A 56,510-nucleotide genomic window follows, 5' to 3' on the forward strand; every position below is an offset into this window, starting at 1 on the left:
ACTTACTTGCCGCCGACGACAGGAGGTGATCGGGGATCTGCGTCATCATCATCATCATGACGTTCAGCTTCCGATACGTGGTGTAGGCATTTATGAGAATGCCAGCGCCATAAGGGTTGCCAGCAATTACCCATGCTTCATCAATCACAAAGACAGTGGGTATCTTGGTGGCGCAGCGGCGTTCGATCTGGCGCATGACGTAGCTGATCCATGCCAGCCGCACCAACTCGTCATCCAGAACCTCGGAAATGTCGAAAACAAGATGACGGGCGCCAGCAGCAAACGGATCTGAGCCACCCTCGCCAAACATCCAGGACAAGCGGCCTTCGCCAGCCCATTCACTTGCACGCTTGTACAGGTTCTTGTCATCGTCAAAGGCTCTGAACCGTTCCACCAATGAATCGAAGTTCTGAAGCGCAGGCGGCAAAGTGGCATTCGCTTGGCAAGCCCGCGTGATTTCATCCTTTTGATCGGTGGTCAGTGGTTCGTCATAGCTCAACAGGGCAATGACCCAATTGGCGAGCCAGCTTTGCCCAGCCTCATCCGTCTCGGTCTGAAACGGGTTCATGCCGGTTGGTTCACCAACTCGGACGCGGGTGTACTGTGCGCCGAGCGCACGCATGGGGGCCTCCATCGCCCGGTCTTTGTCAAAAGCGATGATCCGCGCGCCCTGTGCAACCGCCGTTGTCGCCAGCAGCATCGCGGTCACAGTTTTACCCGATCCGTTCGGCCCCAGAACGATTGTGTGGCCGGAGGGCAGGTTTTCAGCGTCTTTGCTGGTCTTGGGAAGGTGCAGCGAAACATCGTAGCTGTCCCCGTGCGTTGTCGGCAAAGTCGCCAATGGCCCCGGCCAGGGCAGCTTTTCCGCATCCAACCCTTTAGGGCGCATGTGGAACGCAACCATGTCCGCAAAGTTCTGGTCCGTGATCAGTTCTTCACGAGGACGGAATGCGAAGTTGCCGGGGTGCTGCGCGAAGTACACCGACCGCGCCGACATCGCTTCGCGTTTGACCGTGCCGCCCGAAATCTGGATTTCACCGATGATGTGTTTTTCGGCGGTTTTCAGATCTTCCTCGTTCCCAAACACACAGATCGACAGGTGGTGCTTGCCGAGTGACATGGTGCCGGAGGCAATGCCGTCCGCCAGAATGGACAAATCTTCTTCAAGCGACTTCGCTTTGTCGCCTGCCGAGCGCATTTGTCCCGACTTGCGGCGTTCCATTTCCTGCGCCTGGGCGCGGCTGATCGGCAGGAAGGATTGCGAAATCACAACATCAACCGGCAGGTCCAGCCCGTCGAAAATGCCGGGGAACGAAGCCATCGGGTAATTCTTCAGGGAATAGACACGGATGGAGCGTTCCTGATCGTCGCCCGTGACCAGTTTGCCGGTCTTGCCCTGAAACAGCACATCCTCTTGCGGCATGTTGAAGGCGATGGGTTCTGCAATGTTCGTGTGAATGATCGGCTGATACCGACCGTTCAACAGCATTCCATAATAGCCGAGCCAACGCCCCTCGCTGAGCTTCAGCCGGCGCACCCGGCTTTCGCCCAGCGTGCCCGCCAGTGTTGTGAAAACACCGTCGAGCTGTTCGATCATTTCGCGGCGTTCCTCGTCTATCGTTCCAGACGACATGCCGAACATCTGTTTTGCCCGCTCATCCTGCCGCTTTTGCAGAATGGCGCTGATGATGATCTTGCGTTCTTTCAGCTCTGCATCGACGGAAGCTGAGCGCATGGCCTGTGCCACTGCACCGGCAAAGCCGGTTGGATCTGTGATGACATGACCCGTCTCAGCCGGGACGGTCAGTCGATGAACGTAGAATGCCACCTCATTGGGTGTTGTGCGCAACACACGCTCAAACCGTTCGGCCAGGAACTCGAACTCGTTTTCGTCCAGCGTGTTTGCATTGATTCCGGTGATTTCTGCAGCGGCGATAAGGCCACCGTTGCGTGTGGAAATAACCTCATCGTCCACGACATAGCCATAAGGCAACATCTGAAAGAGGCTCATTTCATCCTTGCGCCAGCTCGGCTCGATCAACGAGCGGGCAAGGGTCCACAAATCCTGTGCAGCAGGCTTAGGCACTATAGTAATCTCCCCCATGATGCTGGCGGTTTTTGGTGCGCGGAGTTTTGGAAAGGGTTACGGACAGGACGCGGAAGAAAGCCGGTTCCCATTCGTAAAAGAGGCGAAGCCCGGTGTAGAAAACAAAACCCGCAATGATTGCTGGCGCTATCCCGAACATGAAGAACGAAAGCATGGTCATCCCGAGGATCACCAGCAGATAGATCACGGGTAGGCCGCCCCATTCTGCGGGGCGGCTCAGGCCGCGAAAGACCGTATTGCGGCGCGGCATCAATCAGCCTCCGATGAATGTATCAGCGAGGCCGATAACAGCGCCGACGACGATAGCGATTACCGGGCCTTTCAACGAACCCCAGCCGAACACATAGGCGAGACAGCCCCAGATGAAGCCGACAGCGGCAAGGCTGACGCCAACGACCTTCGAGTCGGCCAGTGTTTCGTTGATGAAATCGCCAATGGCATCTTGCAGCCAGCCAGCGGAGGCGGGCGCTGCGGTGATGATGAACGCAGTGATCGCGAAAAACGCCATCTGCTGGTAGAAGTGGGTTCTTTTCATAGGTCTTTACTCACTTTGCTTAGGATGATCCGCACGTAGTTGCGGGTTTCGGTGAAGGGGGGGACGCCGCCGTATTCGACGACGCGGTGAGGCCCGGCGTTGTAGGCGGCAAGCGCCAGCTTCCAGGTTCCGAACTCGCGGTACTGCGCCGCCAAATAGCGGGCACCACCGTCGAGATTTTCTGCAGGGTTCTTTGGGTTCACGCCCAGGTCTTTCGCCGTTCCGGGCATGAGCTGTGCGAAGCCATAGGCACCCTTGGGCGACAGAGCATCAGCGCGATACCGGCTTTCCTGCCAGACCAGTGCCATGAACAACTCGGCCGGAATGTCGTGCCGTTTTGCCGCTGCATGGATTTCTTTGACGATCCGCTCTTGCGACCAGCCGCCCGAGGATCTGCGAGGCCGCGGTGCTTTGCCCGCAATCTCGATCTTTGCCTGCGGTTTGGGGGTTGGTGCTTCCGGCTTTTCATTAAGCGTGTATTCACGCATCCGGATTGGACGAACGACGCCATCAACGATTTCTGCGCGAATGCCGTTTAGATACACGCTTCCATCAGGTTCGTATTCAATGACCTGGGCACAGACATCCGTTCCGAAAGTCGCCGTCAAGAACGCCAACAACGGCCAAACGGCGTTGATCCGACATCTGTTATCGGTGAAGCTTTTGATGGAGCTGGTCACTAATTTGTCCTCCAAATTAGGTCAGTAGTTTTTACATAATTACTATTATGGGGTCGACTTCAGGTCATCTGAGCGGTGGGGAATCGGGTGCTGGGACACAGCACTGAACCTTCAGTGGCGCCGCAAAAGACCAATGTCTGGTTCGGATCTCTTAGTCAGATGTTTTGGCTGGAACGTTCGGATGTCCCGCGCGCCTCAATCGTCAGACAGCGCTAAGGGATCGGAGGTGCAGACGCGTTGTCTAGGTTTGCACCCATTGACTCTGTCGCGGTGCTGCCCAATCTAGGACCGGCATCTCGGACTACTGTTTTTACCATAGTACAGTTCTCTCTTGATGTTGGAGGAATGCCCGGATGGATTAAGGGCGTTTCTTGTCCTGTCGATTGTTGGCGCAATCGGCAGGACTGCTTATTGCTTAGTCGTTTCTCTCTGCTGTCATAAATCGTTGTTTTATCCTTTCTTTCAGCCGCACCAGGACTGGCGCTTGCCACCCGAGTACGGGCGCGCCAGACCTTCAGAAATCAGGATGGCCCCGACGTTCTGTCCAGACACGCGCCCAAGCGCCAAGAAGCGATCGTGGACGTCAAAGTGCAGCTCAATCTCAAGTTCAATTACGCCCGCGAAGTTGATGAGCTCCGTCAGCCGGTCCTTGGCTCGTAGACCCAAAGCTCTCTCAGCATCGCACTGAGCCCGGAATGTCTCAGGCGTATCAAACCCAATAAGCCGGTATCGGTCGTCACCATGGTCGATCGTGTCACCGTCAACGGCAATCACCTCGGATGCGCCGAGAGTCTTTGTTTTCCTAGCTGGTTCAATCCAAACTGCAGCAATGAACAAGGACGCGAGTGCAGCGCTGAGAAACAAGAGCCGTTTCATGCGCCCTGCCCCAGCATTTTGATGAGCCGGGTTCTCGAACGTGACCGATCAGGTTTTGGATTTCGCGTCCAGGGCCTGAGCTGCTTCGAGACCCTCTGGGGTAATCGACTCGATCGTATAGTCTGATTTGACGCAGAGAATGCGCCCATCACCAAATTCCTGATGATGCTTGAAGAGGCCCGGCCAAAGATCGAACTCTCTGGGCTCAGCGCCCGCTCGAGAGATCTTCGACTTGCACAAGGCCCCGACATAGTTCGGCGAGCTGTAAATGCAGTGGTACTTAGGTCGTCCAAGGGAAGCGAGTCCGATAAATTCGTAGCGGCATGTAAAGGGAACCTGATCCTCTTTCAGGCCCCGGACCATCTCGATGGTTACCACAGTGTATTGTCTCTTGTTGTCCGCCATGACGACCCCCTATGGGCCGTCTTCTACATCCAAAAGTTGTGGACTAAAACACAATCTACGTCAATATAAGAAAACCCGCCAATATACGATATTGGATTGTCAGAAATATATTGGCCGGATATTGCTTAGGCGATTCGCAAGCAGGAGAGACCATCTTGAAACACTCAAAATCCGGAAATCGAACTCGCGCGAAGGCCCTTGCAGTTGCACTCGCTGCACTGCCAGCCACGCAGGCTCGTGCCTATCCAATTGACTGTGCCATATTCCTTTGCCTCGCCGGGGGTTGGCCAAGTTCGGCTGATTGCGTCGCAGCCAAGGCGGAGTTCATTCGGCGCATCACACCCTACCCGGTCGAACCGCCGCTTCAACTCTGGCGCTGTCCGATGAATACGTCACACAGCCCCTCGGACTTGGGTCCTATGGAACGGTTGGAAGCCATCAAGCGCACCAGTGCTAGCCCAGTTCCAGAGCTTCCATCGGATGACACCGCTAAGCCAATACTGGTAGACGCAGCGATCTCGATAGGAAGGATCGATGCACATCACGGCCAATACGGTGACGGTTTCCAAGCCACCCCGATCAGCGTCGATCTTTCTTCTTCCGATTTCGACGTTGTGAGATCCATCAGGGTTTGGGATGTGCGCCACTACAGCTATCGCCGTCGTTCAAGGGAGGGAGATTGCGAGCGTTCGCTTGATCTTGTGGTTGGCACCTACGACGATAATACGAATTTTCGCTGGTCCGAGCGCGCTCCTGCCCCAATCCCTTACTGGCTGCCACTGGGCAATCGCTGTGAACCTCCCAGCTACTTCCGCGGCGTTGGCGTCGAGTGGACCGACACATTCGGGTTCAGCGACTACGAACTCATCCGATATTGAGGTGCTGACCTGCGGTACAACGCGTTGCTCCTGGCTATGCCACCAAAAATCGCCAGCTGCATTTTTAAACCAGGCCGATTGGCCCGGAGGAAAAACTTAATCCCAGAAACAAAAACCCCCGCAAGGCGGGGCCTCAGCGGGGATCTTCTTAAGTCACGTTTGATCACCTGATTTATAGGAAACTCCAAAATTACTGACAAGGACAAACGCATCTGTGCGAACGGTTTTTCTGTGTCTTTTTGCTGAGGTTCGAGCCGCCTTGCTTCCCCAATGAGAAGCAGACCATGAGACCGTTGAACCATTCCGAACACCCTGCCCCGCGAAGCCGCGATATCAACACTGACCTTTGCCAAATGAGGCCAAATCCATGAGCTTTCGGCAGATCGCATCCGCCCATCACCACGATAATATTCGCTTTCACAACGGCCTTCCTGAGGGCTGGAACCGTGACAGGTTACGTCAGCTCTGCGTGGGATATGCGCAGATCAGAGGCGCATCAGCCCAGTGTATTCGCACCTTAGAGATCATCATCGATATGATTACGCCATGTGCTTTTCGAGACCCGTCTCAGGAACCCTTTTGCTACGCGCGCCAGGAAACCCTCATTGCCGGGCGAGGCGTGACAGATCGGACAATCCACAATCACGAACGTGAGCTGGAAAGGATTGGTCTGATCGAACGCAGGCTTGGCGCAAATGGCGCGCGCTGTAAGCGCAAGAAGCTTGGACTCTTCCTGACCCCTGCCCTGAACCTCATTCCCGAGATGCGCGACGCGGACGTGCGCAGCAAGGCCGAGAAGAAAGAACAGGACGAGCTGCGCGGGGATCGATCACGGCTTTACCGATATGTGAAACATAGTCTGGCCGTGCTTCTCTTACTCCCCTGCCCTCCTGAAAGTCTGGAAGGCATGAAGGAGGAACTTCGATCCTGGCCGCGCGCCGACAAGTTGAAATACATGACGCTGGAGGCGCTCAAGCTACATGTTCAGGCGGCTTACGACCTTTGGAGCCGGATCGAAGAGCATGTCGCAAAACCCGGTGAAATTTCGGGTGAACCCGAAGCTTGTTTCGGGTGCCATATACAAGACCAAATTGAAGAAACAATTCTGTCCTGTAACGCCGATGGCGAGAGTTCAATGTCCTCGGCAAAAGCCTCGGAACCAGATTGTTCCGGCTCCGGGCCTGACGGCCCTCCGCATTGCTTAGAAAGCAATCATCCGACAGATACGGCATCGCGCAAGGCCCAAAAACTACCGCGGGTGAATAACCGCATCCTATATGAACTGGCCTCACCCGAGCTGCGCATGCATATCGATATCGCGGGTGGCGGAGATCAGAATTCCAGCCCGTCGCTCTACGCGATTGAGACCGGCGTTTGGTCGCGATTGTCGGAGATCGGCGCCAATGCCTCGGCTTGGCGTACGGCGATTGACCGATTGACCGTGATGGGTGCAATCCTGGCCGGGTTGATCACAGACGCGAGGCTGAGCGATCCACGGTTGCCGCCAGTGGTTAATCCGGGCGGATATCTGCGCGGTATGGTGCACGCAGATGAGCGCGGTGAACTGAACCTGATTTCCAGTTTCATGGGGCTTTTGGCGCGTAGAGCCCGAGAGGAGGAAGACGGGCTTCCGCAAGATCACTGCAGCGGGTTTTAGCCGTGCCGGGTTATGAGCCGCCAGCTTCTCCAATTCATGTGTCTCATCGGCAGGTTTTCGCTCCGTTTCCGCCTCCAGAACAGAACTGTATTCAAATGCATGATTGGCTACGGGAATTCCCGAGTGGTTTGTTCAGCTTTAGGTTGCTAAGCGGCCTCGACGGCAACGCGGAACAGAAAGACGATCTATGAAAATCGCGGACATTGGCAATTCTGAACTGGATTTCAGGCAGACCGGGGAGGCGCGCCTTCAGGAAATTTGTTCGAGGTTCGGACTGGAGAATGCGTCCTACGCCCATATCGACAAGCATCACAACGTTGTCCACGGCTGCACCACGTTCCCGGCCGAATGGGTCAGGCACTACGTCGACAACGACATGGTCCTGGTCGATCCCCTCATCCGGTTTGGCGCCGCAATGATCGCACCAATTGATTGGGCTGTGTTTGATGATCAGCGTGAACACGCACCGCTATTCGATGCAGCGAGAAAATTTGGTGTGGGTCAGCACGGACTATCCATTCCGGTTATCAATCCGTTTGGGGAGCGTGGTGTCTTTACGGTTACCTCCAACCTGCGCCGATCCGACTGGGACGCCTTGGTCGGGAGTATGCTCCCTGCCCTTCGCCACGAAGCGCAGGTCCTGCATCTACTCGCGCTCGATGTGATTGATACAGTTTTCAACTTTCCTACGGATGCGTTGTCCGATCAGGAGATGGATGTTCTGAAGATGCTCGCATCAGGATTGATCCCATCCGTAGTTGCTGGCCAGACGGGGCTCTCCTCCAGGATGGTGCATGCTTTGACGTCTTCGATCGTCACAAAACTCAAGTGCCGGACAACGGAACAAGCAGTGGCGAGAGCTGTCAGCACAGGTATTCTTAAATGGACCGATTTCTTTGCCGACCCGGTCGCCGAACTTGCGGATGTTGAAGGACAGACCCTTTGCGGCGGGATCGTGCGTTGGTCTGGAAGATCACACGAGTTGATCACCTTTGAAGATGGTCGAACGGTGCGGAACTTGGATAGCTTTCAGGCGGTTCAGGTCCAGGAAATTGCCAAAGACTTCAATCTGGATGCTGAAAGGATCCTCGAAGAACTTGGACCCAACCGGGATCAATGCGTGTGGATCAGGCATCTCTGAGTTCGGCCCACGTGCACCGCTTGATTTGCAAAATTGTGAGCAGGGGCAAGTTTCACATAATTTCACTTATGCTTCCGCAATCTGTAGCCGCAAAGCTCAAATGTCACCCATGAGCAATTCAGGAATGTCACTCTCGCCTGCGATGAGGACAGGCAGAGAGTTCGGGCATGGGGTGGGTAATGATGAGCGAGCCGGATTTGAGCCGCATTGTAGTCTTTCCGCAAACTGAGTTGGCCAGATTCGATCCTTTCCGGGCGTTGCAATTAGGTGTCGTTTATTTTTTCTTTGGCGATAGGCTCGTTGAGCAACGCCGTTAGCAGGGGGCATGAGGCCGTACCCTCGGTGCAGGTCTGCACAAGTTCTGCCAGTGCTTGCTCCAACCGTTGGAGGGCGGCGATTTTTGACCTGACGTTGTCGAGATGTCTTGTTGCGACGTCTTCGACGTCACGACAAGCTTGCTCGGGCGCTTTGGACAATTCGCGAAGTGCGCATGCACCCTGAATGGTAAAGCCAAGATCGCGGCAGCGTTTGATGAATCTGAGCTCGGAGATTTCCCGTTCCGTGTATGCGCGGCGTCCCGAGGCGGTTCGACCGGCTTTCTCGACTATGCCTTCCCGTTCGTAGTAGCGGATCGTCTCGACCGACAGACCGGTCAATCTCGCCGCTTCGCCAATCGCAATCATGTGATGACCTTTCCCTTGAACCTGTAGCTACTACAGGGTGCATGTTGTCGGTCATGATGTCGAATTTCACATACCGCGCGAAGCAAAAATCGAGGAAGTCGAACCGGCTTCCGCTCGAGTTCGTCAAAGCCGGAGAAAGCTGACCATGAGCAAGTTTGTTGGCGCAAGCTTTCTTGGATCGTTTACCGCACTTGGCGTTGCGACCTGCTGCATCTTGCCGATGGCCTTGATTTTGCTTGGCTTGGGAGGGAGCTGGCTGGCCGTATTCGGCAAGATCGCCGCCGCGAGTTATTACGTGCTCGGCGGTTCGACGGCCCTGCTGTTTCTCTCTGGCATCGTCGCGTATCGCCGTGGTTCGCTCGACCGCTTCAAATGGTGGCTGACAGGCAGTTTTGCGTTGACGGCCATCGCTTGGGTTATCGTGCTCAACGAAATCCGAATAAATGATTTCCTGATAACCTTGATGTGACGCCATGAGTGAAAAGCACCCGAACCTTGTCAGCACGATCATCTGCCCGGAATGTGGACATTCAAGGCCTGAAACGATGCCAACAGACGCGTGCCAGTGGTTCTACGAATGCACATCTTGCGGAAAAGTCCTGAAGCCACTTCCCGGCGATTGCTGCGTCTACTGTTCCTACGGATCGGCCCCATGCCCGCCAATTCAGGCGGGCGACAAATGCTGCGGTTGATACGGCGACCGGGATGTCGGTTTTGTCCGCAAAGCCGGTCATCAGGCTTTGCGGACGCAGGTATTTTTTCACCGTAGGCTGGAACTTGCCCGGTAGGACAAGGCAGGCGTGAAGTCACGGATCAACTGGTTTGCCGTGAAGAATGTCACGTAAACCAGGCAGCAGAAGCGAGCGCCGTGTTTGTCAGGATCTTGCCAGCGCCATCGGGAAATTATGCGGCCGGGTAGCTGGCGAACACCTCTGTGGTTCCATCCTTGCGGATCAGAAAGACGTCGAAGGCTTCGCGTTCACTTTCCGGCCCCATGCCCGGTGAGCCGAAAGGCATTCCCGGAACCGACAGTCCGACAGCATTCGGGCGTTCGCCCAGCAGGCGCCGAATGTCAGCGGATGGGACGTGTCCTTCGATCATGTAGCCCTCCACGCGACCCGTGTGGCATGACATCATGCCCTCCGGAATCCCATTGGCGGTTTTGTAAGCGTTCAAGGCCTCCCAAGCACTGTTTTCCACGCCTACTTCAAAACCTTCCGCCCGCATGATTTTGATCCACGATCCGCAGCACCCACAATTCGGATCCTTCAGGACATGGATTGAGGGACCGGTTTTCGCGAAGGCGGGAAGCGCCGCGCTGCACGCAATTGCCGCGGCTCCTTGCATCAAGCGGCGGCGGCTCAGGTTATTCATTGTCATGTTCCCTCTTGGGTAAACTTGTCTTAAACCGATATAAAATCGCACCGGTAGGATAAAAGCTGGACCGCATTTACAGGGCCGACTTGTCCGTCACCCTCCGACACTCATCAGATATGGCTTTCTGGGCGACGCAGGGATTTCTCACAATGATCTGGCGCAAACTCTGCTCGGAAGCGGAACCCTCGCTCTCCTTTTTTCGCTGCACCTGCCGTTCTGGGTCCTGCTTGGCAATAACCCGGTTCGCAAGCAACGCCGCTACCCTCCGTTCAAGGCCGGAATTGCGCCTATTTCTCACTGCTGCGTTCTATGGCGCCCACGATCGAACAGTTCTGAATTCCACCACGCCCCGGACACGCCGCGATCAGCTCGTCCAGATTGTTCCTCAACCGTGCAAGCCCTTCGATCCGTTCCTGAATTTCGTCCCGCTTTTTGCGCGCTCTGGCCTGCATCGCGACGCACTCGGTATTTGGTGCCGTGCGCAACTCCAAAATTTCCGCGATTTCTGCCAGCGAAAATCCGAGCTTCTTAGCGCCGGATATGAATTTCAGCCGCCAAAGCGTGTCACCACCATAGTCCCGCGCGCCGCCGTCAATTGGGCGCGGCGGCTGAGTGACAAGGCCCTTCTTTTCATAAAATCTGATCGTCTCGACGCCTATCCCGGTCTCGCGCGCGGCCTGGCCGATCTTGAGTGGTTGCATCGCGGTCTCCCTCCGTCACCGTCATCTTGACACCGTATCATGATACGGAGGTTAAAACATTGAGGTCTTGGTAGTTGCGAGGATGTCAAATGCGGACCTTCCTGAAACGGTGGCTGCTGCCGATATTCGGCTCCGCCCTGGCGCTCTATCTGGTGTTTGCGCTCTACGGCAGCCTCGATTTTGCGCTGTTTCTGCAGGGCCTGCGCGGAGCCAACATGTTCTGGATCGCGATTCTTGCCGCCACCATCCTGCTGGAGCAGCTGATGAGCGGCTGGAAGTGGCGGCAGATCCTGTTCGACGTGAAACCCGTCGGCACCCTGCGGCTGACGGGGGCGCTACTGGCAGGTTATGGCGCAAATGTCCTTGTCCCGCTCGGCATCAGCCCGCTGGTCCGGGCCTGGCTGGTTGCCCGGCTCGACCGCTTGAAGATGGCGACCGTGCTTGCAACCGCGATCATCGCCCGGTTCCTCGACGGCGTCGTTTTCGCCCTTTTTGCCGGAGCGGTGGCCGCCGCCGGCCAGATTCCACAGATCGAGGGTGACCTGCGGCTGGGATTGAGCGTTGCGGGCCTGTTGAACCTGATGCTTTTCGGCAGCCTGCTTTGGGTTCTGTTCCGGTTCCGCGCGTCACTTCTGAGCGAGGACCCTCTGGTCTGCCGACTCTTCGACTGGGCTGCCGCCCGCATCGGGGCCGATGGCGCGTATCTGCGCACCGCGCTCGGTGAAGGGATCGTCTGGCCACAGGCACGGGCCCGCCGCGTCGCCGCCATTGCCGCAGCCATTGCGGGTAAGCTGGTGGCGACAACCCATTTCCTGTGGGCCGGGCTGGCGGTTGGCGTGGTGCTGAGCGCGTGGGATTACCTGTTCCTGATGGTGTTTGCCGGGTTCGCCATGGTTCTGGGTCGTTTCGTGCGCATCCCGGCGAGCTTTGTCTTTGGGGCGGGGTTCGCGCTCAAGGTGCTTGGCGTTCCGGACGAAACCGCCCTTCTGATGATCCTGTTCAACTATGTGCTGACGATCCTTCTGGTGGTCGGGATCGGCCTGACGGTGTTGTGGCAGAGCGGCATCGACATCCGCCGCGCCCGGGCGGAGGCAGAGGCGGCGAATGGCAAGGCGTAATCCCGAAGACACGAGATTTTGGCGCATCGCCGGTGCTGGTGCGGTGTTTCAGGGCGGGTCGGCGGCGGTGGACAGCGCGACGGTGGTGGCCAGTCTGGTGCATATGCTGACCGGTAGCGCGCTGGCCGTGGGCTATGCCAGCACGGTCCTGCGTCTTGGTTGGCTGCTGCCCCAGTTCGCGGTGGGCTACCTCGCCGAGCGCACCGATCGGCGGATGCCGTTCTACGCCCTTGGTGCCTATGGGCGGGCGATCACGGTCGCGATGATCGGTATTCTTCTGTGGTGGGGGGCCGACTGGCCTCAGGTCGATTGGCCTCCGGTTCCGCTGGCGCTCGGGATGCTGGGATTGTGGACGGTCTATGCCTTTGTCAGCGGCGTGGTCGCGGTGCCCTACAACGACATCGTCGGCCGGGCGATCCCGTCCGAGCGCCGCAGCCGGATGTTGGCCTGGCGCTTTTTCGGCGGCGGTGTTCTGGCGGTTCTGGTGGCGGGCTTTCTGCGACACGCGCTCGACGTGATGCCGCCGCTCAGGGCCTATGCGCTGATCTTCTGGCTCGGCGCGGTGCTGATGATCGTCTCTGCGACGCTTTTTGTCTCCGCGGGTGAGCCCGCTACCGCTGCAAGGGCGCCACGGGACCGTCCTGCCAATCTGTCTGGATTTCTGCGCGAAGGTTTCTCGACGCTGCGGCAGGACCACCGGTTCCGGCTGTTCCTGATCTTCCAATGGCTTGGTGCAGCGACGCTGATGGCGTTGCCGTTCTATGTCGTTGCCGCCAGCCGCAGCGGCCTCGGGGCGGCGGATGTCGGAACGCTGTTGGCGGCGCAGACTGTCGGCGCGCTGGCCTCGAATCCGCTCTGGGGCCACATCGGAGACCAGGCGGGCAAATTGCGCCTGCTGGGGATAGTGGCACTGGTGCGTCTCGGACCTCCGGTGCTGGTTTTGCTGCTTGTGGTCACGGGTTCGGGGCTGACCGGTTTCGCGGTGCTGTTCTTCCTGATCGGCGCGATGATGAACGGGGTGACCATCGGCTATCTCGGCTATTTGCTGGAGATCTCGCCCGACGACCGCCGCCCGGCCTATTCCGCGTGGTTCAACAGCTTTGCGGCCCCGGCGGCGCTGGCGCCGCTTGTGGGCGGTGTGGTGGTCAGCATGATCGCCATCGAAGCCGTGTTCATCGCTGCGATCCTGGCCGCGCTGGGACAGGTCGCGATCGCCGCGCGGCTGACACGGGGTTGAAATAGCACCTTGTTCAGGACCAAAGCGTTTCCTCTCAACCCGCAATTCAGATGCGATCCTGTCAAAAGGCAAGATGGCATGTCTAAACATGGGCGAAGCAGAAAACGTTGAGCGCAGCGATTAGAATTGTTCCGTTCAGAACATGACGGCGAGGTCTCTTCTCGAAAACTCCAGAAAGCGGGGTACATGTCGAATTCCGCCACATAGCATCGCGGCGCTGATCGAGGGATATTCGAGGACTGACAAACGAACTTGGTGAGGCACGCGCCTCTGAACAAAGTTCACCGCGCCGTCACCCAATTTTGACCCGTGTGTCGGTGACGAACTCGTAAGGGGGCAGATCGAGGTTGCGGGGCGCGGGGCCTTTCCGAATTCTGCCAGACGTGTCGTAATGTGAACCGTGACACGGACAGAACCAACCGTCCCAGTCTCCGGTGGGTTCGCTGCCGCCCTGCCCGAGTGGTATGCATCCCAGATGGGTGCAAACGCCAATAACTACCAGCCATTCCGGTCGCTGTACGCGCTCGGCGTCAGGTTGCGGGTCGATCATTGGTGCATCGTCTTCTGCTATCGCCAGCGCGATCCGCTCTTTAGTCCGGTGGTCGATAAAGATCGGCTTGCCTTTCCATTTAACAGTGATCCTCGTTCCTGGTCCGACACCTTCAAGATCTATGTCGACAACGGCTTGGGCGGAGATGTCTGCACTGGGGTTCATGCTGTTAACAAGTGGCCAGACCGCCGCGCCCGTGGCCACGATGGCGGCACCGCCGGTGACGAAGTATAAGAAATCGCGCCGAGTTTCAGGCTCTGAAGGTGCCTGTCTTTCAGAAAATTCAGACATATTGTTCCTCCTGTGCGTCAGGACGGGTTCATCGAATGATAGGACTCGGACGAGGTGGATCAGTCGCCTTGGTCCTCTTCTTCACCGCGATGCCCCATTCCCTATTCATCAGAGTGATCTTCGTCGGTGTCACCGTGCAATGCCTTTACAGTTAGTGCACCGGCCGTCAGGTGCAGTTCAGTTGCTGCTCTCCGAATTGGATTTGCTAACATGGCAATTTCCCTTCCTTATTGGGTTACAAATTTGTTCTGATCAGTTGGCCGTTGCTGCTCCTTGTTGCGCAGTGTTCTTGCCGCAAAGCCGCCAGCCATACAGGGCGCCGTTCTCAGTGTTTGCCGTGGCCGCGATGCATTAAGAAATGCATGCCCACGCAGACCAGCAAGAACAGCAACGGAGAACTGAGCAAAGGATAGAGTGTCTCGCGGTATTCCCAGCCCAGAACAGCGGCGCCCAACGCGATCGCAATGACAACCGGGAGCCAATTACGCTTGGCACCGTTGGCCGTCTGATCTTCGGTTTTGGGCGCTTCGGCCGTTACGTCAGAGCTGACCCTTTCGGTCGTCTCCTGTGTGGCGCGGGTTTCGTCGAAATTTGATTGGGTCATAGCTGATTTGTCTCCTTTTCGATGATCCATTGTTTGAGAAAGATGCGCTCATAGACGAAGACCAAGCCGATGCCAGCAACGGCATATACTACGATCATCGGGTCGGAGCGCAGCTTGAGTATTGTGAACGCGGTCAGGACTACGCAGTCCAGCGCCAGGGCGGTCAGCAAGACCCATCCACGGGCTTTGATCTGACCGCGCAAGCGTCGCCAGACACCCCAATGCACCGCCATGTCCATCACCAGGTAAAAGAACGCCCCCAACGAGGCGATGCGAGACAGGTCGAACAACACCGCAAGCAGGCCCGCAATCACGACCGTGTAGATCAGCGTGTGAGACTGGATGCTGCCCGTCATGCCGAAATGGCTGTGCGGGATCATCTTCATGTCGGTCAGCATCGCCAGCATCCGGGACACAGCGAAAACGCTGGCGATCAGCCCCGAGGCCGTCGCCACCATCGCCAGCGCCACGGTCAGATAGAACCCGCCCTGCCCCAGCACCGGCCTGGCAGCCTCGGCCAGGGCATAGTCCTGCGCCGCGCGGATTTGCTCGGGCGGCAGGCTGACACCGACGGCAAGGGCGACCAGCAGGTAGACCACCGCGCAGATCGCGATCGAGATCATGATGGTGCGCCCGACATTGCGGTGCGGGTCGACGATCTCGGCCCCGCTGTTGGTGATGGTGGTAAAGCCCTTGAAGGCGAGGATCGACAGGGCTACCGAGGCGACGAACCCCAGCGGCGCGGCCGGTTCCGAGCCCTGAACCTGCCAGGTTCCGCCCGCAGCCCAAAGTGCGGCGATGCCGAATATTGCGATCCCGCCTATCTTGAGCGCCGACATGATGATCGACCACAACCCCACCGACCGGTTGCCCGACCGGTTCACCGCATAGGCAAAGACGATCAGCGCAACAGCGACCAAAGACACCAGCGGTCCGCTCTCGATGTTGAACGGGCGGAGCGCATAGGTCGCGAAAGTACGCGCGACGAGGCTTTCGTTGATCACCATCGACAGTGCCATCAGCAGCGAGGCCGCCGCCGCAACCGCCCCGGGCCCATATGCCTTGGTCAGGATCATGGCGATGCCGCCTGATGAGGGCCAGGCGTTGGACATGGCGATATAGGTATAGGCGCTGAAAACCGTCACCACGGCCCCGACCACGAAGGACAGCGGAAACCATGGCCCCGCCAGCCCGGCGATCTGTCCGGTAAGTGCAAAGATCCCAGCGCCAATCATCACGCCGGTCCCCATGGCGACGGCTCCGGTCAGCGAGATTGATCCGGGCTTCAGCGCGCCACTGGCGCCGTGGGTACTATGCTCGTGCGTGCTCAAATCTTCGCCCCCCGCAATCGCAGCGCATTCAACACCACTGAAATCGATGAAGCACTCATAGCGAAGGCCGCAAACATCGGGCTGATCAGGATGCCGAAAAGCGGGAACAGAAGACCCGCCGCCACCGGAACGCCCGAGGCGTTGTAGATCAGGGCAAAGAATAGGTTTTGCCGGATATTGCGCATGGTAGCGCGGGCCAGCCTACGGGCGCGCACGATGCCATCAAGGCTTCCGTTGACCAGCGTGAAGCCTGCACTTTCGATCGCCACGTCGGCACCGGTCCCCATGGCGATGCCCACATCGGACTGCGCTAACGCGGGTGCGTCGTTCACTCCGTCACCCGCCATGGCGACCTTTGCGCCTTTCTCCTGCAGTTCGCGAATTATGCGGGCCTTGTCCTCGGGCAGTACGTCGGCTCGAATCTCATCGATACCCAGACGTTCGGCCACCGCCTTTGCAGTGCGTTCGTTGTCGCCAGTCGCCATGATGATCCGGAAACCCAGTTCGTGCAGCGCCTTGAGTGCGGCTGGTGTTGTTTCCTTGACCGGGTCGGCGACGCAGACCAACCCCGCCACTGAACCATCAAGCATCACGAACATCACCGTTTCGCCGTCATCCCGACGCGCATTGGCCTTGGCCGTCAGTTCGGCCGCCTCGAGTCCGAGATCGGTGACCAGTTTCAGATTGCCGAGCGCGACGGGGCGGCCATCCACCGTGCCTTTCACGCCTTTACCAGTCACCGCCTCGAAGTCACTGGCGTCGGACAGGGCTACGCCACGTTCCTCGGCTCCTGTGACGATTGCCTCAGCTAACGGGTGCTCCGAGCCCTTCTCCAGCGTTGCGGCCAGCCGCAGCACCTCGACCTCGTCATGGCCAGGTTCGGGTAATACAGCCACAAGCTTTGGCTTGCCCATGGTCAGCGTGCCAGTTTTGTCGACGATCAAAGTATCGATCTTCTCGAACCGCTCCAGCGCTTCGGCATTTTTGATCAGCACTCCGGCCTGCGCCCCGCGCCCCGTGGCCGTCATGATCGACATCGGAGTGGCCAGGCCAAGCGCGCACGGGCAAGCTATGATCAGTACCGACACCGCTGCGATCAAGGCGTAGGAGAGCGCCGGAGCCGGTCCCCAAATTGCCCATGCAATAAAGGCCAGCGCAGCTATACTTATGACCGCCGGTACAAACCAGCCCGCCACTTTGTCAGCGTATTTCTGAATTGGTGCGCGCGAGCGTTGCGCGTTGGCCACCATTTCGACAATCTGGGACAGCATTGTGTCAGAGCCCACTCGGGTTGCTTCGATCACAAGGCTACCGGTGCCGTTGATTGTGGCCCCTGTGACCGGCTCGCCTTGTACCTTTTCGACCGGAACCGGTTCGCCAGAGATCATGCTTTCGTCAACAGATGAGCGCCCTTCGAGTACAATGCCGTCTACTGGCACCTTGTCGCCGGGGCGTACGCGAAGGCGGTCACCTACCTGTACTTCTTCAAGCGGAATTTCCTCTTCACTGCTGTCAGGGCGGATAATGCGGGCGGTCTTTGCGGCCATGTCCAGCAAAGCGCGGATTGCCTTTCCTGTGCCTTCGCGTGCCCGCAGTTCCATCACCTGCCCGAGCAGAACAAGTGTAACGATAACTGCGGCCGCTTCGAAATAGACCCCAACATGGCCTTCTGAATCTCGAAAACCGTCCGGAAATATGTGGGGCATCAATACGGCGACAACGCTGAACAGCCACGCGGCCGAAACCCCCATGGCAATCAACGAGAACATGTTCAGGTTCATGGTGCGAAACGAATTCCACCCTCGTTCCAGAAATGGCCAACCGCACCAAAGAACAACCGGAGTGCCAAGTATCAGTTCAATCCATAGGGTTGTTCGCTCACCAAAAATCTCTCGCACACCAGACAGCCCAACGTAGGGGCCCATCGTGAAAACCAAAAGTGGAAGCGTCAGAATCGCACCTACCCATAGGCGCCGGGTGAAATCCACCAGTTCCGGGTTCGGCCCCTCGTCCACCATCGCCGCGCTTTCCAGCTCCAACCCCATGCCGCAGAGTGGACAGGACCCGGGATGGGTTTGCCGCACCTGCGGATGCATCGGGCAGGTATATACGGGTCCGTCATAGCCTGTCGGAACGATGTCATATTCACCGTTCTCGTCCGTCGCGCCATGATGCGCGGAATGGTGGTGATGCGCATGCGCATCCACCTCGCCCTCGGGCACAAGGTGCATCCCGCATTTGGGACAGTCGCCGGGCCCAGATTGACGCACGTCAGAATGCATGGGGCAGACGTAAGCGACCTCGGTCGGGCCGTTCGCGTGGATTCTGATGTCGTGGTCTTCTGTCATGTTCTGCTCCCTGGTTTAAGCTTTGGTCGTAGAGCCGTTTAATTACGCAATGCCGGGCACAGTCCTTCAGGGCAGAACAACCATCTGGTGGCCCTCACCCAGTATCGGCATTTCGGTAATAGCCGTCAGGCTGACTTGATCGACGATCCAGACCTTCGGTTCGGTTCGGCTTGATACCATCACTTTGCCTGAGTTCGGTATGGTCGTCAGGTGATAAGGTGCCGGTGACAGGTTGGTCGAGCGCTGTTTGCCCGTAGCAAGATCAATCGACAACAACCGGTCGGTGCCTTTGGCGGCCACGAACAGTACGCCCTCGCGGTCGGACAGGCCGATCCCGTGCAACTCGCCTCCAATGTCATAGGTTTCGGTGACAGAACCGCTGGCAAGATCTACGCGGAAGGCCTTGCCACCATCACTGTCGGCTACGAAGGCGGCGCTGCCGGTGGCGTTAAGTACAAGATGCTCAGGGCCTTCGCCGACGGGCATGTTGCGTACGACGAAGCCTTTGACGACATCCACTTCGCTAAGTGTACCATTGCCGGTATTGGTGACATAGACCCTGTCGCCGTCAGGCGCGAATACCGCATAGTTGGGCATTGGCCCGGTTGCTACGAAACCAAGGAAGCTGAGCTTATCGAGATCGACGATCGAAATACCGTCACCGCCCGGATGGGTCGCCACCGCGAACCGCCCGTCGGGCGACACCGCAGTGTGATGCACCGCACCTGGAACCTCGATCTGGCGGACGACCTCGCGTGTTTCCGCATCAAGGATCGTCAGCAGGCTCCGCCCCTTGTCTTTGGGCAACGCAGTGACATCGCGCTTGGCGTGGTGCGCAGCGTGTTCATCCTTGGACATACCTTCGGGTTTTGGTGGCGTTGTGGCCTCGGTTTCTGCGTAGCTGCCCGCGACCAGGTACTTAAAGCCGGGCGCGCCGGCCAGCCCATGGACCGCCACGAGCCTCGGCAGCCGCTCGACGGTCTTGCCGGTTTCGGAGTCGATCACCAGAACCGAGTCCGCGCTGCCTTCGGGAATGAACACGGTTGCCGCCAGCGTGAGCGAAGGCGCAGTCAAAGCTGCGACGGACAGGCCTGCGGCCAGATTGAACAGGGTCATTTAGGTTTCCTTTCGTCAACTGAAACGCGCGCATTGGCGGGCACGTGCAGAAAAATCCGGTAGATGACGGCCATCAGGAAGGGCGTCAAAAGCAGGGTCAGAGCGATGGCCTTCATGGCTTTGTCCTTTCAATCAGTTGAGTTTTGTGCGAGCCGCAAAGACATTGAACAGTCCGCCGAACAGCAACGCGGCGTACCAGCCGTAGAGAAACGCCCATAACAGTCCCAACAGGAATGAGGGCAGGCTGAGCCAAGTCATTCCGGGCATCAGGCCGATCCAAGCCCGGTACATGGCAAAACTTGGAAAGATCAGGTCAAAGGCCACGCACAGCAGGTAGGTTGCGGCCAGAAACAGGCTGAGCGCCCAGCCAAGGGTTGTCACCGGAACACCGGGATGATGTTCTTGTGTCCCCATCACACAGGGGCCACAGGTCAGGCGCAACAGTGCGAATAGCACCACGCCCGTGACGAAAAAGTACAGAATGGTAAGCATGGTAAGTGTCCTGAACTGAGTTGGGCCGCAATCAACGGCTTGGGCAAGACCCCGGAGCGATTCCGGAGCCATTGCCGGTCACGTTCAGGACAGGTTTGGCGGATGTGGTAGTGGTGCGACCGGCAGGCTTGCGCGTGGCCGGAACCGTTCTGGCGCCACGGGCGTAGCAATACGCATCGAGAGCAATTCAGGTGCCGCCATAACTGCCATCGCATAGCAGCCCGGGTGCACTGAGCAGTCTAATTCTTCTGATGGATGAGACGCGGGATACCCACCGCTGTCATCGATCACAAGCTCGGCCTGGGTGGCGGCCTTCGCGATGTCATGCCCGGCATGGGACGGCACAACAGAGATCAGCATCGAAACCACCAACGCACAGATCAACAGGACCTGCAGCCGGCCCATGGCTCGGGCCGTCCGTGTCGCAGTTGATATCCATTGTGCGCGGATCACTTAGGGTTTCCTCCATTCTCCAACAGTTTAGGGCCGCTTGGACCGGTCGCATTGATCTGGCTCAATTCGTGGTCTGAAGAGCCAACAGGCATCTTGCGTTTCCAAGCCAACCAGATAAGTGGCGCCCCCGTCAACAGCCCAAGCCCGATAACCGCAAGGCTGGTGCCGCCTGTCGCGGTTTCGGTAATCTGGCTGCCCAGATGGGCCAGAACGAAACTGGCCGGCAGGAGTCCAGCCAAGGTGGCCAGTGCGAACCGCCAAAATTGAAGTCGGGTCAGACCGGCGGCATAGCTGACCATGTCGAAAGAAACGAAAGGCATCAGGCGGCTGGTGAACACGGTCAACATCAGGGCATTCTGCGATCCAAGCAACCCCAAGTCCAGCTTGTCGCCGAACCACTGGCGCAGCGCGTCGCGCCCCAACCAACGGGCTATCAGGAACGCCAGCAGCGCCCCCAACTCCGCTCCGATAGCAACCAATGCGGTTCCCAGCCCATGCCCATATGCCACCCCGGCAGCGACAGCGATCGGAGCGCTGGGGATTGGGCTGGCAACCACTGCGGCTGTCATGAAGCCGATGATGACAACGGGTCCGAACGGGCCGGCCCAATCCACCCACGCAGTAATGACTTCGCGCGATAGTCCTGCGTCCAACGCGCCAGACAGCCACAACCAGATGGTGGCGATCAGCAACGCGATCAAAACCGCGATGAAAACCAAACGGCTATTGCTGTGCAGGCCCTCCAGCTTTCGTTCCTCCTATGACATAGCCCTCCACCCCTAAACGGGAGTGACGGATTCCGAGGTCACTTAGCGATGTATTTGATCAGCGCTACGATCGCCAGAACGATCAACACTGCGATCAGCAACATCCAGATCATTCCAAACCCCATTCCAGCGCCATAGCCCATCATCGCTTTGTTCCTCAGTGGTTTGTGCCGAGTGCGATGACCCGGCTACACGGTTGCGTTTCAGTTGTTGGTTTCAGAAGCCTTTGTCACAGGTTTCGAGGCCTTCATGCCGTGTTTCGGCGACATCGTCTTTGCGCCTTTCTCGATTTCCCCTGTGGTCACAACGCCATCGCCATTGGCATCAAGATGCTGAAATCGGTCCACCATGGTTTCGCGGATCATCCCGGAATGCAGCGCTTCGAACTCATCAATCGACAGGTTGCCATCTCCATTGACGTCATGCGCCTGCATCCGGGCCTTCAGACCTTCGGCGATCTCAGATTCGCTCGGGCGACCGTCCTCGTCCATGTCCAGAACCGCCAGCCAGTTGCCGCCCATCATCTGGCCATGCATTTTCACCATCATTTGCATCATGCCTGCGTGATCGCCCATCATGCCGCCGGGCGCACCCTGCATCATGCCGCCCTCATGGCCCTGCATCTGCGCGCTGCTGCCATGCTGACCGGCGGCAAGCGCGGGCAGCGCCATCAAAGTCGCGGCAATGGCTCCAGCGGCCAGCGTGAAGGTACGTTTCATGACTTTCACCTCTCGGGTTTTTGTTTCTACACAAAGCATATGGCCGCCCTCGGTCGCGCCACCACCCCCCTGCTCAACCCGGTTTGTATCGTTGTGTCGCAGCCCGCCCAACTGATACAAAGGGATACAAAAAAGCCGGGATTTGTACCGCGCCGGGGCTTATGATTGCGCCATGACTGAAGCACCACATATCTTGATTGTCGACGACCACCGCGAAATCCGTGATGCTGTCAGCCGCTATCTGGAAAAGAATGGGTTGCGCGCCAGTACCGCGCGCGACGCAACCGAGATGGACGCACGACTGGCGGCCGGTCGGATTGATCTTATCGTACTCGACATCATGATGCCGGGCGAAAACGGATTGTCGGTCTGTCGCCGCCTGTCCGCGGCCGGTGGCCCGCCGATCCTGATGCTGACAGCCCTCAGCGATGACACCGACCGTATCGTGGGTTTAGAGATCGGCGCCGATGACTACCTGCCCAAACCATTCAACCCACGTGAATTGCTGGCCCGGATCAAGGCGATCCTGCGGCGTTCCGAAACCACCGTCCCCCCGGCTGGCGATCTGAGCGGCAAACGGATCGCCTTTGGAAGCTGGGTTCTGGATGCCGACAGTCGCACCTTGATATCCGCCGAAGGGGCCGAAGAAAGTCTGACCACCGCCGATGTCCGGCTGCTGGCCGTATTCCTGCAGCGGCCCCGCAAACTCCTGTCGCGAGACGAACTGCTGGATTTGACCGCCGGCCGCAGCCCGCACTTGTTCGACCGTACGATCGACAACCAGGTCAGCCGCTTGCGTCGCAAGATCGAAGCTGACCCAACGCGGCCGAAGCTCATCACCACGATAAGAGGTGGCGGTTATTGCCTGTCGACCGACGTGAGCGAGCTTACGGGATGAAAGCCTTTGCCCAAAGTCTGCGCGGTCAGCTTATCCTTTTGATCATCGCCGCGCTGGCTGCCGCGCAACTGGTCAGCCTGTGGCTGTTCGTCGACGAACGCTCAATGGCAGTGCACATGGCCCTTGGCCTGGAAACCGCCGGACGCGCCGCAAACATCGCGCGGCTGATTGAAGAAGCTCCACCCGAGATGCACGACGCGATCCTGCGGGCGGCAAGTTCTCCACTGGTGCGTTTCAGCCTTACAGATACGCCCGCAGTCGATCACACCGGACATAGCGCTGGTGGGACGGTCGAAAACACAATCCGCAGAATTCTGCCAGGCTATGAAAACCGTCCCATCCGGGTAGAGTTGCATGAGTTCTCTCCCGATATGCTGCCGGTTGAAGGTGTTCCGTCTACAATGGCTGAAATGCACATGGCAATGATGCGTGATCACGTTTCCGCAATTGAAATGCAGCTGTCGATCGCTCTGACGACCGATCAATGGCTCAACGTGGATACCCGGTTCCATAACCCTCCTCTGCAATGGCCTTTGCAGTCCTTCGTCAGCTTCGGTTTCACTGCAACTTTAATTCTTGGAGCAGCCATTTGGTTTCTACTGACACGGCTGACCGGCCCGTTGCGCCGCCTGTCACTGGCTGCAGACCAGTTTGGTCGCGGTGAAGACGTCCAGGAACTGACGGTTTCTGGTCCGACCGAGGTGCGAGATTTGACGCAGGCGTTCAACCATATGCGTGATAGGCTGACTCGCTATGTTGCCGATCGGACCAGACTATTGGGGGCGCTGGGTCACGATTTGCGGTCGCCACTGACGGGATTGCGGGTTCGCGCCGAACTGGTGGAGGAAGAGGAGACCCGTGACCATCTGATCGAGACCATCGAGGAAATGCAGGAGATGGTGGACTCCACCCTGTCATTTGCCAAGGGCGTGGCCACGCGCGAACCTTCCAGTACCGTCCCAATTGGTGAATTCGTAACCAAAACGACCGAAGACATTGTGCAAGCCGGTGACACGGTTGAAGTATCGGTCGCAGACAATCCGGCCGTCACGCTTCGGCCGATGCTGATGAAGCGAGCTCTGCGCAATATCATTGAAAACGCCTGCCGGTATGGTGCCCGGGCCAACGTCTCAGTCATGCAAGAGGGGAATGAGGCAAAAATATTGATCCAGGATCAGGGGCCCGGCATCCCCGAGCATATGCTCGATGCGGTATTCGACCCATTCGTGCGGCTTGAAACATCCCGCTCGCGAGAGACTGGCGGAACCGGCTTGGGGCTGTCGATCGCACGTACGATCATCCAGTCGCACGGTGGCACGATAGAATTGCTAAACGGGGAAACTGGCGGCTTGTGCGCTAAGGTGGTTCTGCCAGTTTTTGAGGGCCAAACGTAACTTGTGAACACAATCGGCATGCCCCGAAAGCTTATTGGAAGCGTACCGCTTTGGGCCAGTTTCAGGTGTGGGCTCAAACGCAGCGGCGGAGAACACTGAACTGGAAAGACTGACTTTCCCCCCAAGAGGTTTGGTGCAGGTGATGGCGATGCGCGACGAGTTCAAAGTGTTCCTCAAAAAGCACGGCGATATCGCTCGGACTATAGCGGGCGACAGGGAGACCACTGCAAGTCTCCGGCCCATCAAGTGCAAACGTAGCAATGATCACATGGCCGCCAATTTTTACCCCTTTCTTCACGCTTTCCAGATAGGCCGCGCGTTGCGATGTATCCACGAGAAAGTGAAAAACCGCCCTATCATGCCAGACGTCATATCTGCGATCGGGGACCCAAGAAGTTATATCTGCAGAAATCCAAGTGACTGTTTCAGCGGCGCGCCCCAACCTTTCCCGGGCCGTGTCCAACGCGACCTGCGATAGATCGAGAACTGTCACGTCATGGAGCCCCTTCGCAAGCAACGCTCCAGCAAGACGAGATGTACCTCCACCAATGTCGATGACGGATGAAGGCTTAGACACTCTGATCAACTCGATGAGTTCAAGCGATATCTCTGGATCATCCTCGTGCCAACTCAATTGGGTGTCAAACTTCTCGCCATAGACATCGTCCCAGTGCTCTCTTGTGTTAGCTGTCATGTCGTATCGTTTTCCCAAGTCGTCGCCCTGGAGATATCCTCATTTTGACCGCTCCGCGCTGCGTTTTCGACTGAAGCAAAAACCAACAAGGCAACGCCCCAGACAATTCGACGCTGGTCCGTTGAATGGCCGCGTGAAGTCATCTCGGCGACAATGTAGTACACACATTCCAATTGTGAAATGTTTTAGGTGGGATTTGCTTGTCGGTCAGATTTCCACTGGGCTGCGCAAGTAGCTCCAGAATTTTGCGCAGTTTAACTGCAGTGGCGCGGGCCGGAGATACCGAAGCGTTGGCAGTTTGTGTACTGCTTGCCTGGATTGCTCTGTTCAATCAGTATAGCCGGAAGATTTTCTGAGCTTTGGAGCTTCAATCAGTCAACGAATTGCTTAAAGCGCCTTTAACCGACAATGGACTGATAACTTATGAGCAGAGCCACAGATCGTTGAAATACGATTTGGTTCTTGAGTGGCTCCTACTCCATTTCTCTTAGTTCATAGAATTTCCTACAGTCGTTGAAACGGCGAACAATCACATCATTGGTGAATAGCTGCCGCATCAACAGACTCAGTTTTTCATGATCGCGCCGATCGCATACATACCATCATCGCTTTTGACCAACATCAGTGTGACTTCGTCACCTGCGCTGATCTCACCCATCATCTGGGCATTCTCAAGAAGCTGCAAATCCATCGTCATCGCGGGCCACCCGATCTCGGGGATCGGATCATGGCTGACGTTAGCGGTTTCGTCGCCAATTGAGTTCACCAAAGCCTTTGCGTGGACCGCACCTTCCATCTGTTCGGAAGACATGGGCATGTTGGAATGGTCCATGCCGTGGTTCGTTTGCGCGATGCCGGATGTTGTAGACACGGCCAATAGGGCCAAAATTGCAGTCAAAGTTTTCATCAGATGCTCCTGTTTCAAGGTTGTGGGTATTATTCTGCCGGAAGCGCAGGGGGCACTTCCTGGATCGTGTGGGAGATCTCTCGGTTCACGCGATTGAGCGCGAGCCGTTTCCAAATCACGAATATTGCGGGAATGACAAAAAGCGTAAGAAGGGTCGCTGTCACCATGCCCCCAATCATCGGCGCAGCGATCCGCTGCATGATTTCAGAGCCTGTACCGGTGCCGTACATGATGGGTATCAGTGCTGCAAAGATCGTGGCTACAGTCATTACCTTCGGCCGAACCCGAAGAACGGCTCCTTCGAACACCGCGTCTTCGATATCGTCACGTGTCAGCTTTCGCTGTTCCGATTGCGCCAGCCCTCGACGTTTCTCCCAAGCAAGATTGAGGTACAACAACATGACAATCGCTGTTTCCACGGCAACTCCCGCCAGCGCGATGAAGCCCACGAGCACAGCAATTGAGATATCGAAGTTAAGATACCATAAGAACCAAACCCCACCTGCCAATGCGACCGGGAGCGCCGCAAGAATTATCCCGACCTCAATCACCCGATTGAACGCCAAGAAAAGCATGAGCGTGATAATTAGCAGGGTTGCAGGAGCAACGATCGTCAACCTGTCCTGCATTCTCTCTATGTACTCATACTGCCCTGACCAAGTCAGCGAGTAACCTGGAGGCAGGTCGACCTTTTCTGTAACCACCTCTTGTGCTTCGGCCACATAGCCGCCCAGGTCGCGCCCCGCGATGTCGATGAACACGAACCCAGTTCGTCGAGCGTTCTCTGATCGTATCATTCCCGGCCCGTCAACTATTCGAATATCGGCGAGAGCGGACAGTGGCACATGAGCACCCGACGGCGTGACGACAGGAAGATTTTCGAGCCGTTCCGGGCTGTCTCGCCATGCCTGAGGGTACCGAAGGTTTATAGGAAACCTCTCCAGCCCCTCCACAGATTCCGACACTTGCATACCGCCAATTGCGGTCTGCACTACGTCCTGAACTTCTCGAACACTCATCATGTATCGGGAGGCGGCATCTCGTTTGACGTCGATTTCGATGAAACGCCCGCCAACAGGTCGCTCTGCGTAGGCGGAAGCCGTTCCATCAATATCAGCGACCGCACGCTCTACTTCGATCCCTATATCTGTAATGACCTCCAAGTCGGTGCCGGATATTTTGACACCGACAGGAGTACGGATACCTGTCGCAAGCATATCGATGCGGTTCTTGATAGGTTGGATCCAAACATTTGTAACGCCCGGAACCTGAACGATACGATCGAGCTCATTCCGGATTTTCTCCATTGTCATGCCGGGGCGCCATTCTTCTTCCGGCTTGAGTTGGATTGTGGTCTCCACCATCGTTAGAGGTGCTGGATCGGTTGCAGTCTCCGCACGCCCAACTTTACCGTGAACAGTTTCGACTTCTGGCACGGTCGCGATCAGGCGGTTGGTCTGCTGCAGTACCTCACGGGCTTTTCCCGTCGAGATCCCGGGGTAGAAGCTCGGCATGTAGAGAAAATCACCTTCGTTCAACTCGGGCATGAATTCAGAGCCAATTCTCTGGTACGGGTACCACATGGACGTCACCAGAACGCCGGCCAACAGTGTTGTTGCCCATGGCCAGGCAATTGCCGCGTCCAGAAATGGGCGGTACACGAACACAACCAAGCGATTTAGCGGATTTTTTCGCTCCGGTAGAATACGCCCCCTTACAAAGTAACCCATCAAGACCGGAACCAGCGTTATCGAAAGGATGGCGGCTGCAGCCATGGCGTAGGTTTTGGTATAAGCGAGTGGCGAGAAGAGCCTACCTTCCTGATTTTCCAGAACGAAAACAGGCAAAAAACTAACCGTGATAATCGCCAGAGAATAAAAAAGGGCTGGTCCCACCTCAGAAGCGCACTCTTGCACAATCCGCCATCGGTTCTCTGCTGTGAGCTTTTCTTTTTCCAACCGCCTGTGCATCGCCTCGATCATCACAATCGATGCGTCGACCATCGCACCAATAGCGATGGCTATGCCGCCGAGCGACATGATGTTTGCGTTTACTCCTTGCGCCTTCATCAGAATAAATGCGGCAAAGATTCCCAGAGGGAGCGACAGAAGAATTACGAGGGATGACCGCAGATGAAGTAGAAAAGCCGCGCACACAAGAACAACGACAATGAATTCCTGCGTCAGTTTCTTCTGGAGGTTATCGATAGCACGCTCGATCACACCAGATCGGTCGTAGGTCGTTATGATTTCGACCCCCTCCGGCAGGTTTGAGCGCAACTCTTCGATGCGCGCCTCCACCGCTTTGATCGTTGCCAACGCATTCCCACCCCATCGCAGAATGACTACTCCACCAACCGCGTCTCCTTGCCCGTCGAGTTCTCCGACACCGCGCCGCATTTCCGGCCCCAGACGGATTTCAGCGACGTCTCCAAGCGTCAGAGCGGCGCCACGGTCGTTGACCATCAACGGCGCGCTTGCAAGGTCTGACAATTCGTCAATGTAGCCCGAGGACCTGACCATGAATTCGGCTTCCCCCATCTCAATGACGCTGCCGCCCGTCTCGCGGTTGGCCGCCTGAATAGCCGTCCTCAATTGTGCAAGTGTTATGTCATAGGCACGTAGTTTGTTTGGGTCGACGACGACCTGGTACTGTTTGACCATTCCGCCGATGGTGGCGACTTCTGAGACGCCTTCCACGGCTTGTAATTCGTATTTCAGAAACCAATCCTGCAGAGTCCTGAGCTGAGCCAGATCATGATTTCCGGTTCTGTCAACCAGCGCATACTGATAAATCCACCCGACCCCAGTCGCATCAGGGCCAAGTTGTGGTGACACGCCCTCAGGTAAGCTGCCGGTAATCTGGCCCAAGTATTCGAGCACACGCGACCGAGCCCAGTAGAGGTCCGTCCCGTCCTCAAAGACAACATATACAAAGCTGTCTCCAAAGAACGAGAACCCGCGAACGTCTTTTGCACCGGGTACGGCCAATAGGGCTGTCGCAAGTGGATATGTGATTTGGTTTTCGACAACTTGAGGCGCTTGCCCGGGATATGGCGTGCGAACAATTACCTGGACATCCGACAGATCCGGGATTGCATCAACCGGCGTCTCACGAATGGCCCAAATACCCGCAACTCCTATCATGAATGCGAGGGCCAAGATGACGAACCTGTTGGCGAGCGAAGAACGAATGATGGCCGTGATCACTGCGTAACACTCCCATCAAGCGCGACCTCTAACAGCGTCATCGAAAAGTCGGGATTGCGGCGAAGGATCAAAGAAACATCAATCCCTACAGGCAAGTTAGAAACCTCAATCCCCTCCGCAACCGGGAAATCCATGGTCATGCCCGGCATGCCGATCTCAGTCATCGGACCGTGTGTTACGTTCGCGGTACGCGCGTTCGGGTCGATACTGTTAATCCGGCCAGAAACCTGAAGTGGCGGTGCAATAGGCGTTGCCGCAGCCAACACCATTGTCATGCCATCTGCACGCGCGAAAGTCAGAGTCATTTCAGAACCGACTTCGAGCATGCTTGTGTCCAATGTAGGTTCTAATGGGAAATCCATGGTCATTCCGGGCATGCCAATCTCAGTCATCGGCCCGTGAGTGATGGTTGCCGTTCCCGCCTCAGCATTAACGAGGTTGATCGTGCCGGTGACTACAATCGGTGGAGCAGAAGGCGTGTCGGTTTCTTCGGGTTCAACGGAATCCGTCGGCGGCGAGCCCTCTTCGCGAATTGCCACAATCGAGAACATCCCCCCTTCTCCCTCAGCCAGATCAAACTCAATTGGCATGTCGATTGGCACGGTAGTGAGATCTACTCCTACAACAGGCAAATCCATTGTCATGGCGGCCCAACCGAGCTCGGGGATCGGTCCGTGCTCAAGCGTCAATTTGCCGTCTGAAGTGACGGCGCGCGCGATTCCGGCACCAGTTCCGGCAATACCATCGTCTGGTGCAAGCTCCATCAGGCTCAGAAGCCCATCCGCACCCCGTGCGATCACGAAAGCGACTGCGTCGCCTGCACTCAAGCTGTCGAGCGAAACACCAGACCTCACCGGAAACTGCGAAGTCATTGCGGGCCAATCGAGGCTTTCGAGAACATCGTGACGAACAGTTGCCATACGATTTTGGGCATCGAGTGAAACCAGGGTGCCTGCCCCGCGTGCTGGTTCGGTATCCGTTGGTGCCATTCGGGTGAAACCGGCGCTCAAAGCACTTTCACTGTCGATTAGAAACTGTGCGGATGCGACAACTTCCTCACCAGGTTCAAGCCCTTGCAGAACTTCTGTTCGACCCCCCTCGCCGAAACTGTCTCGAAGACCTGTAGTCACCAGTCTCGGGCGAAAAGTACCATCGCCTGTTTTTAAGATGACGCGTTCCGCCGAACCGGTACGAATTAACGCCTCTGATGGAACAGTGAGAACATTTCGGCTTTCATCCGGTATAAGGCTAACACTGCCAAACATGCCCGGCCGCAGCACGCCGTCGGTGTTATCGAAACTAAGCCTTACGGGAAGAGTTCGGGTTTGCGGATCAAGCTCAGGGTAAACATAGTCGATGTCGCCTTCGAAGGTGCGACCGGGTAGGTGCTCGAACCTTGCTATCGCGCGCATATCTTCCGACAAACGTGCAATATCTCGTTCAAATACATCAACGATCAGCCATACTTCAGAAAGATCGGTTACCGAAAAAGCAAGCGTGCCTGGCTGCAGGTACATGCCATCGGCGGCATTCAGAGCTATGACGACACCGTTTTGAGGTGCCTCAATTTCCACATTTCGAACCAACTCACCGCCCGCCTCAATCTCAGCAACCTGACGAGCGGACATACCGTGGCTGATCAACTTATTGCGCGCCGCGTCCAAAATCCGCGGGTCACCAGCTTCGACTGCGCGTACAAGATCGCCGGTCGCAGCTGCGATCAGTGGTGAAAAGAGTTCAAATAAAACTTGCCCCTTCTCAACGCGATCACCGACCGCTCGAACTTTCAGTTGCTCAATCCAACCTTCAACACGCGTATGAACGTGATTGGTCAGGTGTTCGTCAAAGCCGACGAAACCCACCGTTTCGATGCGAGGTTCGATATCAGTCATGCGTGCAACCGCAGTTCGCACACCAATTGCGTTGATTTCCGCAGCGCTCAGGGTGACTTCTTCAGGGTCGCCGGTAGGTTCCTGCCCAGAATAAACCGGGATCAAGTCCATACCCATCGGCGATTTTCCAGGTCCAGGCTGCCGAAAATTCGGATCCATCGGTGCTACCCAATAAAGGACCTCTGGTTCGTTCGACTGGCCCTGATCAATTGGATTCAGGTACAGTCTTTCAAGAAAGACACCTCCACCCAGGCCAATCGCCAAGGCAAGTACTGATAGTGCCGCATATCTTCCACGCATAATAATCTCCTGACGGTCGCAGTGCATGCTCGAACCGAAACAACATGAAAACCCGCGCTGACGGGCCTGTGGATGTTAGGAGATTTGTGGAGGACGATCGGGCGTCAGAGGCGCTTGAGAGTTGTGGATGTCGGAATCCATGTTACGGTTTTTCTGGCCAAAAGCTTCAGCCAAAACCGCAAGTCCTACGTGGGTCGGATATTCGCCAACACAACAGATACCGGAATGACATTCTCCGCTGTGATTTACGTGGCTATCCGTGTGGATTTGGCCAGTCGTCGGATGCAAACCGCTATGGTCGTGTTTGAAGTCTGATGACTTTGCAGCCATTGAAACGCCGTGAGGCTCAGAGGTGCTACTGTTTTTGACGTCACTGCTCGCGACCACAACAGTGCCGACGAAGGTCATCGCCAAGCAGACGCATGTCAGAAACGTCATTCGCAACACTGAGAAAAACTTCCACTTCATCCCGTGCAGTTAGGACGAACGTAACGAGTGTTCAAGCCAGTCGGAGGAAAAAACAGGTGAGTTGGTGCGCTGTATCGAAATGAAGCGGATTCCCGCGAATACACGTAACAAACTGCCAAAATAGGAGGCAGTTCATACGATGAGCGCATCTAAGTTTGGCCGAGGTTCTTCAGGATCGGGCAGTCGGGACGGTGGTCTCCGGCACATTCATCGATTAAATGAGACAGTGTAGCATGCATGGCCTTCAGGTCCGCGATCTTGGCATCTATTTCTTTTAGGTTCTGTTTGGCGATATCCTTCACGTCCGCGCTTGCGCGTTCTTTGTCCTCGTACAACGCCAGTAGTGAACGGCAATCCTCAATGGTAAAGCCCAATGAGCGGGCCCGCCCGATGAAGGCCAGTTTGTGCAGTTCCTTTTCGTCGAAATGTCGATACCCGTTCAGACTGCGCCTGGGTTTGATGAATCCGATATCCTCGTAATAACGGATGGTTTTGGCAGGCAGACCCGAACGTTCTGCTACATCTCCGATATTCACAGCGGTTCTCCTATTCTATTCAGCAGGCGCTGATCGCAGCGCCTGCTCTTCATTCTGCGAGATCTGTTCTCGCCCAACTTTGATCGGCTTAACCCAGCGCAACCGCAGCGCGTTGGTCAGGACAAATACACTGGACAGCGCCATGGCACCTGCAGCCAAAACCGGCGACAGCAACGGGCCGCCAAACGGATAGAGCACCCCCGCTGCAACCGGTATGAGCAGCGTGTTGTAGCTGAAAGCCCAGAACAGGTTTTGGCGGATGTTACGCATGGTGCGCTGACTAATATCGAAGGCGTTGACCACGCCTGTCAGGTCGCCTGACATCAGAACGACGTCAGCCGCCTCGATGGCGATGTCAGTGCCTGTCCCGATCGCAATTCCTACGTCAGCCGCCGCCAGAGCGGGGGCATCATTGATGCCATCACCCACAAAGGCCAGTTTTCCGCCATTTGAGCGCAGATCTTGCAACGCGGATACTTTACCCTCTGGCAGAACCTCGGCCACGACATGATCGATGCCAAGCTGCGCCGCGATGGATTTGGCTGTAGCGGTATTGTCGCCGGTAATCATCGCTACTTTCAGCCCCAGTCCGTGCAAAGCTTCAATTGCGTCTGGCGTGGTGGTCTTGATTGGGTCCGCCACGGCGATGACGGCTGCGATAACTCCGTCTACGGAGGCATAAAGTGGAGTCTTTCCGTTGATTGCGAGTTCAGCGCCCCGATCAGACAACGCGCCCATTTCAACCCCTTCGCGACTCATCAGGCGGTCGGCCCCGATCAGGATTGTATGGCCTTCGACTGAGGCGCTTACCCCGTAACCGGTGATCGACGTGAAGTCTTCTGGCTTCGAAAGCTCCAGACCACGGGTTTCAGCCGCGCGCACGATGGCCGTGGCGATCGGATGTTCGGATGTGACCTCAACGGCAGCAACAAGGCGCAGAACCTCATCCTCGGCCAATCCTTCGGCCACAATCAGGTCGGTCAGCTCCGGACGCCCTTCGGTCAAGGTCCCCGTCTTGTCCACCGCAACAACGGTGGTTTCCTGCAGCATTTGCAAGGCGTCGCCCTTTCGAAACAGGACACCCATCTCGGCCGCGCGGCCGGTGCCGACCATGATTGAGGTGGGTGTGGCCAACCCCATGGCGCAGGGGCAAGCAATGATCAGTACCGCAACCCCGGCTACCAACGCCAAGCTGAGCGCAGGATCGGGTCCGAACAACATCCAAACCAGCACAGTCATTACGGCCACAGCGATCACTACCGGCACGAACCACAGCGTGATGCGGTCAACCAAGCCTTGAATCGGAAGCTTGGCACCCTGTGCTTGTTCGACCATTTGAATGATCTGGGCCAACATAGTGTCTGCGCCGATCTTTTCAGCCCGGTACGTCAATGCGCCCGCGCCATTAACTGTTCCGCCGACCACAGTTGCGCCCTCGGTCTTTTCGGCAGGAACCGGCTCGCCGGTGATCATGCTTTCATCGACATATGACGCGCCGGTCACTACGGCACCATCCACCGCGATTTTTTCGCCCGGTCGAACGTGCACAATATCCCCTACAACGATCTGCTCGATCGGTAGCTCGACAACCGATCCGTCGCGCTCAACGCGCGCTGTTTTTGCCTGCAGACCGACCAGTTTTCGGATCGCTTCACCAGTTCGCCCCTTGGCGCGCGCCTCGAGGAACCTCCCCAGCAATATGAGAACCACGATCACCGCTGCGGCCTCGTAGTAGACGTTTGCGGTTCCGGCGGGAAGAACACCCGGCGCAAAGGTGGAAACAAGCGAGAACCCATAAGCCGCCGAAGTGCCCAGAGCCACCAGAGAATTCATGTCCGGCGCGCCTTTGAACAAGGAAGGGAATCCCTTAGTATAGAACTGCAAACCTGGCCCAAAAAGAACGATCGTGGTTAGAAGGAATTGCAGGTAATAGCTGTTCTGGATGCCGATCGTGCTCGCTATCAGGTGGTGCATGCCCGGAATAACATGCGAGCCCATTTCAAGGATAAAGACCGGCAAAGCGAGCAAGGCGGCAAAGCTTGTTCGCCGGGCCAATTGGCGAATCTCTTTGGCTTTGCGGTCTTGTGGTTCGGTCTGCGTCGCGGATCGCAGGCTCGCCGGATAGCCAGCAGATGCCGCAAGCGCCGCGATGGCTTCGGGTGTTGTGACTCCCTCAGCATAACGTACAGTTGCACTTTCGGTGGCCAGATTGACCGACGCGGACAAGACGCCATCATCTGCTTGCAATGCCCGTTCAACGCGCCCCACGCACGATGCGCAGGACATGTTCTGAATATCCAGCGTTACCTCTTCCGTCCGTGCCAGATATCCGGCGCTGTTTAACGCATCAGCAATGGCCGCTTTATCGGCTGGATCGCGGAAATCGACCTGAACGCTTTCGCTGGCGAGATTAACCGAAGCGGCATCTACCCCTGGCACATCTTTCAACGCGCGCTCAACCCGCCCTACGCAGGACGCACAGCTCATACCCTGAACTTGAAACCTTGCATGTGAAATTTCAGTCATATTGTCACCACCAATGTTCTGCTGACGGGAAACATAAGGGTTCCAGCAAGTGGAAGGTCAAGGGATGGGGCTGACTTTCTTTGCCACTAATTTTGACGATCCAATAATCACGACTTGACCTTCCTGTGCTGGAATACTTTAGCCGGGACGACGGAACACAGGAGCAAACATCCATGACGACCCTAAATATCCCGGATATGAGCTGCGGGCACTGCAAGTCAGCTATCGAAAAAGCCGTTGCCACGGTGGATTCCTCCGCACAGTTGGACTTTGACATGGAAAACCGCAGGGTACGTGTCTTAAGCACCAATTCACTTGATCATATCCTTGCAGCGCTGAAGTCCGAGGGATACGAAGCCACGATCGCATGATAAACTTAGGAGCGCACATGCTGTCGCCCCCTTGGTTCTATCTTGCGTCTCTGACTGCCACGATTAACCGGGTCATTTCATCTTCGGTGATCAGACCCGGGGCAAGCGCATCTCCAATCACAAACGAAGGAGTGCCACTGAAGCCAAGCTGTCGGGCCAATTCCATGGAAATCTGAATATGCGCGTCGACTTCCGGCGCTTCCATATCTGCGCGCAATTGATCCTCGTCCAGGCCAAGTTCCCGAACAACTTTCAGTACACTGGCCTCAGTGGCACGACCGTTCAGAGCCATAAGCGCCCAATGAAATTCTTCGTATTTTCCCTGGTTTCGTGAGGCCAGCGCAGCGCGTGCCGCGAAGTCGGAACCTTCTCCAAGTATGGGCCATTCTCGATAAACAATTCGCACATCGGAATCGCCCGCGATTACGTTCTTCACGACCGGGGCAGCGCGTTTGCAATATGGGCAGTTATAGTCGAAAAACTCGACCACGGTTACATCGCCTTCCGGGTTTCCGATTACAGGCGCATTCGGATCCTGTTCCAGCAATTCACGCTGATTTTCCAAGACGCTTCCAATTGCTTCGGCTTTTGCCTGATCCTCGCGCTGTTGAAGCAATTGAATCGCCTGCATGATGATCTCAGGGTTTTCCAAAATGGCTTCGAGAGCCAGCCGTTTTACATCGGAGTCAGACAGCTCGTCGGCGCGTGCCATAGGAATGCCAATCGACATGGCGATAGCGACTAAGCCTGCAAGTATTCGTTTCACATCAGTTTCCTTCCGTTTGTTCTGCTTCGGTGCGTTGCTCTTGCAGCTTGCGTTCCCGATCCGGCCAACTCTCCTTGATGAAGGCGAGGATGTCCCAGATATCCTGATCCGACAGAGTGTCCCCGAAGCCTGGCATGCCGCTTTTGACGTCAGCGACACCCATCTGTTTCAAAGTTTGGTCCCCGCCAAACTTTGTATAGTCGAACAACAGCTTGTCGCCGTGATGCCAGGTATGCCCGGTTCGGTCATGCGGGGGCGCCCGCAAGACGCCATCCGGATCAGGTGTTTGCCAATCCTGCTGACCCTCCAAATTTGCCCCGTGGCATGACGCGCAGTTTTCGGCGTACAAAACTGCACCACGTGCCGAATCCGCTGATGCACTGTTCTGCGCACGCCCACTCAGGCCCCAGCCAGCGACCGCGACAATGATCACTACAGCAGCCAGTGACACCCATTTCGCCGAACTCTTGTTCATCATGCCACGCTCAGCCAGGTCTTCATACCAGCGGCCTGATGCGACAGCATATGGCAATGAAACAGCCAATCCCCCGGGTTATCCGCAACGAACGCAATCTCCCGCTTTTCTATCCGGTCAACCAGGATTGTGTCCCGCAGCGGCCCTAGGTTGCCGTTTGGCAGAACTTCCTGAAAGTGCGTCCCGTGCAAGTGCATAGCGTGCGGAAAGACGGTGTCGTTCTGCATCTGAATCCGGACTATGTCGCCACGCGAAACGGCAGCAAGGGGGTTTTCAGGTAACCCGGCGACACCGTTGAATGTCCAGATCTGCCCTTCCTGAACCAATTCATTGGTGCTCATGACCTGGCCGTTAAAAGTGCCTTGACGCAGTCCGCCCATCGCCCCGCCTTCCATCACTAATGGGATTGTCAAAGCGTCAGAAACATCTTCGAGAAAGGAAACAGGGTTGGGTGGCAGGGCTTCTATTGCACCGCGGTTTGCGGATGCACCGCTTCCCGAAACCGGGATTTCAGCAATGACAAACGATTCATCGCGTTCGTGAAGAGTTATTTGAACGGCTTCGTTCGATTCCGCTGTGACATCAACAATTAAGTCTGCTCGCTGTGCAGGCCCAAAAACAAGGGTTTCAAAATCCTCTGGCTGCCTTACAGGCATGCCATCATAAGCGACCAGTTTCCCGTTTGCGCCACCTACTGAGACATACATGATCCGATCAGTTGCCACGTTGACCATTCGAAGTCGCAAACGCTGGTTTGTCAGAACTTCTGTCATGGGCGATATGTGTGCGTGAACGTAGTTTCCCATTCGGCCTGCATGCGTCCAGTCATGCATCGCGCCGAAATCATCGACGATTTGGGCGTCCTGACCCAACCTCCAGTCATCCAGCAGGATCGTAATGTCATGATCCGTGTCCGGCGGGTCCATTTCGTCGACGATGAACGCGCCGTAAAGGCCCCTGGCCACTTGTTCCGTTGACTGGTTATGAGAGTGGTACCAGAAGGTTCCTGCATCCTTCAGAGGCAAGTCATACTGAAACTCGCCGCTTGTTGGTACAGCCTCCTGTGTAAGACCCGGCACCCCATCCATGTTGTTTGGAACCCGCAGTCCATGCCAATGGATTGCCGTAGGCTGAGGCAGTGAGTTCAGGAGTGTCCGGCGAACCGTTTCGCCCTGCCGGGCACGAATTTCGGGGCCCGGAACACCGCCATCATATCCCCATATCTCGGTTTCAGGATAGCTGTCGGGGGCAACACGTGCCAATCCTGAACGCGCCTCGATTATTCGGGGGGCGGTAGCCGCCCTCCCGATAGTCGGCACTGCGATTAGTGCCGACGTGCCTGCAACGAATTGCCTGCGATTGAGCTTCATGAGGACTTCCCTCCAAAGAAAATTTGATCTCTCACTCGATTACCCCCCGTCGTGCACATCCAGCAGATAGGTCGCCATTGCCTTCCGGTCTTCGTCTGTCAGAAAGCTGGTGCCATAGTTTACGACCTCTCCCATGGCGCCGCCGAAGACATCGCCATCAGGCATGACGCCGGTGCGCAACGCGTAGGCCAAATCATCTACCGTCCAACCACGCTTTTGCAGGGTCTCAAAGTCGATGGCCGGTGCCTTGTCACCGCCCGGCAGAGAGTCACTTCCCTTGAAGTGTTCCGTGTCCGAATTTCTTGCGCCAGCCAGGTTCCTCCCGGTGTGGCAGGCCGCACAATGTGTGGCACCTTCGACCAGTAGCCGGCCCCGGTTCCACACTTCGTCATTGCCCGGCACGGGATCAGTGCGGGGTGGTTCCAGAAAAGCCGCGCGCCACAGCTTCAGGCCCCATCTCTGATTGAAGGGGAACGCCATTTCCTGTTCTTTTGACGGTTCCGCTACCGGTGGAACTGTTTGCCATGCGGCCCAGAGATCGGCGATGTCCTGATCCGTGAAATTGGCATAGAATGGATAAGGAAAGGCCGGGTAATAGGGTTGTCCGCCGGGTGATACGCCTTGACGCACCGCGCGGGCGAACTCCTCGATTGTCCAATCACCGATCCCGTGATCGGGATCTGTGGTCAGGTTCGGCGAAAAGAGCGTGCCGAACGGGGTATCCAACTCCACCCCACCGGCCAAGGCCGCGCCCCCTTTGGCAAAATCTGTGTGGCAAGCGATACAACCACTTGCCCTTGCCAGATACGCCCCGCGGTTAACGTCACCCTGAATGTCGAGAGCTTGTAAGGGCTGGCCAATCGGCCAAGCCATCACAGCAACAAGTCCCGCTGACGCCGCTACGGCGGCAGCAAGGCCCAATCGGAATATCGGTCTCATGACGCATTCCTATTCCGACCGAAATTGCGTGTGACACGCCGAGCATGTCTGGCTCAGCATCATGAACACACCATCTGCCGGCATTTCAGAAAGTTGTGCCTGGTTTGGACTGCCGCCCATCATTCCGGCACCCATCATAGAACCGCCACCCATCATGGATGCGCCGCCCATCATGCCCGAACCATGGCCCGACCCGGACATCATCAACCCGTTGTCCGCCGCAAGCACAAGGCCTTCAGAGTAGGATTCCAACTGCCTGGCTAACTCTGCAAATGAACCCCAATCCTGCCAGATCTCCGATTTGGCCTCCGAGGGTTTGCCATCAGATCCCTCTGGAAACAGCTTTGTCATGCTCTCGCCAGCGTGACGCCCGATTTTCTTGGCCTCGCTTCGTACCGTTTGCGCATTGTAGGGCGTTTTCCCCTGCATCATCGGCGTAAGGATCTTCATGCTGTCCTTCATCGCGGACATACCATCCATGCGTTCTTTGACGATGCCGGTTGCGCCACCATGCGCCAGGGCGGCGGCTGCAAACAGAGAAACCAGGGCAACGCCTGTGGTCATTTTCAGAATGTTCATTGTTTTGTCCTTGTCGTCTGCTTCGACGCGCCCAGGTTGAGCGCAATTCGACTGGTCAGATCAGGACACGCGGCGGTGGTGGGTCAAACGCCGCGATACCGAGAACCCGGTATTGGGCTCGAGGGATCGAGTATCTTTGTTCAGTATCTTGGGGGCCAGGCGGTGGTGGACCCATCGAAAATAGACCAACAGCGTTGCAAATCGTTCCGCCATGACAATGTCCGGGATGACCCTGCTTGACATGCTCAACGTCCGCGGAGTCCGTTTGGTCAATCACGTGCTGAGAACCACTGCCATGTGCATGAGCAGAATCGGCCGTCACAAGCAGCCCGCCAATGGTCAGCACCATTGACAGTATGATGTAACGAATTGCACTGCCCATTCGGCTCGTCACCTTCAGAAAATCCCGTTTTCCTGCTGCAGCTCTCTGATATACGCCACGATGCCCTTCACATCCGCACGGGTCAAGCCATCGACCGGCGGCATATTGCCGAACTTCCAATGGTGTGCCCGAACTCCATTCTGGACTGCCACATAAAATGACTCGTCCGAATGGTGGCTTGGTTCATAGATTTTATGCACCAAAGGTGGTGCAAGGCCTTCCAGACCTGTTGCATTCGCGCCATGGCACGCCGAGCATTTGGCGTCGAATGCCACTTTGCCGACGGCCGCAAATTCGCTTAGCTGGTCCGGCAGAGTGACGTTTTCGATTGGGTCTCCTTGCTCCAGTGCTGACGTATCGGGCGGCGTCATCGAGTGACCTGTTGGTTGCTGATTTAAGTTGTAGACGAACGCGGCGGCGCCTGCGATCACTACTCCGCCGATCAAGAGTGTAAGTTTATCCATCTCTGTTCTTCACATGATTGTCAGTTCTTAGGTTCAACGCGCGCAAAAAAAATCGGCCTGACCAAGGTCAGATCAGTTTTACCTGAGTGCCCACAGTGGCCAGTTCGAACAATTCCGCAATCTGCTCGTTGTACAAGCCAATGCAGCCGTTGGAGGATCTTCTCCCGATCTTGCGCGTGTCGTTGGTGCCGTGGATCCGGTAGTATTGCCAGCTCAAATAAAGTGCATGTGTCCCCAGAGGATTCTCCGGACCCGGGCCCACATAATCGGGCCAAGCGGGGTTGCGCTTTTTCATTGCTGGTGTCGGTCGCCAAGACGGCCCTTCGACCTTGCGAGTAACTGTGGTGTAGCCCAGCCTTGTAAGGTCTTCCGTCAGCGGTACGCTGGTTGGATACATTCGGTAGACGCTTTCGTCTTCCGACCAATATTGCAGGACCTTGGACTGTGTATCGGACAGGATCACACCATTCTTAAGCGTATCAAAGTGGTCCTGCCATTTAGCAACGCGGAATGAGGAAACATTGCGGCGCGTCCCCTCAGTTGCCGTTGATTGGGCCCAAACGGCCGGTGCTGGAAAAAGCGTCGTCGCAGCAAACGCGGCAATCACTCCACGTCGCGTAACAACCTTTCCTTCTTTGCTCCGTTTCATGCCTGCCATCCCAAAGTTTATTCTTTTTTTCCGACTCAAATAACTCGTATGCCCGGTTCCTGCGCTGGAAGGTCAACACGCAAATGACATTTCATATGGGATGTCTCGTCTGAATTGTCGTTGCCGTTGGCGCAGGGATATTTCCTTAGAAGGCGGACCCAAATCATCAAGTCATTGTGGAAAAGCAATTTTTCTTGGACGTAACTCCAGGCTGCTTTAAGCAAAACCTGACTTTCTTGAATCAACCGAACACAAAAAAGCAACGCTAACAATTGCTTAGTTCTTGGTGAATTGATGTGATCACCCGTCGATGCGAGGGTAGCAGGCACTACAAATGACAATCACAGTGGACTAAACACCATGTCCTTCAGGAAAGCTTTCCAAGCACTGGCCGCACTTTTGTTCATCGGCGCTTGTACCGAAACAACGTCAATATCTGCAGATAGCGAGCCCGGAACGCTTTCCCAAGTTCCTGACGCCGTAGCCCAGATTGCTGCTCCGGGCCAGGACCTGAACGCAGTGAAAATCATGCCTGAGGACGGTTGCTATTGGTATCGCTATGTTGGGCCAGTTGAAACAACCTACCTACCACTTAGGACTATTGAAGGGCGCCCAATCTGTACGCGCGCCTGACAAGCGCCTGTCAGCTGGTCGCGGTCAGAAGCCGCTCGGGAGGGTAGAGATGAGCCGTGGACCCTGGCCTGACACGATCATAAAGCCCGATGATATGTGGCATCGCCATCCTTACGCAGCCAGAACTTGCGCGACCTCCGATAGATCTTGGATAAGGCGTTCCGTGAATTCGCAGGTATGTGTCGCGACCACCTTCGAACAGATAAAACGCCCTTGATCCCAATGGGTTTGTCGGCCCACCGGGCACACCATCTGCGAATTGCGCATATTCATCAGGGTCGCGCTCAATCATTTCGGCTGTAGGAGTCCAACGCGGCCATTTGGCCTTTCGCTTGATCGTGTAGACTCCGGGCTCGTAAAGATTGCCTCGGGCAATGGCTACGCCGTAACGCATTGCTGTGCCACCGTCTTCGATGAAATACAGATATCGTGCCACCGCGTCGACATGAATGTCACCCGGAGTAAGTGGTCGATTGGTTTGCACACGCTGAGGCAGGAAACGTGGGTGTAAACCCCAGGGATTGGATGTTGCGGGATCAAAATTGGCTGGAGTTACTTGCGCATCCCACTCCGACCATTGCGAGGCCGCCGCCGACGTCACTCCAAAAACCGGCTGAGAGAAAATGGCGAGCGAGGCTGCAACAAAATGTCGTCTGGTCAGCATTGATAGCGCTCCTATTGGCTGGTTGGTGTCTGGAGTTAGTACCCAGGGGATTAGACAATCCGCGACGGGGGAAGATTTGTCCATTCAATTATTCGTTCGATATCGCTTCGACCCACCCGCGAGTTTTCAAGGCTTAAAGTGACCTAGGCAGCTTCGTGTTTAACCTGAAACTTCACCAGGCGTCGGGACGACAATGCCTGCTGTTCATACCCCTAAAAACTTCCCTGTTCCGGCCGTGTCTATGCACCAAGTAAGGCCCAAGCAAATGCTGGACTGGTTTGACAGCGTCAAATTCGCTTCGCGCCAAAACAGCTTGACCTTCCATCGTGGGAAGGCGTTAGCAGAGGTCTCCAATCCAAATTTTGGAGTTGAATGTGAAAGAAAAACAGACTGCAAACGCGCCGCAGGCGTCAGTACCGGTTAGCGGCGGCAAGATAATGAAATGGGGCATGATGGTATGTTGCATTGCCATGATAACGCCGATCGCTCTCTACTTGATCGCCGGCGGGACGGTTGGTGGGCTTTCTGACTCCTTGGGTCTTTTCGCACCGTTGATCCTGTGCCTCGGAGCCCATTTCTTTATGCACAAGGCGATGGAAAAATCCTGTCATTCGAACAAATCTGAATCGGAAAGACCAAAGGCAACAGACGCCGCGGTCGGACCGAACCCAGTACACCGGCAATAATCTTCAATCATGAAGCTTTGGTGCTCAAGGTTGGCCGCCATGTCGCTGGCCGCTCTTTCGCTGGCGGCTTGCGCACCACGCCCTAAACTATGCCCGCTGCAACCGCCGCAGCCTGAATACGCCCTGCCCCAAGGTTGCCGGGTTCAATGGGAGGGCGCGGATGGCGGGGCCTATTTCATCTGCGAAGACGGGCGCGAAGGTTTCGTGAGCTGATCGTGGGGATGTGACATTCCGGCTCGTTGACCCTCCAGCGCTGGAATCTGGCAGAGACGGGTGCAAAACAACCGATGGCAACGCGCAATGGCAAGAACACTCCTAAATTTATGTATTATGATCTTGGGGTTAATCTTTGGCCAGACTTCCGCCGGGACAAGCCTTGCAGCTACATCCCAAGCGTATGAATCAGAGCCCCTGGTCGCACACATAATTACCGCGCAGGACGGGATCGCGCCTGACGTCAAGACGATCACTGCAGGACTGCATCTGAAACTGGGCGAAGATTGGAAAACCTACTGGAAGTCGCCTGGTGAGGTGGGAATTCCGCCCAAGATCACTTGGAACGGCTCGCAAAACGTCAGCGACGTACAGTTTCACTGGCCCGCGCCGATCCGTTTTCGCGCCTTCGGGATCGAGAATTTCGGGTACAAGGACGAAGTGGTCTTTCCGCTGACCGTCACACTCGAGAACCCCGGAGCGCCAGTTGACTTGAAGGCCGCTGTGACAACGCTGATCTGTTCCGATATCTGTGTGCCGGTCGAGTTTTCGCTGGACTTGTCGCTGACTCAGGGAACGGGTCGGGATCAGGACTCGGCCCGGCTTATAAATGCCTTTCTGTCGCGGGTGCCAACCACGGGAAACACAAGCGGAATGAAGTCCGACGCCGCGACCCTGGATACCGAGTCCGAGATGCTGACGCTGAATTTCACCAGCGACCTGCCCTTTGATGCGCCTGATGTCTTTCCCGACATGGGACGTGACACCGCGTTTGGTGCACCCGACATCCGGCTCGCTGGCGACAGGCGTCAGCTATGGGTGCAGTTCCCGGTCCTCGCTCTGGCACAGGACCCCCCCGCCTTGTCCGTCACGGTTACCGACACCAACCGCGTGGCCGAGTTTTCGCCCCGTACCGACGCTCCCCCTACCCCGCCACCATATGAGATCGCGGCCGCCGAAACTTCAGCCAGCGCGCTGGTCTGGATCATTTTGCTGGCGGTGGGCGGCGGGTTGATTCTGAATGTCATGCCCTGCGTACTGCCAGTGCTTTCGATCAAGCTTTCCTCGGCGGTAAAGGCTCGCGACCGCTCTGCGGCTCAGATTCGCGCCGGGTTCCTGGCTTCGGCAGCCGGAATCCTGACATTCATGTGGCTGTTGGCGGCTATCACCATTGCGGCGCGGTCGCTGGGCTATTCCGTCGGCTGGGGCATCCAGTTCCAGAATCCGCTTTTCCTTGCGGTGATGATCGTGGTGCTGGCGGTTTTTGCAACCAGCCTCGCGGGCTTGTTCGAGATCACGCTGCCGCAGTCGCTGAACACCCGGCTTGCCCATGTCGAAAAGGGCCGCGTGTCGCTGGTCGGGGATTTCCTGACCGGAGCCTTCTCAGCAGTTCTGGCGACGCCCTGCTCGGCCCCCTTCCTCGGCACGGCGGTGGCCTTTGCCCTGACCGGCCGACCGGTGGATATCGTGGCGATCTTCACCGCAATGGGGGTCGGGCTGGCCATTCCTTACCTGCTGGTTGCAGTGCACCCGAAACTTACCGCCGCTCTGCCTAAACCGGGGCGTTGGATGGTGGGATTAAAATGGGCCCTGTCGGCGGCACTGCTGACCACGATCGGCTGGTTGGTCTGGGTGATGGTCGGGGTGGCCGGAGACACTGCTGCAACTGCTACCGTGCTGGCTGCAACTGTTCTGGTCCTGTTGATCTGGAAAAGTACGATGATGCCACCCGTTTTGCGCTGGACAGCCCTGTTGCTGACGCTGACCGCAGCGTTTGCCGCACCGGTTGCGATTGCCGGCAAAGACCGGTCCAGGCTGCTTGAACCAGCCGGAGAGATCCCTTGGATTACCTTCAGCCGCCCCGAAATCGCCCGCCTTGTGTCGCGCGGCGAGGTGGTTTTCGTCGATGTCACAGCCGACTGGTGTCTGACCTGCAAGGCCAACAAAGCGCTGGTGCTGGAACGCGGCGAGGTTCTGGCAACACTGCAATCGGACAAAGCAATTCCGATGCAGGCCGACTGGACCCGCCCCGACGATGTGATCGCCCGTTTCCTTGAGGACAATGGACGGTTCGGGATCCCCTTCAACATCGTCTACGGCCCGTCGGCCCCCGAAGGCATCGCCCTGCCAGAGATCTTGACCACGAACGCCATTCTCGACGCGATGGAACAGGCCGCGCCGATTGCGGGCGGAGCCGTGGAAAGCGGATCCTGACCCCGGAGTTCACATATCCCGGACGCGGTTGCTCTGCTGCGCTAAACGCATGGTCTCGTGCTCTTCCATATCCAGTATCGCCTGAAAGAGTTCGCGTGCCTCGGGTATCTCGGCACGCCCGTGCAAATACCGATATAAGTCGATCACCTGATTGTGAAGATCGAAGACCGCTTCGCAGATCTCATCGACGCTCATCTGTGCGAACGGCCTGTCGCAGGCGCGATGTGGGTCGATCGGCTCATTGCCCAAATAGTCATATACCCAGGTGTTGAGCGCTTTGGGATCGGCTCGTTTCACGAAACCATCGACGATTTTCTCCAGAGCAGCCTCATGATCGGCGAGGTAGGTAAGCAACATCCTGGCCAGCTCCTGCTCTGACTGTGTCGAACAGTGGGCCAAACATTCGGCGAGCCAATGATGCATTTCCCGCGTCCAGACAATTAGATCAGAAAACGTTTCAACTTTCATGGTCTCAACCTCCTAAAGATCGGCATGCGATAGCCTAAACCGGAATTTTCCAGATGGCTCACTGGGCATCAGCGCGAAGTCGGCGCCGGCCCGATCCACGCCGGGCTGCGGGAATCAACCCCCCAGTTCCAGCAATGCCCGGTCGATTGCCACCTTGCGCGGATCCCCCTGCGGCAGGTCATCCGCCAGATCCCTTGCCCTGCCATAGGCGTTCCGGGCGCCGTCGGTCTCGCCCAGCACCGAATAGGCGTTGCCCAGCCGCATCCAGCCGTCCAGATCGCCTGGGTTTTCCTGCATCCGGCTCGCAAGCCGTTCGACCATCGAGCGGATGAAGGCCTGCCGGTCTTCGTCTGACATCTCCTCGGCCGCCGCCACCTGATCGGCAGTTGGGCCGGGCATGGAAGGGGCAAAAGCCGCCAGATTCACCGGAGCCCGTCCGATCGACGGGGCGATGCGGTTAAGCTGGGCCACAAAACTCTCCATCCATGGCCGGAACTCCTCTTCGGCGTCCATCCGCGTCTTCAGTAGGTCATAGGCCTTATCAGGCGATCCAGCCTGCTCCAGACCAATGGCTTTGTAGAATGTCGCTGCTGGGTTCGATGGGTCCAGTTCCAAGGCTCGTTCAAACGCCCGATCGGCCTTGGGCGTAACGACACCGTCATCGGCATAGACCAACGCCTCGCCATATTGCGACACCAGCGCTGAATTCGCATTGGGTCGGTCCAGCAACCCCTCGAACGCGTCTGCGGCATCTCCAAAGCGTCCCATACGCATATAGGTCTGAGCCAACAACACCCATCCCTCGGTTGGCCCGCCGGTTTCATCCGCCTCAAGCCGCGACTTCAGGCGCACGGCAAGGTCGGCGATTTCACGGGCTTCGGCCTGCTCCCCCTCGCGTTGGGCAAATGGCTGGCTGGGGATGTAGGGACTACCCAGTTGCCAATAAAGACCGGCTCCGAGCGCTGGAACTACCAGCGCGGCAAGTAAAATCAGCGCACGCCCGGAATGGCCCATTATCGCTTTGTCGTCCGATTGCCGGTCAATCGCCTTCAGGCGACGTTCTATCTCGGCTCTGGCGGCCTTGGCCTCTTCGGCTGAGATAATTCCTCGTTCCAGGTCCTTCTCCACTTCGCCGATCTGGTCGGAAAAGATGGCAGAGGCGCTTTCGCGTCTCGACAAGTCCGAGGTCTTGCGCCCCAGGCCGGAGAGGGCGAGCGTCAGAAACACCGCCACGGCCATGAATGAAAAGATAATCCAGATCATGCGTGCGGCTCCGTGAGTGAATGGTTTTCGGGATTCCGTTCTTCGCTCGCGCCGCGTTCCGTCTCTTGTTTTCGCGACTTCCGATATCGGCGCGCATTTTGGGTCAATACCGCTGCAGTCGCGATACCACCCAGCCCCAGGATGACGATAGGCGCAACCCACAGAATGTAAGTTGATGGCTTCCATGGCGGGTTGAACAGAACATAGTCGCCATAACGCGCAACCAGAAAGTCCATAACCTGCTGGTCCGTGTCGCCTGCCACCAGCCGTTCGCGCACAAGCAGACGAAGGTCGCGCGCCACGCCAGCGTTAGAACTGTCGATGTCTTGGTTCTGGCACACCACGCATCGCACCTGTTTCGAAATCGCCCGGGCCCGCTCTTCCAATACCGGATCTGCAAGTATCTCGTCGGGCTCAACCGCGAATGCCGGCTGCGACACCAGCATCGCCAGAGTGACCGCGGTAATTACAATGCGACGTATCATGACGCCTCTCCTCCGGCCGCCCGCGCCTGATCCAGCGCGGTGCGCATCTTTGAAATTGCCTCGTCGCCCAGCACCGGGCCGACAAAACGGAATACGACCTTGCCCGCGCCATCAATCACAAAGGTCTCCGGCACGCCGGAAATCCCCCATTCGATCCCGGCTCGGCCGTCCAGGTCGGAACCGATGCGCTCATAAGGGTTGCCCAGATCGTCGAGCCATTTCCGCGCGTCCTGCGGCTTGTCTTTGTAGTTAATGCCCATCAGGCGAATGCCCTCATCGCGTACCATACGCGTCAGCACCGCATGTTCGGCCCGGCAGGGCACGCACCAGGACGCAAACACGTTGACCACGATCGGAGCTGACCCGTCATTTTCCACCAGATCGGTACTGGACAGCCCGTGGGTATCCAGCCCTTCGACCGGCGGCAAGTCGAACTCAGGCACCGGCTGCGAGATCAAAACAGACGGGATTTCGTTTGGATCGCGATCGGGATTCAGTCCCCATAGCAGGAAGGCACCCAGGATGCCGGCAATCGTAATTGGGAACAGTGCAAATAGACGTTTCATTGCCCTACTCCGCCGCCACCGCAACGGAGCTCTGCCCAGTCCGTTTTCGTGGTGCACCGACGCGTAGACGCCGATCGGAGAGTGACAAGACACCACCAAATGCTAACAATCCTGAACCTATCCAGATCCAGACCACCAATGGCTCATACAAGATACGCAGGGTCCATTTGCTCTGTTCTGATTCCGCCGCCGGTTCCGATATTGAGGCGTAAAGGTCCCCTGCCAACGTCGTTCGAATTGCTGACTCGGTCGTACTGGTACCCGCCACGAGATAGGCCCTGCGCTCGGGTTGAAGCGTGGTGACATAAGCGCCATCGCGAAATACCGTCAGTGTGGCCGCGCGAGACAGATAGTTCGGACCGCGAAGCTGTTCCACACCGTCAAAACGCACGTCGAACCCTGCTATCTCAATCTGTGTTCCGGGCTCGGCAAAAGTCACGACCTCGGATTTCCAAGCGCTGGACCCGATAAAGCCGATCATACAGACAGCCAACCCCGCATGGGCCACGACCATGCCGTAATGAGAACGCGGTAGGCTGCGGGCCCGACGCAGGGACTCGGCCAACGGTGCCTCACCCAGCTTAATTCGGCTGGCCCACTCTGTCAGCACAGCGCCCAGCAACCAAACCGCAAGGCCGATCGACACTACCGCCAAGGCTGGGCCGCCGGTATCCAGATACCACACAAGCAACGCTACGAGCAGGCTAACCCCGGCCACCCATTTGAGCCGGGACAGAACACCGCGCAAATCCGCCCGCTTCCATGACAACAGCGGCCCAATCCCCATTACAACGACTAGAACCAGCATGATCGGCACGAAACTGGCGTTGTAATAAGGTGGTCCAACCGAAATCTTTTCACCTGTCACAGCCTCAAGCAAAAGCGGATAAAGCGTACCGAATAGAACCGTCGCCGTTGCGGTGGCCAGCAGCAGGTTGTTAATAAGCAAACCGGCCTCGCGGCTGATCGGGGCAAAAAGACCGCCGCCCTCCATCTCCGGTGCGCGTATGGCAAACAGCGTCAATGAACCACCGATCGCGACAGCCAACAGCGCCAAGATGTAAATGCCGCGTTCGGGATCGACCGAAAACGCATGGACCGATGTAAGCAAGCCTGAGCGGACAATGAATGTCCCCAACAAGGACAACGAGAAGGTCAAAACGGCCAGTAGGATCGTCCAACTTTTGAAGCTGCCGCGCTTTTCGGTCACAATGGCCGAATGGAACAGCGCTGTGCCAGCAAGCCAGGGCATAAACGAGACATTCTCGACCGGATCCCAGAACCACCAGCCGCCCCAACCCAGTTCGTAATAGGCCCACCAGCTGCCCAGAACGATACCAAGTGTCAGAAACACCCAGGCCGCCAATGTCCAGGGTCGGACCCACCGCGCCCATGCCGGATCGACCCGCCCCTCAATCAGGGCAGCCACGGCGAAAGAAAATACGATAGAGAAGCCGACGTAACCCAGGTATAGGAACGGCGGGTGCATAGCCAGGCCGACATCCTGCAACAGCGGATTTAAATCCTGACCATCCAGCGGTGCCGGAAACACCCGGTCAAACGGGTTCGAGGTGAACAGCATGAATGACAGGAACCCCGCGCTGATCCAGGCCTGCACTGCCAGAGTGCGCGCCTTGAGTTTCAGTGGGATGTTCCGAGCCAACAGAGACACACCCAGCCCGAAAATCACCAATATCAGAATCCACAACAGCAGCGACCCTTCGTGGCTACCCCAGGTCGCAGCCACCTTGAAAAGCATCGGTTTCAGCGAATGAGAATTGCTGGCCACATTTAGCACAGTGAAATCGCTGACCACGAAGGACCACATCAGAGCGGCGAAGGCGATAGCAACCAGCGCTGTCAGTAGGACCGAGGTCGCAGATGCCGATCGCATCCACATGACATTGTTCCGTGCTGCTCCAATCAAGGGAAATACGCTTTGCACCAAGGACACGGCCAGGGCAAGCGCCAGGGCGAACTGCCCGATTTCCGGTATCATTCCAATCCCTCCGGATTTCCGGTTTTGCGGCCTTGTCCGACAATCCAGCGCTGGAGGGTCAAGCGCATTATTGCCGCACCCCCTTCGGCTGATGCATGCTTGACGAGCGCAAATCTGGCCGGCGGCCTTGACCTTCCAGCGCTGGAGACCCCCACCATTTCGACTTCACCGATGGACGTACCGAACACTTTGTTTTCAGGGCAGGGACTCAGGAAACAAACGAACACGAGGGCATCATGACACGGAGCAACAGCAAGATTACGTGCGTCTGGCAACGCCTCCAGGCTGTAATACTGGCTGGGGGGCTGAGCCTTGGGTCAACTGCCATGGCCCAACCGGAAACCCGTCCGGCTGACAACGTGGCGATGAACCCGCAAGCCTCCAGCAACATGTCAGGTATGGGAAGCATGTCCAGGATGATGCGCCCCGACGCGGTGCCGCCAACGGGTGTCGTTGGCGGTATGCATCCACCCGAGGGTGTTTTGATGCCTGTGTTCTCTTACATGAACATGGAGATGGACGGAAATCGTACCGGAACGCAGTCGCTGTCTACCTCGAACGTTCTGTCGCAGTATCCGATCGCGCCGCTCAGCATGAGCATGAACATGGCGATGGTCGGCCTGATGTACGGTGTGACCGACGAGATCTCGGTGATGGCGATGCTGCCCTATACCCGCAAGACGATGAAGCACCAGACCCGCATGGGCCAGACCTTTAAGACCAGGGCACAGGGGTTTGGCGATCTGAAGATCATCGGCGGATATGATATCTACAAATCCGACGGGCAGGTGCTGGAACTATCTCTTGGCCTCAGTCTGCCGACTGGCTCGATAGACGAGACCGACACCACGCCAGCTGGGCCGGACCAGCTGCTGCCCTACCCCATGCAACTGGGTTCAGGCACCTACGACCTGCTGCCGGGCGTCACCTATACGGGCCAGAACGCGGATTGGTCTTGGGGCGCCCAGCTGGCCGCCGTGATCCGGATGGGTGAGAATGATGCCGGTTACACCTTGGGTGACGTCTATTCAGCAACAGTTTGGGGTGCACGGCGCTGGAATGACCAGTTCAGCTCCTCGTTGCGGGTGGTCGGCGACATCGTGGAAAACATTGACGGGTCGGATGCGCGCCTGAACCCAGGCATGGTGCCCACCGCTGATCCGACCCTGCGCGGCGGCCAGTTTCTGAGTATCGGAATCGGAGTGAATTACCTTGTGCCGGGGTCGGGCGTTTTGGCGGGCACGCGCCTGGGTATCGAGGGCGTGATCCCTGTGTATCAAGATCTGGATGGGCCCCAGCTTGAACGCGATTACGCAGTCTCCTTCGCGATACGCAGGGCGTTCTGACCCTTCAGCCCCAAACCGACTGTAAACGGACAATCAGCGCCGCCGCGGTGGTCAGAACGACCACTGACACCGCCATCAGTAGCAGGGCCAATGTCACAGGTCCGCCGCGCCCAGGTACGCGACGTGCCAGTTGGGCTGCAAATCCAGTACCGTGGGCGATCTGGCTCTGAACGACGGATAGGTATAGCGGCAGCGCTCCGACCAGCGTGGCGTACAGGTAAACGCCTGAGATGTTCTCGAAGTAGGCGGAGCGTACCAGCGTCGGACCGACTACCCGCAACGCCACTACGGGATCACCGCCGAAAGACCCGAACCAGTCTGCCGAAAGCGCGTAGATCAGCGCGTGCAGCGCGATGAACAGGACGGCCCGTAGCAGCAGGTCAATTAGCAGATACCGGGCCGGGATGGCCCCCCTGCCCCGCGCCCTTACCCCAACGGCGAAAAGAAAAAAGCTGAGATAATTTAAAAGGAAAACGACCGGCAACCCATTCGTCACCACCTGACGCAAAAACCGAACAAACGCGGGACCACTGTTCAGGAGGTGCGTCGCAAAGCCCGGCGTGCGCAAAACGAAGATGGCCAACAGCGGAAACAACGCAAGGCAACTGACGATCAGCGTGTTTCTGGCAAACTTCCAGAAAGGCAATTCAGTGGCAAAATATCTGTTCATTTCATTTAGTTTGCCAACGGTTCCAGCGCAATGTCGATGCCAATTGGTTTACAGACCTGCGACAGAACCTCCGATTTTATTATTCCGCAAGCCCTCTACCTACTTTACGCGCAAAATCTGTTACTTTTGCTCGTTACTTTTGTTGCGCTATCAGTTTCAAGTTACACTCGATAAGTATCCCTTATCAAGTATAATTGATTTTGCGGGAAAATGGGCGCAGAGTGGGCCGTATGAGCACCCCTGAGCCCTATCTCCCCGCCCCCTCCCCTGCCCTGTCGCAGTCTGACCAGGACGCCCTGACCGATCTCTATGTCCGCGGCACACCCGCCAACACGCTCAGGGCCTATGAGCGCGATTTGCTCTATGTAACGGCCTGGAAGGCAGCACGGTTCGGAGTGCCGTTGGACTGGCCCGAGAGCGAGGCCACAGCGCTGGCCTTCATTCTCGATCACGCCCGCGATCTGGGAGATGCCGCGCCCGAGGATGTCGCGCGTCAGAGTGCCGAGATGTTGATCGCGCAAGGGCTACGCAAGTCCCTCGCCTGCCCGGCCCCTTCTACGCTGGACCGGCGCATCGCCTCCTGGCTGGCCTTTCATCGAATGAAGAACCTGACCAGCCCTTTTGATGCGCCGCAGGTGAAGCAGGCCCGTGCCAAGGCGCGCCGCGCCGCCGCCCGGCCCCCTGCCCCAAAATCGCAGCAACCGATTACCCGCGATGTGCTCGAGCAGTTGCTGTCCACTTGTCGGGGGTCCCGGCGGGATTGCCGCGACCGCGCCATCTTGATGCTGGGTTGGGCTTCGGGTGGTAGACGGCGCTCGGAGATCACCGGGTTGATGTTTGAAGACGTCTCGCTGAAGGAGTTCGACGAGAAAAGCCTGGTTTGGATTTCACTGCTGGAGACCAAGACGACAACCAAAGGTGAAACGCCGCGGCTGGTGTTGAAAGGCCGCGCAGCCCAAGCGCTGGCCCATTGGATCGAGGTGGGTGAGATTCAGGACGGCCCCTTGTTCCGGCCTGTTTCAAAAGCCGATCGGGTGTTAACCCGCCGCCTCAGCCCGGATGCCATCGCGCAGATCGTCAAGCGTCGGGCGAAACTGGCGGGCCTGCCGGACGGGTTCGCTTCCCCCCATGGGCTGCGCTCGGGCTTCCTGACCCAGGCCGCGCTGGACGGCGCCCCGATCCAGGCCGCGATGCGCCTCTCCCTGCATCGCTCCATGGCCCAGGCGCAGAAATACTACGACGATGTGGACATCGCGGATAACCCGGCGACTGATCTACTGGGGTGAGTAGTTACTGACTATTTAATAATCCCCGCTTGAGGGAAACTCCGGCTGCTGTGCCTATGTCTTGTTTCCTGTCGCATCTGTTAACGTGGCCAGCGCGGAAACATGTCGCGGCAGATCGCAACGGGAATGCAGGATATCAACAATGATCACCGCGTCCGGCTGATCCAGATAAACCAGGAAATGCTCTCCTGCGCGCACATATCTGAGATCCGCCGCCTCTTCGACCAATATAGAACAACTTCGGCTGGCCACCCTGCCCTCTGTGATGGCCTGACAGCGCGCTATTAGTTCTTGTTCATAAAGATCGGCTTGATGCGATCCAAACTTGTCGATGGTCCATCGGGCAATTTCCACCAGGCTGGATTCAGCGCGGCGTGTCAGTCGAAAGGGTCTGGTCACGCCTTGGCTCGTGCCCTTGCAAAGGCACGACGGATCGCATCCGAACCCCTGCCTTCTGCCAAATCTCCGGCCTGAGCCTGCGCTACACCCTCCTGCAAGCCTTGTTTGAGAGACTCCAGCCCCGCTTCTTCCCGCTCCAAAAGCCGAAGGCCGGCGCGCAACGCTTCACTGGCGTTCTGATATCGACCGGACGCAACCAGATTCTGCACCAGTTGATCCTGCGATTCTGTAAGTACAACATTGCGGGTTACCATGGCGTAAGCCTCCTTTTTGGCAATATATGCCAACGAGACCGTCTGTTCAACGATTGAGGAGCCCAAAATCACTAATTCGAGCAAGCTGGTTTTATGGACGCTAATGGGACGTGAACACACGGATCATGTCTGTGATCCCATATGAATCCAATGACGGTAGAGACTTGCGTCAAAAGCCGCGCCGCGCAAGCACAGCTGCACTGGATCGAGGACAGTTCCGTGTTCCGTCGCAACTTACAGGCGCACAATTCCCGAAACCCCGCCCTCACGGTATGCCATTTCTTGGGCAATTGGCGAGCGGCTGACTCTAGCCGGAATGTTCGCGTGTTTTCCTCTGCGCACGGGCTGAGCTCGGTGTATCTGACCCAGATCGCCATGCCATTCTCACCGCATCGTACTCCCGTACTGGCGCAGAAGTATTGTTACGAAGTTGGTATCGCAGAAAACTCGATAACGAAATTGTTGGTGAGAGAATTTGACCAATCAGCTCAACTAGCTCCCTGCCCTTCCCAATTGCGCAATTTGCGCCAAAAGCCGTTCGGCCTTCACTCCAACTCCATGCTAGAGGCGTTCTACTCAAAGCGGAGCATAGGGAGGAGTTTTACAGGAATGCCTTCGCATGCCTACGTTAGAACTTCATCGACTGAAAGAACCCATGATCCCGCTCAACCGAGTTTACAACTGTAAACCACCCTGCTCTGATGCAAAGCGTATGTAGTCCTCCGCGTTGGAAAACCTACAATATAGGCGAAAATCCTTGACTTAGTGCTATGAATCACGGCTGTTTATCTCAAGTGGCGCAAAAATGACCACATTCTTTAATTTGAGGCAACTACATGATTCCCGTGACACCACTTGCGGCAGAAAGACCATCGGCACTCGCCACGGAAATATCTGAGAGATTAAACTCGGCTATCCGGGAACATCTACTTGCTGCATTTGCCCCCGACAACACCAAATCACTGCGAAATTTTGCAGCGCCAGAAGCTGCTGAACTCTTAGGAGTCTCAGGTCAATTCATGCGCAAAGTCCACGCAGAGGGAACGATTCCTGAACCGAATGACGTACGCAGCGGTAGGCGTTACTATACTGCCCAAGAACTTTGGGAGGCTCGCGAAACGCTTGAGAAAACCTCACGCAAAAAAGGGCGCTATGTCCCTCGCCGGACTGAAGGAGAAAAGCTCCAAGTCTGGCAGTTGATGAACTTCAAAGGCGGCAGCAGTAAGAGCACCACAACAATTCACTTGGCTCACTATTTTGCGCTTCGCGGTTACCGTGTGCTGGCTGTTGATCTGGATCCTCAAGGCTCTCTTACATCCATGTGCGGCATAAGCCCCGAAATAGAGTTTGACGGGCTGACGATTTACGATGCTATTCGATATGAAGATCCGGTAGATATGGCGGACGTCGTGCTTCCGACGTACTTCCCCGGTCTCTCTGTGGCTCCGTCACGGCTTGTTCTTTCCGAATTTGAGACAGAATCTGCCGTTCACTCCAACCCAGACCATCCGTTCTTTACAAGAATACGGAATGCCCTGGCCCAGGTGGAAGGAGATTTTGACCTTGTTCTGATTGATAGCCCACCTCAGCTAGGATTCTTGACAATTGCTGGGATGGCGGCCGCCAGTTCATTGCTTGTGCCACTTACACCTTCGATGCTGGACGTGTCTTCGACGGCTCAATTTCTCGAACTCGCTGGTGCTTACATGGCAGTCATTGAAGATGCCGGCGCTACGCTCGAATACGACAACTTCAAATTCCTGATAACGCGTGACGAGCCAACAGACGTACCGTCTCAACAACTGGCTTCGTTCATGCGGGCACTGTTTCAGGATCGCGTTATGTCAGCCACAGCCCTCAAAAGCACCGCGGTCAGTGACGCCACAATGCTCAAACAATCAATTTACGAAGTCGTGCGGTCAGAAATGACACGCGCAACTTATGATCGGGCAAAGAACTCAATGGATGCGATCGGCTCTGAGGTAGAGCAAATGATCCATCAAGCATGGGGACGCAGCTAATGGCTAGAAAGTCGCTTCAGGAGATGTCGGGGATCGCAAACACCATCGCGCGCTCTGGCCCCAAGGCCATCGATAAAACTCCAAAACCCAATGCCCCTGCTCTTGGTGCGCTTCAGGGCTCTCTTGCCGCAATCAGGGAAATTGACCCTGCTCTGATCGACGACTGGGGGCCTGCCGATAGGCTCGGTGAGTTTACAGCTGTAAACATTGACGAAGAAGACGATAGTTTTGAAAGCTTGATGTCGAGTATACAAGACGGTGGCCAACAAGTTCCCATTCTTGTCAGAAGATCGAAATCCGACGGTCGATACGAGGCAATTTATGGACGGAGGAGGCTCAAAGCCTGTCGTGAACTTGGTATTAAAGTCCGCGCCAATGTTCAGGATATCGACGATGCTTCAGCGCTTCTCGCCAAAGGGCTTGAGAATGCTGCGAGGCGCAATCTTTCCTTCTACGAG

The 56,510-nt window shown here is 56.8% G+C and carries 59 protein-coding genes (1 of these 59 running past the window's edge); 18 read left to right on the plus strand and 41 right to left on the minus strand.

The features are described 5' to 3' along the window. The 6 genes from GOV79_RS19420 to GOV79_RS19445 form a co-directional block, all read right to left on the minus strand. The coding region (locus tag GOV79_RS19420; RefSeq protein WP_170791382.1) for a VirB4 family type IV secretion/conjugal transfer ATPase at positions 1–2,086 on the minus strand (2,086 nt) is incomplete at its 3' end. Then, on the minus strand, positions 2,079–2,357 hold the full coding sequence (locus GOV79_RS19425; protein WP_152460684.1) for a VirB3 family type IV secretion system protein: 279 nt from the start codon (positions 2,355–2,357) through the stop codon (positions 2,079–2,081). The genes GOV79_RS19420 and GOV79_RS19425, both read right to left, overlap by 8 nt. A 3-nt stretch (positions 2,358–2,360) precedes the next feature. Next, complete coding sequence (locus tag GOV79_RS19430) at positions 2,361–2,642, minus strand: HAD family hydrolase (RefSeq protein ID WP_152460685.1); 282 nt, start codon at positions 2,640–2,642, stop codon at positions 2,361–2,363. Next, the gene (locus GOV79_RS19435) at positions 2,639–3,322 is read right to left on the minus strand and encodes a lytic transglycosylase domain-containing protein (protein WP_331252774.1); all 684 of its coding nucleotides are present in this window, start codon (positions 3,320–3,322) and stop codon (positions 2,639–2,641) included. The genes GOV79_RS19430 and GOV79_RS19435 overlap by 4 nt, the downstream gene beginning before the upstream one ends. A 462-nt stretch (positions 3,323–3,784) precedes the next feature. Then, positions 3,785–4,198, minus strand: coding sequence for a thermonuclease family protein (locus GOV79_RS19440; protein WP_170417964.1), 414 nt, complete (start codon positions 4,196–4,198; stop codon positions 3,785–3,787). Between the two features lie 48 nt (positions 4,199–4,246). Then, positions 4,247–4,603: a hypothetical protein gene (locus tag GOV79_RS19445; protein WP_142638830.1), complete on the minus strand. Its 357-nt coding sequence runs from the start codon at positions 4,601–4,603 to the stop codon at positions 4,247–4,249. 419 nt (positions 4,604–5,022) lie between these two features. Between GOV79_RS19445 and GOV79_RS19450 the strand changes: the two genes are divergently transcribed. The 3 genes from GOV79_RS19450 to GOV79_RS19460 all read left to right on the plus strand — a co-directional run bounded on the left by GOV79_RS19450 (position 5,023) and on the right by GOV79_RS19460 (position 8,279). After that, complete coding sequence (locus tag GOV79_RS19450) at positions 5,023–5,481, plus strand: hypothetical protein (protein WP_170624892.1); 459 nt, start codon at positions 5,023–5,025, stop codon at positions 5,479–5,481. 367 nt (positions 5,482–5,848) lie between these two features. Beyond that, positions 5,849–7,138, plus strand: coding sequence for a helix-turn-helix domain-containing protein (locus GOV79_RS19455; protein ID WP_170417959.1), 1,290 nt, complete (start codon positions 5,849–5,851; stop codon positions 7,136–7,138). A 187-nt stretch (positions 7,139–7,325) separates the two neighbouring features. Further along, a complete protein-coding gene (locus GOV79_RS19460; protein WP_170417956.1) occupies positions 7,326–8,279 on the plus strand; it encodes a LuxR family transcriptional regulator in 954 nt (317 codons plus the stop codon). Positions 8,280–8,542: 263 nt separating this feature from the next. On the opposite strand, the gene GOV79_RS19465 is transcribed toward GOV79_RS19460, so the two are convergent. Beyond that, complete coding sequence (locus GOV79_RS19465; RefSeq protein ID WP_170417953.1) at positions 8,543–8,962, minus strand: MerR family transcriptional regulator; 420 nt, start codon at positions 8,960–8,962, stop codon at positions 8,543–8,545. A 145-nt stretch (positions 8,963–9,107) separates the two neighbouring features. Here GOV79_RS19465 and GOV79_RS19470 point away from each other — a divergent pair, with 145 nt between their 5' ends. Together GOV79_RS19470 and GOV79_RS22410 are read left to right on the plus strand one after the other, a co-directional pair. Then, on the plus strand, positions 9,108–9,431 hold the full coding sequence (locus GOV79_RS19470; RefSeq protein WP_170418031.1) for a hypothetical protein: 324 nt from the start codon (positions 9,108–9,110) through the stop codon (positions 9,429–9,431). Positions 9,432–9,435: 4 nt separating this feature from the next. Next, the gene (locus GOV79_RS22410; protein ID WP_237215937.1) at positions 9,436–9,654 is read left to right on the plus strand and encodes a GDCCVxC domain-containing (seleno)protein; all 219 of its coding nucleotides are present in this window, start codon (positions 9,436–9,438) and stop codon (positions 9,652–9,654) included. Positions 9,655–9,865: 211 nt separating this feature from the next. On the opposite strand, the gene GOV79_RS19475 is transcribed toward GOV79_RS22410, so the two are convergent. Further along, the gene (locus GOV79_RS19475; RefSeq protein WP_170417950.1) at positions 9,866–10,342 is read right to left on the minus strand and encodes a DUF411 domain-containing protein; all 477 of its coding nucleotides are present in this window, start codon (positions 10,340–10,342) and stop codon (positions 9,866–9,868) included. Between the two features lie 284 nt (positions 10,343–10,626). Continuing rightward, positions 10,627–11,040 (minus strand): heavy metal-responsive transcriptional regulator, encoded by a 414-nt coding sequence (locus GOV79_RS19480; RefSeq protein WP_170417943.1) that lies wholly within the window; start codon positions 11,038–11,040, stop codon positions 10,627–10,629. An 89-nt stretch (positions 11,041–11,129) separates the two neighbouring features. Between GOV79_RS19480 and GOV79_RS19485 the strand changes: the two genes are divergently transcribed. After that, positions 11,130–12,158, plus strand: a complete 1,029-nt coding sequence (locus tag GOV79_RS19485; protein WP_170417940.1) for a lysylphosphatidylglycerol synthase domain-containing protein — start codon at positions 11,130–11,132, stop codon at positions 12,156–12,158. Then, positions 12,145–13,395 carry an MFS transporter gene (locus GOV79_RS19490; protein ID WP_170417937.1) on the plus strand — a complete coding sequence of 417 codons (1,251 nt, stop codon included), beginning with the start codon at positions 12,145–12,147 and terminating at the stop codon, positions 13,393–13,395. Before GOV79_RS19485 ends, GOV79_RS19490 begins: the two co-directional genes overlap by 14 nt. A 292-nt stretch (positions 13,396–13,687) precedes the next feature. Here the strand turns inward: GOV79_RS19490 and petA are convergent, their stop codons facing one another. The 9 genes from petA to GOV79_RS22415 form a co-directional block, all read right to left on the minus strand. Next, positions 13,688–14,236: a ubiquinol-cytochrome c reductase iron-sulfur subunit gene (petA, locus tag GOV79_RS19495; RefSeq protein WP_050605700.1), complete on the minus strand. Its 549-nt coding sequence runs from the start codon at positions 14,234–14,236 to the stop codon at positions 13,688–13,690. A 325-nt stretch (positions 14,237–14,561) separates the two neighbouring features. After that, the gene (locus GOV79_RS19500) at positions 14,562–14,840 is read right to left on the minus strand and encodes a DUF2933 domain-containing protein (RefSeq protein ID WP_170417934.1); all 279 of its coding nucleotides are present in this window, start codon (positions 14,838–14,840) and stop codon (positions 14,562–14,564) included. Next, positions 14,837–16,171 carry an APC family permease gene (locus GOV79_RS19505; RefSeq protein ID WP_255612171.1) on the minus strand — a complete coding sequence of 445 codons (1,335 nt, stop codon included), beginning with the start codon at positions 16,169–16,171 and terminating at the stop codon, positions 14,837–14,839. The genes GOV79_RS19500 and GOV79_RS19505 overlap by 4 nt, the downstream gene beginning before the upstream one ends. Further along, positions 16,168–18,453: a copper-transporting P-type ATPase gene (locus tag GOV79_RS19510; RefSeq protein WP_170418025.1), complete on the minus strand. Its 2,286-nt coding sequence runs from the start codon at positions 18,451–18,453 to the stop codon at positions 16,168–16,170. The genes GOV79_RS19505 and GOV79_RS19510 overlap by 4 nt, the downstream gene beginning before the upstream one ends. Before the next feature lie 132 nt (positions 18,454–18,585). Continuing rightward, on the minus strand, positions 18,586–19,635 hold the full coding sequence (locus GOV79_RS19515) for a YncE family protein (protein ID WP_170417931.1): 1,050 nt from the start codon (positions 19,633–19,635) through the stop codon (positions 18,586–18,588). 132 nt (positions 19,636–19,767) lie between these two features. After that, complete coding sequence (locus GOV79_RS19520; protein ID WP_152460765.1) at positions 19,768–20,127, minus strand: hypothetical protein; 360 nt, start codon at positions 20,125–20,127, stop codon at positions 19,768–19,770. A gap of 84 nt (positions 20,128–20,211) precedes the next feature. After that, entirely contained in the window at positions 20,212–20,580 is a 369-nt protein-coding gene (locus tag GOV79_RS19525; RefSeq protein WP_157054266.1) for a hypothetical protein, read from the minus strand. Beyond that, positions 20,577–21,299 carry a TVP38/TMEM64 family protein gene (locus tag GOV79_RS19530; RefSeq protein ID WP_331252139.1) on the minus strand — a complete coding sequence of 241 codons (723 nt, stop codon included), beginning with the start codon at positions 21,297–21,299 and terminating at the stop codon, positions 20,577–20,579. Before GOV79_RS19530 ends, GOV79_RS19525 begins: the two co-directional genes overlap by 4 nt. A gap of 251 nt (positions 21,300–21,550) precedes the next feature. Continuing rightward, complete coding sequence (locus tag GOV79_RS22415) at positions 21,551–22,066, minus strand: EF-hand domain-containing protein (RefSeq protein ID WP_170417928.1); 516 nt, start codon at positions 22,064–22,066, stop codon at positions 21,551–21,553. 172 nt (positions 22,067–22,238) lie between these two features. Here GOV79_RS22415 and GOV79_RS19540 point away from each other — a divergent pair, with 172 nt between their 5' ends. After that, positions 22,239–22,964 carry a response regulator gene (locus GOV79_RS19540; protein WP_170417925.1) on the plus strand — a complete coding sequence of 242 codons (726 nt, stop codon included), beginning with the start codon at positions 22,239–22,241 and terminating at the stop codon, positions 22,962–22,964. Further along, positions 22,928–24,358: an ATP-binding protein gene (locus tag GOV79_RS19545; RefSeq protein WP_237217564.1), complete on the plus strand. Its 1,431-nt coding sequence runs from the start codon at positions 22,928–22,930 to the stop codon at positions 24,356–24,358. The genes GOV79_RS19540 and GOV79_RS19545 overlap by 37 nt, the downstream gene beginning before the upstream one ends. Before the next feature lie 73 nt (positions 24,359–24,431). Here GOV79_RS19545 and GOV79_RS19550 read toward each other — a convergent pair whose 3' ends face one another. The 4 genes from GOV79_RS19550 to GOV79_RS19565 all read right to left on the minus strand — a co-directional run bounded on the left by GOV79_RS19550 (position 24,432) and on the right by GOV79_RS19565 (position 31,360). After that, positions 24,432–25,052 (minus strand): class I SAM-dependent methyltransferase, encoded by a 621-nt coding sequence (locus tag GOV79_RS19550; RefSeq protein ID WP_170417923.1) that lies wholly within the window; start codon positions 25,050–25,052, stop codon positions 24,432–24,434. A 565-nt stretch (positions 25,053–25,617) separates the two neighbouring features. Next, on the minus strand, positions 25,618–25,959 hold the full coding sequence (locus GOV79_RS19555) for a copper-binding protein (protein ID WP_170417920.1): 342 nt from the start codon (positions 25,957–25,959) through the stop codon (positions 25,618–25,620). Positions 25,960–25,988: 29 nt separating this feature from the next. Next, positions 25,989–29,168, minus strand: a complete 3,180-nt coding sequence (locus tag GOV79_RS19560; protein WP_170417917.1) for an efflux RND transporter permease subunit — start codon at positions 29,166–29,168, stop codon at positions 25,989–25,991. Beyond that, positions 29,165–31,360: an efflux RND transporter periplasmic adaptor subunit gene (locus tag GOV79_RS19565; RefSeq protein WP_170417912.1), complete on the minus strand. Its 2,196-nt coding sequence runs from the start codon at positions 31,358–31,360 to the stop codon at positions 29,165–29,167. The genes GOV79_RS19560 and GOV79_RS19565 overlap by 4 nt, the downstream gene beginning before the upstream one ends. A 123-nt stretch (positions 31,361–31,483) precedes the next feature. Here GOV79_RS19565 and GOV79_RS19570 point away from each other — a divergent pair, with 123 nt between their 5' ends. Next, complete coding sequence (locus GOV79_RS19570; protein WP_170608328.1) at positions 31,484–31,675, plus strand: hypothetical protein; 192 nt, start codon at positions 31,484–31,486, stop codon at positions 31,673–31,675. A 302-nt stretch (positions 31,676–31,977) separates the two neighbouring features. Here the strand turns inward: GOV79_RS19570 and cueR are convergent, their stop codons facing one another. Both cueR and GOV79_RS19580 read right to left on the minus strand, forming a co-directional pair. Then, positions 31,978–32,364 (minus strand): Cu(I)-responsive transcriptional regulator, encoded by a 387-nt coding sequence (gene cueR / locus GOV79_RS19575; RefSeq protein WP_152460772.1) that lies wholly within the window; start codon positions 32,362–32,364, stop codon positions 31,978–31,980. A gap of 15 nt (positions 32,365–32,379) precedes the next feature. Then, on the minus strand, positions 32,380–34,890 hold the full coding sequence (locus GOV79_RS19580) for a heavy metal translocating P-type ATPase (protein ID WP_170417908.1): 2,511 nt from the start codon (positions 34,888–34,890) through the stop codon (positions 32,380–32,382). Between the two features lie 173 nt (positions 34,891–35,063). Between GOV79_RS19580 and GOV79_RS19585 the strand changes: the two genes are divergently transcribed. After that, positions 35,064–35,261 (plus strand): heavy-metal-associated domain-containing protein, encoded by a 198-nt coding sequence (locus tag GOV79_RS19585; protein ID WP_170417905.1) that lies wholly within the window; start codon positions 35,064–35,066, stop codon positions 35,259–35,261. Between the two features lie 37 nt (positions 35,262–35,298). Here the strand turns inward: GOV79_RS19585 and GOV79_RS19590 are convergent, their stop codons facing one another. The 9 genes from GOV79_RS19590 to GOV79_RS19630 form a co-directional block, all read right to left on the minus strand. Further along, positions 35,299–36,027: a DsbA family protein gene (locus GOV79_RS19590; RefSeq protein WP_414478956.1), complete on the minus strand. Its 729-nt coding sequence runs from the start codon at positions 36,025–36,027 to the stop codon at positions 35,299–35,301. Between the two features lies 1 nt (position 36,028). After that, positions 36,029–36,502 (minus strand): c-type cytochrome, encoded by a 474-nt coding sequence (locus GOV79_RS19595; protein WP_170418019.1) that lies wholly within the window; start codon positions 36,500–36,502, stop codon positions 36,029–36,031. Further along, complete coding sequence (locus GOV79_RS19600; protein WP_170417903.1) at positions 36,502–37,872, minus strand: multicopper oxidase family protein; 1,371 nt, start codon at positions 37,870–37,872, stop codon at positions 36,502–36,504. Before GOV79_RS19600 ends, GOV79_RS19595 begins: the two co-directional genes overlap by 1 nt. 39 nt (positions 37,873–37,911) lie before the next feature. Continuing rightward, the gene (locus GOV79_RS19605) at positions 37,912–38,811 is read right to left on the minus strand and encodes a c-type cytochrome (protein ID WP_170417899.1); all 900 of its coding nucleotides are present in this window, start codon (positions 38,809–38,811) and stop codon (positions 37,912–37,914) included. 9 nt (positions 38,812–38,820) lie between these two features. Beyond that, the gene (locus tag GOV79_RS19610) at positions 38,821–39,390 is read right to left on the minus strand and encodes a c-type cytochrome (RefSeq protein WP_170417895.1); all 570 of its coding nucleotides are present in this window, start codon (positions 39,388–39,390) and stop codon (positions 38,821–38,823) included. Between the two features lie 60 nt (positions 39,391–39,450). Continuing rightward, positions 39,451–39,603, minus strand: a complete 153-nt coding sequence (locus GOV79_RS19615) for a hypothetical protein (RefSeq protein ID WP_170746572.1) — start codon at positions 39,601–39,603, stop codon at positions 39,451–39,453. Positions 39,604–39,786: 183 nt separating this feature from the next. Further along, positions 39,787–40,236, minus strand: a complete 450-nt coding sequence (locus tag GOV79_RS19620) for a c-type cytochrome (RefSeq protein ID WP_170417891.1) — start codon at positions 40,234–40,236, stop codon at positions 39,787–39,789. Positions 40,237–40,303: 67 nt separating this feature from the next. Next, entirely contained in the window at positions 40,304–40,894 is a 591-nt protein-coding gene (locus GOV79_RS19625) for a L,D-transpeptidase (protein ID WP_170417888.1), read from the minus strand. 634 nt (positions 40,895–41,528) lie between these two features. After that, positions 41,529–42,182, minus strand: a complete 654-nt coding sequence (locus tag GOV79_RS19630) for a L,D-transpeptidase (protein ID WP_050605720.1) — start codon at positions 42,180–42,182, stop codon at positions 41,529–41,531. Between the two features lie 374 nt (positions 42,183–42,556). Between GOV79_RS19630 and GOV79_RS19635 the strand changes: the two genes are divergently transcribed. The 3 genes from GOV79_RS19635 to GOV79_RS19645 all read left to right on the plus strand — a co-directional run bounded on the left by GOV79_RS19635 (position 42,557) and on the right by GOV79_RS19645 (position 45,295). Next, positions 42,557–42,868, plus strand: coding sequence for a DUF2933 domain-containing protein (locus GOV79_RS19635; protein WP_255612174.1), 312 nt, complete (start codon positions 42,557–42,559; stop codon positions 42,866–42,868). A 39-nt stretch (positions 42,869–42,907) separates the two neighbouring features. Continuing rightward, on the plus strand, positions 42,908–43,081 hold the full coding sequence (locus tag GOV79_RS19640) for a hypothetical protein (protein WP_170417885.1): 174 nt from the start codon (positions 42,908–42,910) through the stop codon (positions 43,079–43,081). A gap of 117 nt (positions 43,082–43,198) precedes the next feature. Then, positions 43,199–45,295, plus strand: coding sequence for a protein-disulfide reductase DsbD family protein (locus GOV79_RS19645; RefSeq protein WP_170418009.1), 2,097 nt, complete (start codon positions 43,199–43,201; stop codon positions 45,293–45,295). Between the two features lie 9 nt (positions 45,296–45,304). On the opposite strand, the gene GOV79_RS19650 is transcribed toward GOV79_RS19645, so the two are convergent. The 5 genes from GOV79_RS19650 to GOV79_RS19670 form a co-directional block, all read right to left on the minus strand. Beyond that, entirely contained in the window at positions 45,305–45,763 is a 459-nt protein-coding gene (locus GOV79_RS19650) for an ATPase (RefSeq protein ID WP_170417881.1), read from the minus strand. Between the two features lie 114 nt (positions 45,764–45,877). Further along, entirely contained in the window at positions 45,878–47,026 is a 1,149-nt protein-coding gene (gene ccmI, locus GOV79_RS19655; protein ID WP_170417878.1) for a c-type cytochrome biogenesis protein CcmI, read from the minus strand. Then, positions 47,023–47,511 carry a cytochrome c-type biogenesis protein gene (locus tag GOV79_RS19660; protein WP_170417876.1) on the minus strand — a complete coding sequence of 163 codons (489 nt, stop codon included), beginning with the start codon at positions 47,509–47,511 and terminating at the stop codon, positions 47,023–47,025. Before GOV79_RS19660 ends, ccmI begins: the two co-directional genes overlap by 4 nt. Next, positions 47,508–48,077 carry a DsbE family thiol:disulfide interchange protein gene (locus tag GOV79_RS19665; protein ID WP_170417873.1) on the minus strand — a complete coding sequence of 190 codons (570 nt, stop codon included), beginning with the start codon at positions 48,075–48,077 and terminating at the stop codon, positions 47,508–47,510. Before GOV79_RS19665 ends, GOV79_RS19660 begins: the two co-directional genes overlap by 4 nt. Positions 48,078–48,081: 4 nt before the next feature. Further along, the gene (locus GOV79_RS19670) at positions 48,082–50,076 is read right to left on the minus strand and encodes a heme lyase CcmF/NrfE family subunit (protein WP_170417870.1); all 1,995 of its coding nucleotides are present in this window, start codon (positions 50,074–50,076) and stop codon (positions 48,082–48,084) included. A 326-nt stretch (positions 50,077–50,402) separates the two neighbouring features. On the opposite strand from GOV79_RS19670, the gene GOV79_RS19675 reads away from it, so the two are divergent. Further along, entirely contained in the window at positions 50,403–51,422 is a 1,020-nt protein-coding gene (locus GOV79_RS19675) for a transporter (RefSeq protein ID WP_170775027.1), read from the plus strand. A gap of 4 nt (positions 51,423–51,426) precedes the next feature. Here the strand turns inward: GOV79_RS19675 and GOV79_RS19680 are convergent, their stop codons facing one another. After that, a complete protein-coding gene (locus GOV79_RS19680; RefSeq protein ID WP_050605729.1) occupies positions 51,427–52,092 on the minus strand; it encodes a hypothetical protein in 666 nt (221 codons plus the stop codon). Positions 52,093–52,322: 230 nt separating this feature from the next. On the opposite strand from GOV79_RS19680, the gene GOV79_RS19685 reads away from it, so the two are divergent. Next, positions 52,323–53,378 (plus strand): tyrosine-type recombinase/integrase, encoded by a 1,056-nt coding sequence (locus tag GOV79_RS19685; protein WP_170417862.1) that lies wholly within the window; start codon positions 52,323–52,325, stop codon positions 53,376–53,378. 54 nt (positions 53,379–53,432) lie between these two features. On the opposite strand, the gene GOV79_RS19690 is transcribed toward GOV79_RS19685, so the two are convergent. After that, positions 53,433–53,777, minus strand: a complete 345-nt coding sequence (locus GOV79_RS19690) for a type II toxin-antitoxin system RelE/ParE family toxin (RefSeq protein WP_170417859.1) — start codon at positions 53,775–53,777, stop codon at positions 53,433–53,435. After that, the gene (locus GOV79_RS19695) at positions 53,774–54,031 is read right to left on the minus strand and encodes a type II toxin-antitoxin system ParD family antitoxin (protein ID WP_170417856.1); all 258 of its coding nucleotides are present in this window, start codon (positions 54,029–54,031) and stop codon (positions 53,774–53,776) included. Before GOV79_RS19695 ends, GOV79_RS19690 begins: the two co-directional genes overlap by 4 nt. 836 nt (positions 54,032–54,867) lie before the next feature. Here GOV79_RS19695 and repA point away from each other — a divergent pair. Both repA and repB read left to right on the plus strand, forming a co-directional pair. Next, positions 54,868–56,052: a plasmid partitioning protein RepA gene (gene repA / locus GOV79_RS19700; RefSeq protein ID WP_170417853.1), complete on the plus strand. Its 1,185-nt coding sequence runs from the start codon at positions 54,868–54,870 to the stop codon at positions 56,050–56,052. Beyond that, positions 56,052–56,510 carry the start of a plasmid partitioning protein RepB gene (gene repB / locus GOV79_RS19705; protein WP_170417850.1) on the plus strand. It continues 510 nt past the right edge of the window, so 459 of the gene's 969 nt are visible here — the first part of the coding sequence; the start codon lies at positions 56,052–56,054; the stop codon falls past the right edge of the window. The genes repA and repB overlap by 1 nt, the downstream gene beginning before the upstream one ends.

The organism is Ruegeria lacuscaerulensis (assembly GCF_013034745.1).
In the GTDB taxonomy this organism is placed as follows: domain Bacteria; phylum Pseudomonadota; class Alphaproteobacteria; order Rhodobacterales; family Rhodobacteraceae; genus Ruegeria; species Ruegeria lacuscaerulensis_B.

What these genes read in the sequence shown, in the direction of transcription:
- GOV79_RS19625 (WP_170417888.1), bottom strand. Translation starts at nt 40,894, where the DNA reads ATGGCAGGCATGAAACGGAGCAAAGAAGGAAAGGTTGTTACGCGACGT.
- GOV79_RS19475 (WP_170417950.1), bottom strand. Translation starts at nt 10,342, where the DNA reads ATGACAATGAATAACCTGAGCCGCCGCCGCTTGATGCAAGGAGCCGCG.
- GOV79_RS19520 (WP_152460765.1), bottom strand. Translation starts at nt 20,127, where the DNA reads ATGCTTACCATTCTGTACTTTTTCGTCACGGGCGTGGTGCTATTCGCA.
- GOV79_RS19615 (WP_170746572.1), bottom strand. Translation starts at nt 39,603, where the DNA reads ATGGCGGAACGATTTGCAACGCTGTTGGTCTATTTTCGATGGGTCCAC.
- GOV79_RS19455 (WP_170417959.1), top strand. Translation starts at nt 5,849, where the DNA reads ATGAGCTTTCGGCAGATCGCATCCGCCCATCACCACGATAATATTCGC.
- GOV79_RS19620 (WP_170417891.1), bottom strand. Translation starts at nt 40,236, where the DNA reads ATGGATAAACTTACACTCTTGATCGGCGGAGTAGTGATCGCAGGCGCC.
- GOV79_RS19660 (WP_170417876.1), bottom strand. Translation starts at nt 47,511, where the DNA reads ATGATACGTCGCATTGTAATTACCGCGGTCACTCTGGCGATGCTGGTG.
- GOV79_RS19450 (WP_170624892.1), top strand. Translation starts at nt 5,023, where the DNA reads ATGGAACGGTTGGAAGCCATCAAGCGCACCAGTGCTAGCCCAGTTCCA.
- GOV79_RS22410 (WP_237215937.1), top strand. Translation starts at nt 9,436, where the DNA reads ATGAGTGAAAAGCACCCGAACCTTGTCAGCACGATCATCTGCCCGGAA.
- GOV79_RS19565 (WP_170417912.1), bottom strand. Translation starts at nt 31,360, where the DNA reads ATGCGTGGAAGATATGCGGCACTATCAGTACTTGCCTTGGCGATTGGC.
- ccmI (WP_170417878.1), bottom strand. Translation starts at nt 47,026, where the DNA reads ATGATCTGGATTATCTTTTCATTCATGGCCGTGGCGGTGTTTCTGACG.
- GOV79_RS19580 (WP_170417908.1), bottom strand. Translation starts at nt 34,890, where the DNA reads ATGACTGAAATTTCACATGCAAGGTTTCAAGTTCAGGGTATGAGCTGT.
- GOV79_RS19585 (WP_170417905.1), top strand. Translation starts at nt 35,064, where the DNA reads ATGACGACCCTAAATATCCCGGATATGAGCTGCGGGCACTGCAAGTCA.
- GOV79_RS19480 (WP_170417943.1), bottom strand. Translation starts at nt 11,040, where the DNA reads ATGCAACCACTCAAGATCGGCCAGGCCGCGCGCGAGACCGGGATAGGC.
- GOV79_RS19550 (WP_170417923.1), bottom strand. Translation starts at nt 25,052, where the DNA reads ATGACAGCTAACACAAGAGAGCACTGGGACGATGTCTATGGCGAGAAG.
- GOV79_RS19510 (WP_170418025.1), bottom strand. Translation starts at nt 18,453, where the DNA reads ATGCATTCTGACGTGCGTCAATCTGGGCCCGGCGACTGTCCCAAATGC.
- GOV79_RS19440 (WP_170417964.1), bottom strand. Translation starts at nt 4,198, where the DNA reads ATGAAACGGCTCTTGTTTCTCAGCGCTGCACTCGCGTCCTTGTTCATT.
- GOV79_RS19425 (WP_152460684.1), bottom strand. Translation starts at nt 2,357, where the DNA reads ATGCCGCGCCGCAATACGGTCTTTCGCGGCCTGAGCCGCCCCGCAGAA.
- GOV79_RS19460 (WP_170417956.1), top strand. Translation starts at nt 7,326, where the DNA reads ATGAAAATCGCGGACATTGGCAATTCTGAACTGGATTTCAGGCAGACC.
- GOV79_RS19445 (WP_142638830.1), bottom strand. Translation starts at nt 4,603, where the DNA reads ATGGCGGACAACAAGAGACAATACACTGTGGTAACCATCGAGATGGTC.
- GOV79_RS19595 (WP_170418019.1), bottom strand. Translation starts at nt 36,502, where the DNA reads ATGAACAAGAGTTCGGCGAAATGGGTGTCACTGGCTGCTGTAGTGATC.
- GOV79_RS19645 (WP_170418009.1), top strand. Translation starts at nt 43,199, where the DNA reads ATGATCTTGGGGTTAATCTTTGGCCAGACTTCCGCCGGGACAAGCCTT.
- GOV79_RS19485 (WP_170417940.1), top strand. Translation starts at nt 11,130, where the DNA reads ATGCGGACCTTCCTGAAACGGTGGCTGCTGCCGATATTCGGCTCCGCC.
- GOV79_RS19675 (WP_170775027.1), top strand. Translation starts at nt 50,403, where the DNA reads ATGGCCCAACCGGAAACCCGTCCGGCTGACAACGTGGCGATGAACCCG.
- GOV79_RS19650 (WP_170417881.1), bottom strand. Translation starts at nt 45,763, where the DNA reads ATGAAAGTTGAAACGTTTTCTGATCTAATTGTCTGGACGCGGGAAATG.
- GOV79_RS19640 (WP_170417885.1), top strand. Translation starts at nt 42,908, where the DNA reads ATGTCGCTGGCCGCTCTTTCGCTGGCGGCTTGCGCACCACGCCCTAAA.
- GOV79_RS19670 (WP_170417870.1), bottom strand. Translation starts at nt 50,076, where the DNA reads ATGATACCGGAAATCGGGCAGTTCGCCCTGGCGCTTGCCCTGGCCGTG.
- GOV79_RS19540 (WP_170417925.1), top strand. Translation starts at nt 22,239, where the DNA reads ATGACTGAAGCACCACATATCTTGATTGTCGACGACCACCGCGAAATC.
- GOV79_RS19685 (WP_170417862.1), top strand. Translation starts at nt 52,323, where the DNA reads ATGAGCACCCCTGAGCCCTATCTCCCCGCCCCCTCCCCTGCCCTGTCG.
- GOV79_RS19680 (WP_050605729.1), bottom strand. Translation starts at nt 52,092, where the DNA reads ATGAACAGATATTTTGCCACTGAATTGCCTTTCTGGAAGTTTGCCAGA.
- GOV79_RS19500 (WP_170417934.1), bottom strand. Translation starts at nt 14,840, where the DNA reads ATGACCCAATCAAATTTCGACGAAACCCGCGCCACACAGGAGACGACC.
- GOV79_RS19610 (WP_170417895.1), bottom strand. Translation starts at nt 39,390, where the DNA reads ATGAACATTCTGAAAATGACCACAGGCGTTGCCCTGGTTTCTCTGTTT.
- GOV79_RS19605 (WP_170417899.1), bottom strand. Translation starts at nt 38,811, where the DNA reads ATGAGACCGATATTCCGATTGGGCCTTGCTGCCGCCGTAGCGGCGTCA.
- repA (WP_170417853.1), top strand. Translation starts at nt 54,868, where the DNA reads ATGATTCCCGTGACACCACTTGCGGCAGAAAGACCATCGGCACTCGCC.
- GOV79_RS19665 (WP_170417873.1), bottom strand. Translation starts at nt 48,077, where the DNA reads ATGAAACGTCTATTTGCACTGTTCCCAATTACGATTGCCGGCATCCTG.
- GOV79_RS19515 (WP_170417931.1), bottom strand. Translation starts at nt 19,635, where the DNA reads ATGACCCTGTTCAATCTGGCCGCAGGCCTGTCCGTCGCAGCTTTGACT.
- GOV79_RS19430 (WP_152460685.1), bottom strand. Translation starts at nt 2,642, where the DNA reads ATGAAAAGAACCCACTTCTACCAGCAGATGGCGTTTTTCGCGATCACT.
- GOV79_RS19630 (WP_050605720.1), bottom strand. Translation starts at nt 42,182, where the DNA reads ATGCTGACCAGACGACATTTTGTTGCAGCCTCGCTCGCCATTTTCTCT.
- GOV79_RS19600 (WP_170417903.1), bottom strand. Translation starts at nt 37,872, where the DNA reads ATGAAGCTCAATCGCAGGCAATTCGTTGCAGGCACGTCGGCACTAATC.
- GOV79_RS19695 (WP_170417856.1), bottom strand. Translation starts at nt 54,031, where the DNA reads ATGGTAACCCGCAATGTTGTACTTACAGAATCGCAGGATCAACTGGTG.
- petA (WP_050605700.1), bottom strand. Translation starts at nt 14,236, where the DNA reads ATGTCTGAATTTTCTGAAAGACAGGCACCTTCAGAGCCTGAAACTCGG.
- GOV79_RS19465 (WP_170417953.1), bottom strand. Translation starts at nt 8,962, where the DNA reads ATGATTGCGATTGGCGAAGCGGCGAGATTGACCGGTCTGTCGGTCGAG.
- GOV79_RS19490 (WP_170417937.1), top strand. Translation starts at nt 12,145, where the DNA reads ATGGCAAGGCGTAATCCCGAAGACACGAGATTTTGGCGCATCGCCGGT.
- GOV79_RS19470 (WP_170418031.1), top strand. Translation starts at nt 9,108, where the DNA reads ATGAGCAAGTTTGTTGGCGCAAGCTTTCTTGGATCGTTTACCGCACTT.
- GOV79_RS22415 (WP_170417928.1), bottom strand. Translation starts at nt 22,066, where the DNA reads ATGAAACGTACCTTCACGCTGGCCGCTGGAGCCATTGCCGCGACTTTG.
- GOV79_RS19555 (WP_170417920.1), bottom strand. Translation starts at nt 25,959, where the DNA reads ATGAAAACTTTGACTGCAATTTTGGCCCTATTGGCCGTGTCTACAACA.